This window comes from Streptomyces sp. NPDC086777 (genome assembly GCF_040702065.1).
In the GTDB taxonomy this organism is placed as follows: Bacteria; Actinomycetota; Actinomycetes; order Streptomycetales; family Streptomycetaceae; genus Streptomyces.
The window spans coordinates 264788-322458 of the sequence record NZ_JBFBJI010000003.1 but is presented as its reverse complement, the minus strand read 5'-3'; the positions used below and the strand labels follow the sequence as shown (position 1 = coordinate 322458).

Annotated in this window: 48 protein-coding genes and 3 tRNA genes (2 of these 51 running past the window's edge); 20 read left to right on the top strand and 31 right to left on the bottom strand. The window is 71.4% G+C overall.

The features are described 5' to 3' along the window. Positions 1-124 carry the 5' end (the start) of a 3-hydroxyacyl-CoA dehydrogenase gene (locus tag AB0472_RS06420; RefSeq protein WP_366353878.1) on the bottom strand. Its footprint begins 1391 nt before the window's first position, so only the first 124 of its 1515 coding nucleotides appear in the window; the start codon lies at positions 122-124; its stop codon lies off the left edge, out of view. A 148-nt stretch (positions 125-272) separates the two neighbouring features. Here AB0472_RS06420 and paaN point away from each other — a divergent pair, with 148 nt between their 5' ends. Further along, a complete protein-coding gene (paaN, locus tag AB0472_RS06415) occupies positions 273-1964 on the top strand; it encodes a phenylacetic acid degradation protein PaaN (RefSeq protein ID WP_366353876.1) in 1692 nt (563 codons plus the stop codon). Between the two features lie 359 nt (positions 1965-2323). Here the strand turns inward: paaN and AB0472_RS06410 are convergent, their stop codons facing one another. From AB0472_RS06410 to pepN, 4 genes are all read right to left on the bottom strand, one after another. After that, positions 2324-3058, bottom strand: coding sequence for a TrmH family RNA methyltransferase (locus tag AB0472_RS06410; protein WP_366353874.1), 735 nt, complete (start codon positions 3056-3058; stop codon positions 2324-2326). Further along, positions 3055-4266, bottom strand: a complete 1212-nt coding sequence (locus tag AB0472_RS06405; protein ID WP_366353872.1) for an HTTM domain-containing protein — start codon at positions 4264-4266, stop codon at positions 3055-3057. The genes AB0472_RS06410 and AB0472_RS06405 overlap by 4 nt, the downstream gene beginning before the upstream one ends. Next, positions 4263-5060, bottom strand: coding sequence for a DUF5819 family protein (locus AB0472_RS06400; protein ID WP_366353870.1), 798 nt, complete (start codon positions 5058-5060; stop codon positions 4263-4265). The genes AB0472_RS06405 and AB0472_RS06400 overlap by 4 nt, the downstream gene beginning before the upstream one ends. A 393-nt stretch (positions 5061-5453) precedes the next feature. Then, the gene (pepN, locus tag AB0472_RS06395; RefSeq protein WP_366353868.1) at positions 5454-7889 is read right to left on the bottom strand and encodes an aminopeptidase N; all 2436 of its coding nucleotides are present in this window, start codon (positions 7887-7889) and stop codon (positions 5454-5456) included. A gap of 159 nt (positions 7890-8048) precedes the next feature. Here pepN and AB0472_RS06390 point away from each other — a divergent pair, with 159 nt between their 5' ends. Continuing rightward, positions 8049-9200 (top strand): acyl-CoA dehydrogenase family protein, encoded by a 1152-nt coding sequence (locus AB0472_RS06390; RefSeq protein ID WP_366353867.1) that lies wholly within the window; start codon positions 8049-8051, stop codon positions 9198-9200. 165 nt (positions 9201-9365) lie between these two features. On the opposite strand, the gene AB0472_RS06385 is transcribed toward AB0472_RS06390, so the two are convergent. The 5 genes from AB0472_RS06385 to AB0472_RS06365 form a co-directional block, all read right to left on the bottom strand. After that, the gene (locus AB0472_RS06385; RefSeq protein WP_351486505.1) at positions 9366-9695 is read right to left on the bottom strand and encodes a rhodanese-like domain-containing protein; all 330 of its coding nucleotides are present in this window, start codon (positions 9693-9695) and stop codon (positions 9366-9368) included. Positions 9696-9744: 49 nt separating this feature from the next. Then, complete coding sequence (locus tag AB0472_RS06380; RefSeq protein WP_366353866.1) at positions 9745-10557, bottom strand: hypothetical protein; 813 nt, start codon at positions 10555-10557, stop codon at positions 9745-9747. 431 nt (positions 10558-10988) lie between these two features. Further along, complete coding sequence (locus AB0472_RS06375; RefSeq protein ID WP_366353864.1) at positions 10989-12407, bottom strand: DUF2252 domain-containing protein; 1419 nt, start codon at positions 12405-12407, stop codon at positions 10989-10991. A 302-nt stretch (positions 12408-12709) separates the two neighbouring features. Next, positions 12710-13369 (bottom strand): response regulator transcription factor, encoded by a 660-nt coding sequence (locus tag AB0472_RS06370; RefSeq protein WP_366353863.1) that lies wholly within the window; start codon positions 13367-13369, stop codon positions 12710-12712. Continuing rightward, a complete protein-coding gene (locus tag AB0472_RS06365; RefSeq protein WP_366354069.1) occupies positions 13342-14601 on the bottom strand; it encodes a sensor domain-containing protein in 1260 nt (419 codons plus the stop codon). The genes AB0472_RS06370 and AB0472_RS06365 overlap by 28 nt, the downstream gene beginning before the upstream one ends. 199 nt (positions 14602-14800) lie before the next feature. Here AB0472_RS06365 and AB0472_RS06360 point away from each other — a divergent pair, with 199 nt between their 5' ends. Both AB0472_RS06360 and AB0472_RS06355 read left to right on the top strand, forming a co-directional pair. Further along, entirely contained in the window at positions 14801-15679 is an 879-nt protein-coding gene (locus AB0472_RS06360; protein WP_366353861.1) for an ATP-binding cassette domain-containing protein, read from the top strand. Then, on the top strand, positions 15673-18120 hold the full coding sequence (locus AB0472_RS06355) for an ABC transporter permease (RefSeq protein WP_366353859.1): 2448 nt from the start codon (positions 15673-15675) through the stop codon (positions 18118-18120). Before AB0472_RS06360 ends, AB0472_RS06355 begins: the two co-directional genes overlap by 7 nt. A gap of 131 nt (positions 18121-18251) precedes the next feature. Here AB0472_RS06355 and AB0472_RS06350 read toward each other — a convergent pair whose 3' ends face one another. Next, entirely contained in the window at positions 18252-19181 is a 930-nt protein-coding gene (locus AB0472_RS06350) for an NAD(P)H-binding protein (RefSeq protein WP_366353858.1), read from the bottom strand. Between the two features lie 282 nt (positions 19182-19463). Beyond that, positions 19464-19547, bottom strand: a tRNA-Leu gene (locus tag AB0472_RS06345). 419 nt (positions 19548-19966) lie between these two features. On the opposite strand from AB0472_RS06345, the gene AB0472_RS06340 reads away from it, so the two are divergent. From AB0472_RS06340 to pknB, 6 genes are all read left to right on the top strand, one after another. Next, complete coding sequence (locus AB0472_RS06340; RefSeq protein ID WP_366353856.1) at positions 19967-20836, top strand: DUF3662 and FHA domain-containing protein; 870 nt, start codon at positions 19967-19969, stop codon at positions 20834-20836. 10 nt (positions 20837-20846) lie between these two features. Beyond that, positions 20847-21371 carry an FHA domain-containing protein gene (locus AB0472_RS06335; RefSeq protein ID WP_093500760.1) on the top strand — a complete coding sequence of 175 codons (525 nt, stop codon included), beginning with the start codon at positions 20847-20849 and terminating at the stop codon, positions 21369-21371. Between the two features lie 98 nt (positions 21372-21469). Beyond that, a complete protein-coding gene (locus AB0472_RS06330; protein WP_366354067.1) occupies positions 21470-23029 on the top strand; it encodes a Stp1/IreP family PP2C-type Ser/Thr phosphatase in 1560 nt (519 codons plus the stop codon). Positions 23030-23056: 27 nt separating this feature from the next. Next, on the top strand, positions 23057-24496 hold the full coding sequence (locus AB0472_RS06325; RefSeq protein WP_366353854.1) for an FtsW/RodA/SpoVE family cell cycle protein: 1440 nt from the start codon (positions 23057-23059) through the stop codon (positions 24494-24496). After that, positions 24493-25977: a penicillin-binding protein 2 gene (locus tag AB0472_RS06320; RefSeq protein WP_366353852.1), complete on the top strand. Its 1485-nt coding sequence runs from the start codon at positions 24493-24495 to the stop codon at positions 25975-25977. Before AB0472_RS06325 ends, AB0472_RS06320 begins: the two co-directional genes overlap by 4 nt. Positions 25978-26146: 169 nt before the next feature. Continuing rightward, positions 26147-28135 carry a Stk1 family PASTA domain-containing Ser/Thr kinase gene (gene pknB / locus AB0472_RS06315; protein WP_366353851.1) on the top strand — a complete coding sequence of 663 codons (1989 nt, stop codon included), beginning with the start codon at positions 26147-26149 and terminating at the stop codon, positions 28133-28135. An 86-nt stretch (positions 28136-28221) separates the two neighbouring features. On the opposite strand, the gene AB0472_RS06310 is transcribed toward pknB, so the two are convergent. Genes AB0472_RS06310 through AB0472_RS06285 form a run of 6 tightly spaced genes read right to left on the bottom strand, consistent with a single transcriptional unit; the run spans position 28222 to position 32385 of the window. Continuing rightward, the gene (locus AB0472_RS06310) at positions 28222-28971 is read right to left on the bottom strand and encodes a class E sortase (RefSeq protein WP_366353849.1); all 750 of its coding nucleotides are present in this window, start codon (positions 28969-28971) and stop codon (positions 28222-28224) included. A 19-nt stretch (positions 28972-28990) separates the two neighbouring features. Continuing rightward, the gene (locus AB0472_RS06305; RefSeq protein ID WP_366353847.1) at positions 28991-30022 is read right to left on the bottom strand and encodes a class E sortase; all 1032 of its coding nucleotides are present in this window, start codon (positions 30020-30022) and stop codon (positions 28991-28993) included. Further along, positions 30019-30657 (bottom strand): aminodeoxychorismate/anthranilate synthase component II, encoded by a 639-nt coding sequence (locus tag AB0472_RS06300; RefSeq protein WP_366353845.1) that lies wholly within the window; start codon positions 30655-30657, stop codon positions 30019-30021. The genes AB0472_RS06305 and AB0472_RS06300 overlap by 4 nt, the downstream gene beginning before the upstream one ends. Next, the gene (locus AB0472_RS06295; RefSeq protein ID WP_177233025.1) at positions 30654-30815 is read right to left on the bottom strand and encodes a hypothetical protein; all 162 of its coding nucleotides are present in this window, start codon (positions 30813-30815) and stop codon (positions 30654-30656) included. Before AB0472_RS06295 ends, AB0472_RS06300 begins: the two co-directional genes overlap by 4 nt. A 52-nt stretch (positions 30816-30867) precedes the next feature. Continuing rightward, on the bottom strand, positions 30868-31551 hold the full coding sequence (locus AB0472_RS06290) for a class E sortase (protein ID WP_366353843.1): 684 nt from the start codon (positions 31549-31551) through the stop codon (positions 30868-30870). A gap of 27 nt (positions 31552-31578) precedes the next feature. Beyond that, entirely contained in the window at positions 31579-32385 is an 807-nt protein-coding gene (locus tag AB0472_RS06285; RefSeq protein ID WP_366353842.1) for a DUF881 domain-containing protein, read from the bottom strand. 152 nt (positions 32386-32537) lie between these two features. Here AB0472_RS06285 and crgA point away from each other — a divergent pair, with 152 nt between their 5' ends. Further along, a complete protein-coding gene (crgA, locus tag AB0472_RS06280) occupies positions 32538-32792 on the top strand; it encodes a cell division protein CrgA (protein ID WP_366353840.1) in 255 nt (84 codons plus the stop codon). A 319-nt stretch (positions 32793-33111) separates the two neighbouring features. Here crgA and AB0472_RS06275 read toward each other — a convergent pair whose 3' ends face one another. Next, on the bottom strand, positions 33112-34011 hold the full coding sequence (locus tag AB0472_RS06275) for a rhomboid family intramembrane serine protease (protein ID WP_366353838.1): 900 nt from the start codon (positions 34009-34011) through the stop codon (positions 33112-33114). Between the two features lie 99 nt (positions 34012-34110). Continuing rightward, a complete protein-coding gene (locus tag AB0472_RS06270; protein ID WP_366354065.1) occupies positions 34111-34644 on the bottom strand; it encodes a peptidylprolyl isomerase in 534 nt (177 codons plus the stop codon). A 291-nt stretch (positions 34645-34935) separates the two neighbouring features. On the opposite strand from AB0472_RS06270, the gene AB0472_RS06265 reads away from it, so the two are divergent. Further along, the gene (locus AB0472_RS06265; RefSeq protein WP_366353836.1) at positions 34936-35637 is read left to right on the top strand and encodes a DUF5324 family protein; all 702 of its coding nucleotides are present in this window, start codon (positions 34936-34938) and stop codon (positions 35635-35637) included. Positions 35638-35753: 116 nt separating this feature from the next. Here AB0472_RS06265 and AB0472_RS06260 read toward each other — a convergent pair. Further along, positions 35754-35826: transfer RNA gene (locus AB0472_RS06260), tRNA-Ala, on the bottom strand. Positions 35827-36011: 185 nt separating this feature from the next. Here AB0472_RS06260 and AB0472_RS06255 point away from each other — a divergent pair. After that, positions 36012-36560 carry a DNA-binding protein gene (locus AB0472_RS06255; RefSeq protein ID WP_351498566.1) on the top strand — a complete coding sequence of 183 codons (549 nt, stop codon included), beginning with the start codon at positions 36012-36014 and terminating at the stop codon, positions 36558-36560. 163 nt (positions 36561-36723) lie between these two features. Further along, positions 36724-38364: a protein kinase gene (locus AB0472_RS06250; RefSeq protein WP_366353834.1), complete on the top strand. Its 1641-nt coding sequence runs from the start codon at positions 36724-36726 to the stop codon at positions 38362-38364. Here the strand turns inward: AB0472_RS06250 and AB0472_RS06245 are convergent. Next, the gene (locus AB0472_RS06245; RefSeq protein ID WP_366353832.1) at positions 38328-39596 is read right to left on the bottom strand and encodes a hypothetical protein; all 1269 of its coding nucleotides are present in this window, start codon (positions 39594-39596) and stop codon (positions 38328-38330) included. The genes AB0472_RS06250 and AB0472_RS06245 overlap by 37 nt on opposite strands. 274 nt (positions 39597-39870) lie before the next feature. After that, entirely contained in the window at positions 39871-39999 is a 129-nt protein-coding gene (locus AB0472_RS06240) for a DLW-39 family protein (protein WP_003999697.1), read from the bottom strand. A 351-nt stretch (positions 40000-40350) separates the two neighbouring features. On the opposite strand from AB0472_RS06240, the gene AB0472_RS06235 reads away from it, so the two are divergent. The 3 genes from AB0472_RS06235 (at position 40351) to AB0472_RS06225 (ending at position 42506) form a co-directional block, all read left to right on the top strand. Further along, complete coding sequence (locus AB0472_RS06235) at positions 40351-40692, top strand: DUF6344 domain-containing protein (protein ID WP_366353830.1); 342 nt, start codon at positions 40351-40353, stop codon at positions 40690-40692. 267 nt (positions 40693-40959) lie between these two features. Next, complete coding sequence (locus AB0472_RS06230) at positions 40960-41748, top strand: GntR family transcriptional regulator (protein WP_366353828.1); 789 nt, start codon at positions 40960-40962, stop codon at positions 41746-41748. Next, positions 41745-42506 (top strand): glycosyltransferase, encoded by a 762-nt coding sequence (locus AB0472_RS06225; RefSeq protein WP_366353826.1) that lies wholly within the window; start codon positions 41745-41747, stop codon positions 42504-42506. The genes AB0472_RS06230 and AB0472_RS06225 overlap by 4 nt, the downstream gene beginning before the upstream one ends. 61 nt (positions 42507-42567) lie before the next feature. On the opposite strand, the gene AB0472_RS06220 is transcribed toward AB0472_RS06225, so the two are convergent. From AB0472_RS06220 to AB0472_RS06210, 3 genes are read right to left on the bottom strand one after another with little or no spacing between them, the layout of a single operon-like run. After that, positions 42568-43503 (bottom strand): FkbM family methyltransferase, encoded by a 936-nt coding sequence (locus tag AB0472_RS06220; protein ID WP_366353825.1) that lies wholly within the window; start codon positions 43501-43503, stop codon positions 42568-42570. A gap of 3 nt (positions 43504-43506) precedes the next feature. Then, entirely contained in the window at positions 43507-43722 is a 216-nt protein-coding gene (locus AB0472_RS06215; RefSeq protein ID WP_351956807.1) for a ferredoxin, read from the bottom strand. Positions 43723-43771: 49 nt separating this feature from the next. After that, on the bottom strand, positions 43772-44983 hold the full coding sequence (locus AB0472_RS06210; RefSeq protein WP_366353823.1) for an amidohydrolase family protein: 1212 nt from the start codon (positions 44981-44983) through the stop codon (positions 43772-43774). A 242-nt stretch (positions 44984-45225) separates the two neighbouring features. Here AB0472_RS06210 and AB0472_RS06205 point away from each other — a divergent pair, with 242 nt between their 5' ends. The 3 genes from AB0472_RS06205 (at position 45226) to AB0472_RS06195 (ending at position 50892) form a co-directional block, all read left to right on the top strand. Continuing rightward, complete coding sequence (locus AB0472_RS06205; protein ID WP_366353821.1) at positions 45226-45675, top strand: DoxX family protein; 450 nt, start codon at positions 45226-45228, stop codon at positions 45673-45675. Between the two features lie 181 nt (positions 45676-45856). Continuing rightward, positions 45857-46324: a hypothetical protein gene (locus AB0472_RS06200; protein ID WP_366353819.1), complete on the top strand. Its 468-nt coding sequence runs from the start codon at positions 45857-45859 to the stop codon at positions 46322-46324. Positions 46325-46704: 380 nt separating this feature from the next. Beyond that, complete coding sequence (locus AB0472_RS06195) at positions 46705-50892, top strand: WD40 repeat domain-containing protein (RefSeq protein WP_366353818.1); 4188 nt, start codon at positions 46705-46707, stop codon at positions 50890-50892. 224 nt (positions 50893-51116) lie between these two features. Here the strand turns inward: AB0472_RS06195 and AB0472_RS06190 are convergent. The 5 genes from AB0472_RS06190 to AB0472_RS06170 all read right to left on the bottom strand — a co-directional run. Beyond that, positions 51117-51193 (bottom strand) — tRNA-Ile (locus AB0472_RS06190). A gap of 111 nt (positions 51194-51304) precedes the next feature. Then, complete coding sequence (locus AB0472_RS06185; protein ID WP_366353816.1) at positions 51305-52090, bottom strand: DUF3566 domain-containing protein; 786 nt, start codon at positions 52088-52090, stop codon at positions 51305-51307. Positions 52091-52109: 19 nt separating this feature from the next. Continuing rightward, entirely contained in the window at positions 52110-54704 is a 2595-nt protein-coding gene (gene gyrA / locus AB0472_RS06180) for a DNA gyrase subunit A (RefSeq protein WP_366353815.1), read from the bottom strand. Positions 54705-54746: 42 nt separating this feature from the next. Further along, positions 54747-56828, bottom strand: a complete 2082-nt coding sequence (gene gyrB, locus AB0472_RS06175) for a DNA topoisomerase (ATP-hydrolyzing) subunit B (protein ID WP_366353813.1) — start codon at positions 56826-56828, stop codon at positions 54747-54749. Between the two features lie 374 nt (positions 56829-57202). Beyond that, positions 57203-57671, bottom strand: partial view of a DciA family protein gene (locus AB0472_RS06170; protein WP_366353812.1) — the 3' portion only. Its footprint extends 59 nt past the window's final position; only the last 469 of its 528 coding nucleotides appear in the window; its start codon lies off the right edge, out of view — the gene reads right to left on this strand; the stop codon is at positions 57203-57205.

The window sequence follows — 57671 nt, the reverse complement described above, 5'->3', positions numbered from 1 at the left end:
GACCGGGCACGGTGTCGTACAGCCGGACGGGATGGCCCGCGACGAGTGCGACCTGGGCGATGCCCTGGCCCATGGTGCCGGTGCCGACGACTCCCACGGTGCTGCTGAGGTCGAGTGCTGTCATGTCCGCGATCCTCCCGCACGGGGTTTTCCACAGATGCGGCAGGCCCCCTTGTCCCGACCGATCGTTCGGTTACTCTAACTCTGTCCGGCCGTTTCCGCCCAGGTCATGAGCTTCAAGGGGAGCTCATCAGACGAGGAGTTGGTCCCGCATGACCGCCGAACTCACCGTGCACGAGCTGATCGCCACCCACCGGCCCACGCTTGACCAGGCGCTGGAGGCGATCCGCACGCGCGCGTACTGGTCCCCCCACCCCGAGCACCCCAAGGCCTACGGCGAGCACGGCAGCCTGGACGCGGCGGCGGGCAAGGCCGCCTTCGACGCCCTCCTCGGCACCCGCGTCGACCTCGGGCAGCCCGGCACCGACGACTGGACCGGCGGCGAGGTCTCCCCGTACGGCATCGAGCTGGGCGTGACCTACCCGCATGCCGACGTCGACACACTGCTGCCGGCGATGCGGGCGGGGCAGCGCGCGTGGCGCGACGCGGGCGCGGAGGTGCGCGCGGTGGTGTGCCTGGAGATCCTCAAGCGGATCAGCGACCGGACGCACGAGTTCGCGCACGCGGTCATGCACACCAGCGGCCAGGCGTTCATGATGGCGTTCCAGGCGGGCGGCCCGCACGCCCAGGACCGCGGCCTGGAGGCGGTGGCCTACGCCTACGCGGAGCAGGTCCGCACCCCCGACACGGCAGAGTGGACCAAGCCGCAGGGCAAGCGCGACCCGCTCGCGCTGACGAAGGCGTTCACGCCGGTCCCGCGCGGCATCGCGCTGGTCATCGGCTGCAACACGTTCCCGACGTGGAACGGCTACCCGGGCCTGTTCGCCTCCCTCGCCACCGGCAACGCGGTCCTCGTGAAGCCGCACCCGCGCGCGGTGCTGCCGCTGGCCCTCACCGTCCAGGTCGCCCGCCAGGTGCTCACCGAGGCCGGCTTCGACCCGAACCTGGTGGCGCTGACGACGGAGCACCCCGGCGAGGGCATCGCCAAGACACTCGCGACGCGCCCCGAAATCAAGATCATCGACTACACCGGTTCGACCGCCTTCGGCGACTGGCTGGAGGCCAACGCCCGGCAGGCGCAGGTGTACACCGAGAAGGCCGGTGTCAACACGGTCCTGGTCGAGTCGACCGGCGACTACAAGGGCATGCTCGCCAACCTGGCCTTCTCGCTCTCCCTCTACAGCGGCCAGATGTGCACCACCCCGCAGAACCTGCTGATCCCCCGCGACGGCATCCGCACCGACGAAGGTCCGAAGACCTACGACGAGGTGGTCGCCGACCTCGCCCGCGCGGTCGACGGCCTGCTCGGCGACGACGCCCGCGCCAACGCGCTGCTCGGTGCCATCGTCAACCCCGACGTCAAGGCCCGCCTGGAGGCCGCCGCCGGGCTCGGCGAGGTCGCCCTCGCCTCCCGCGAGATCGCCAACCCGGAGTTCCCGGGCGCGGTCGTGCGCACGCCGGTGATCGTGAAGCTGGACGGCGCCAAGCCGGACGACGAGGCCGCCTACATGAGCGAGTGCTTCGGCCCGGTGTCCTTCGCCGTCGCCGTCGACTCGGCCGACGACGCGGTCGAACTGCTGCGTCGGACGATCCGGGACAAGGGCGCCATGACCGTCGGCGCGTACACGGTCGACGCCGACGTGGAGCGCGCGGTGGAGGAGGTCTGCCTGGAGGAGGCGGCCCAGCTGTCGCTGAACCTGGTCGGTGGGGTGTACGTCAACCAGACCGCCGCCTTCTCCGACTTCCACGGCTCCGGCGGCAACGCGGCGGCGAACGCCGCACTGTGCGACGGGGCCTTCGTCGCCAACCGCTTCCGGGTGATCGAGGTGCGCCGGGAGGCGTAGCGCGCGGGGCGCGGACACGAACGACGCGAGCGGCAGGCCCGCCCGGCCGGCACGGGACGCGCGACCGGCCGCTCGCGGGGCGAGCGCTACGCGCGCGACCGGCCGACGTCGAGGACAGGCTCGGGGCGCGACCGGCCGACGGCTCCGGCAGGCATCGGTTCCTGTCCCGGCCGTCGGTGTTCGTCGGTCGCCGCCACTCTTCGGCCGCCGCGACGGCGCTTCGCCACGACGGCGTTGACCGGCGGTGCCGAGCCGGGCCGCACCCGCCGTCGTGGCCGGGGCCCGTGTGGCCGGTGCGGCGCCGTCGTGGCCGGTCGCGCAGTTCCCCGCGCCCCTGCGGGGGGCCTGCGCCCGGCCCCCTACACGGCACTCCAGTGGTACAGCGTCATCGCCACGCTCGTCGCCAGGTTGTAGCTGCTCACCTGAGGGCGCATCGGCAGCCGGAGCAGGTGGTCGGCTCGGGCGCGTAGGCCGGGCGAGAGTCCCGTCCGCTCGGAGCCGAAGGCGAGGATCGCGTCGTCGGGGAGCTTCAGCCCCCTGATGTCCTCGCCCTCCGGATCGAGCGCGTACAGCGGGCCCTCCGGTAGCTCGGGCACCGTCAGGCGTTCCACCGCCGTGGCGAAGTGGAGGCCCGCGCCGCCGCGGACGACCGTCGGGTGCCAGGGGTCGAGGGTGCCGGTCGTGATGACACCGGTCGCCCCGAAGCCCGCCGCGAGGCGGATCACCGCACCCGCGTTGCCGAGGTTGCGCGGCTCGTCGAGGACCACCACGGGGGCCGTGCGCGGGACGCGCGCCAGCTCGCGCAGGTTGGCCTCGCGGGACGACCGTACCGCCAGGGCGGCCACGGCCGTGGGGTGCGGGCGCGGGACCAGGGACGCGTACGTCTGCGCGGGCACCTCCGTCAGCAGCGCGGCCAGCGCCTCCCGTACGTCCGGCGCCAGCTCGCCCGCCAGGGCCAGCGCCGCCCCCCGGTCCGCCGTGACCGCCACCGGCACCTCCGCGCCGAAGCGCAGCGCGTGCTTGAGGGCGTGGAAGCCGTCGAGGAGGACGGCCGAGCCGGCCAGCCGCGCCCAGTGGTCCAGGGGGTCGGTCATGCCCCGAAGCCTACGCGGGGCTGTTCGTCGGGCTCCGGCGAGCGTTGCACGGGCAGCTCCGGGGCGGTCCTGCGCAGGACGCGCTCACGCGCGCGTGCCGCCCAGCCGCCGACCCGGTGCAGGAAGGACGTCGGCAGGAAGACGGAGTCCGCCGCGATCATGGCCAGCGAGAAGAACGGCAGGCCGAGCACGACCGCGATCACCGCGTGCTCGGTCATCATCGCGGCCAGCAGCACGTTCTTGACCCGCCGGTTGAACAGCGTGAACGGGAAGGCGACCTGCACGATGACCGTCCCGTAGGTCACCAGCATCACCATCGTGCCGTTGGCGGACAGCAGGTCGGCGAGGGCCGGCCAGGGCGAGAAGTAGTCCAGGTGGAGCGGGTAGTAGACGGCGGTGCCGTCCTGCCAGCGGGAGCCCTGGATCTTGTACCAGCCGGCGGTGGCGTAGATCAGGCAGGCCTCGGCCATGATCACGAACACGGCGCCGTTGTGCAGGATGTTGGCGATGACGTCGAACAGGATGCGGGGCTCGGACGTGCGTCCCCGGCGGTCGGCCGCCCACCACAGGGCGGTGCCCACCCAGGTCGCCCACAGCACGGCCGGGACCAGCCAACCGCCTCCGGTACGGCCGGTGAGGGCCGCCGCGAGCAGGACGAGACCCGACACCGCCCACAGGACGGGGCCCACCGGGTCGGAGGCCACCCGCTCGCCACGCGCGCGAGCCGCGTCCGCACGGGCCGCCCGGCGCGCGTCCAGGGACCACACCTGGCCGCAGCGCGTGAACACCAGGTAGAAGGACATCAGGTGCAGCACGTTGTCGCCGCCGTCACCCACGAAGACGCTGCGGTTCTGCAGGGACAGCACGCCGATCATGAAGAACAGGGACGTGGCCCGGGTTCGCCAGCCCACCAGCAGCAGCGCGCCGGCGACGACGGCGAGGAAGTAGCAGACCTCGAAGAAGGCGTTGCTGTCGGAGGCCAGCAGCGCCGTGAAGGCGTGGTTGTCGGCGGTCAGCTGCTGGGCGAGGTCGAAGCTCCAGGTGGCGTGGGGGCCGTACAGCTCCTGGCGGTGCGGGTACTCGCGCAGCAGGAACAGCAGCCAGGTGGCGGCGAAGCCGATGCGGACGACGGCCGTCTGGTACGGGCCGAGCGCAGCCTCGGTGACCCGGGCGATGGCGCGGGACAGGCACAGGGCGACACGGTTCACCGCACACCGCCGTTGGCTTCGTCGGCCGTGACCGTCCACCAGGGCAGCACCCGGTAGACGGGCGTGTCGGAGACCTTCTCGCCGCTCCAGTCGGGCGGGGTCACGTTGGTGGTGCTGGACCGTACCTGCACGCGCTCGATGGTGCCCTTCTCGCTCGTGGCGTCCCCCTTGTACATGCGCATCACGACGATCCGGCGCAGGTACTGCTCGGACAGGGAGCCGCGCAGGCCTATCGGACGGTTGTCGGTGCCGTGCGTGGAGGTGAAGAAGTCCCAGGCCCGGCGCAGCTCGTTCTGCACGGTGTGGCTGGGCACCAGGCTGCCGTCGATGGCCCGGCCGTCCTGTGCGGACAGGTCGTTCCAGCCGGTGGTGGTCGTGGTGCCGTCCGGCATCTGCACGTCGGCGCGCACCTGTACGGAGATGTTCTGCTGCAGCGGGTTCGGCGCGAAGAGCTTCCAGTTCTGCTCGAACTCCGGGTACACCCAGTCCTCGATCGCCTTGCCGTGCTGCTTGGTCACCGTGTTCACCGGTGCCACGCTGAGGAACACCATCCCGAGGTGCACGCAGGCGGTGACCGCGACCAGGGCGAGGGCGAGGGCCGCGCCGATCTGGTAGCGGGGAGAGAGGGCGGCGACGCCGGTACGGGGGACGGCGGCGGACTCCGGCGGGAGCGATGGGCCGGAGGGCGGCTGCTCCGGAGGCGCCGGTGGGACGGGCTCGGGCTCGGCACGCGTCCCGCTCGGGGCGTCCGGCCCGTGCCGGGCGTCCACGCCCTCGTCGTACGCGTCGTCCATGCCGCCCCGTTCCCCGATTCCACCGCGCCGTCCGGGCGGCCCCGATCCGGCGCCGCGCCGTGTGCCGCTGCCCGGCACTCGCACGGAACGGTACTCAGCACCGGCCACCGGGCGCAGCCCCGGGGAGGAGGCCGACGGCGTGGCCATCACCACTCCGGGCACGGCCGACGGCCCTTCCGCTCCGAGGCACCGGAGCCGCCGACCCGGAATCATCCCAGGTCATACGGCGTCCGGAGTCTTCCGTCGACCGTGCTGCGCAAGTTTTCCACAGGCCGCGGCCGAGGTTTTCCACAGGGGTTGATCGTCGGCGAGGGCCCGGCGACCATGGGTTTGGCCGGAACCGAACGATCGGCCGGGGCCCGGCGGGGCCCCGGCCGGACCGCCCCGCCGGGGTCAGGCGTTCGCGACCCGGGCACGGAGCATGCGGCGGACGGTGTCCGCGCGCTCCAGAAGGGTGTTGCGGACGACCGGGGCGGCCTCCCTGGCGGCCTGGCGGACCCTGTCGATGTACACGGCGTCGACGGCATGCGGCGGGAAGAGGTGGGAGGTGTAGGTCATCGCCGGGATCATGCCGCCCTGCTCCAGGTCCGGGACCACCGCCAGGTAGCGCTCGGCGTAGGGGGCGAGCCAGGCGTCCTGGCCGGGGCGCCAGAAGGCCGCGGCCACCGCGGAGACCGCCGCGACGGGGACCTCGCGGTCCACGGCCAGCCGCTGCCAGACCTCGGCCTTCGCGGCCGGATCGGGGAGGGCGGCCCGGACGGTGAGGGCGCGGATCCAGGCGTCGGGGTCGGTGTCGCGTTCGAGCAGGGCTTCGGACTCGGCGGTGACGTCGCCGCCGAGTTCGGCCTCGCGGACGAGCGCGCGCCAGTGCAGGTCGACGTCGTCACCGGCCTGCTCACGGAGCCAGGCCAGGTCCTCGGCGCCGGTCGCGGTGCGGGCGAGGCCGCGCAGGGCGACCTGGCGGCGGCCCGGGTCGGCGGCGAGTCGCCGGCAGGCCGCGGCCACGCCCTCGGTCAGCGCGGGGCGTTCGGCGGGCGGCGCCCAGAGCTCGGCGATGTTGGTGACGAGGGTGAGGTAGGGCTCGATCACGGCGTCGGACGTCTCGGCCGCGAGGACCGCGGTGAGGCAGTGGCCGGCCTCGGCCGCCGTGGCGTCGCCGGCCGTGAGCATGTCCCAGACGGTGGCGGCGGCCACGCCCCGCGCGATGGCGGTGGGCAGCAGGCCCGCCGCGCGGAAGAGGGTGTCCCGGGCCGTGGGGTCCGGGCGGGTGGTGGCGAAGGTGAGGTCGTCGTCGTTGACCAGGAGGAGGTCGGACGTGGTGGGAAGGCCGGTGACCGGGGTGCGGGCCTCGGTGACCTCGACGCGGACCAGCGCGGTGCGTTCCAGGGCGTCGCCGCTGCGGGCGTACGCGCCGACCGCGAGGACCTGGGGGCGCGGGCTGCCGTCGGCGAGCAGGGTGACGGTGTCGCCGTCGCGCTCCAGGGTGAAGCGGTCGGTGCCCGCGGTCTCCAGCCAGGCCTTGCGCCAGCCGGTCAGGTCACGGCCGCCGGCCTCGGCGAGGGCGTCGATCAGGTCCTGGAGGGTGGTGGTGCCCCAGGCGTGCCGGGCGAAGTAGGCGGCCATGCCGGTGCGGAAGCGGTCCTCGCCGACGTAGGTCATCAGCTGGAGGAGGACGGAGGCGCCCTTGGGGTAGGTGATGTTGTCGAAGATCGACGCGGCCTGGGCGACGTCGTGGATGGGCTGGTGGATCGGGTGCGAGACCGGGCCCTGGTCGGAGAGGTACGCCCTGACCTTGCCGCTGAGCAGGTGGCCCGCCCAGGCGTCGGTGTAGCGGGTGGCGCCCTCGGCGGCCCAGTGACAGGCGAACTCGGCGAAGGCCTCGTTCAGCCAGAGGTCGTCCCACCAGCGCATGGTGACGATGTTGCCGAACCACATGTGGGCCATCTCGTGCAGCAGCACCACCGCGAGCAGCTCGCGCTCGGCCGGTGTCGGCTCGGCCCGCCGCAGGAAAGCGTCCGACCAGGTCACGCAGCCGTAGTTCTCCATCGCGCCGCCGAACTCGGGCATGAACACCTGGTCGTACCTGCGCTGCGGGAAGGGCATCGCGAACGCCTTCGCGTAGAAGGCGAGGCCCTGCCGGGTGAGGGTGAGGATTTCGTCGGCGTCGCGTTCCAGGACCTCGGCGAGCGAGCGGCGCGCGTAGATGCCGAGGTCGTGGCCGTCGGCCTCGCGGCGGATCCCGTGGAAGGGGCCGGCGTTGACGACGGTGTTGTACACGGACAGCGGCGGGGTGTCAGGGAAGCTCCAGCGGCGGGCCGCGCCCTGCTCCTCGATCCGCGGGTCACCGGAGTTGCTGAGGACGGTCCAGGCGGCCGGGGCCGTGACGGTGAAGGCGTGCGGGGCCTTGAGGTCGGGCTGGTCGAAGCAGGCCCAGACGAACCGGGCCTCGTCGGGTTCGAAGCTCGTCCACACGTACACCTCGCCGTCGGCGGGGTCGGTGGCCTTGTGCACGCCCGCGCCGGTGGCGGTGTCGGCCTGGACGCTCTCGACGCGCAGCACGTTGTGCGCGGCCAGGCCGGGCAGCGGGATCCGCCCGTCGCCGGAGGGGGTGAGGGGGCTGCCGTTCAGGGTGGCGGCGCGGACCTCGGCCGCGCAGTCGACGAAGGTCTCCGCGCCCGGCTCGGAGCAGCTGAAGGTGACCGTGGAGACGCAGCGGATCTCCGGTCCGTCGGGCAGGGCGGTGAGGTCGATGTCGATGTCGTACCGCTCGACCGTGACCAGTGCGGCCCGGTGCTCGGCCTCGGTGCGGGTCAGGCTTCGGATCCCCATGTGTCCTCCCTCGTGTCCGTCCCCCGTGGGCGGAGAGCGGCCGTCAGCCTACGACGGGAGGAGCTGGTGATCGCAGGGATTTTGGGTTCCCTTCTTCTAGAACCTGTTCTATGTTGACGGACCGTCAGATCAGCGGCGACCCGCCGGGAGGACAGGACCGTGGACTTCACCTTCACCGAGGAGCAGTTGGCGGCGGCCGAGGCGGCCCGCGGGGTGTTCGCCGGGGTGGCGCCGGACGCGGTGCCGAGCCCGGCGCTGACCACGGGCGCCGTGGCCGAGCACTTCGACCGGGAGCTGTGGGACCGGCTGGCGGCCGCGGACCTGCTGAGTCTGCTGCTGGGCGAGGAGTACGGCGGCGCCGGTCTGGACGCCATCGCGCTGTGCCTGGTGCTGCGGGAGTCGGCGAAGGTGCTGGCCAGGGTGCCGTTGCTGGAGCACAGCGCGGCCCTGGCGGCCGTGCAGAAGTTCGGGTCGGCGGAGTTGCGGGACCGGCTGGCGGCACGGGCCGGGCGGGGCGAGCCGGTGCTGACCGTCGCCGCGAGCGGACGCACCGGGCACGACCCGGCCGAGCTGGCGGTGACCGCCCGGCGGGACGGCGGGACGTGGGTGCTGGACGGCGTGCAGACGGCGGTGCCGTGGGCGTACGACGCGGGTCTGGTCGTCGTACCGGCGCGCACCGAGGCGGACCGGAGCGTGCTGGCGCTGGTGGCGCCGGGCGGCACGGGGGCCGCAGGCTCGGCCGGGGTGACGGTCGCCGAGCAGGTGTCGACCAGCGGCGAACGGCTCGGGGAGCTGCGGCTGGACTCGGCGCCGGTCGCGGCGCGGGACGTGGTGACCGCGGACGGGGCCTGGGAGTGGCTGCGGGAACTGCTGGTGACCGGGACGTGCGCGCTGGCGCTCGGGGTGGGTGAGCGGGTGCTGCGGATGACCGGCGAGTACGCCGGCAAGCGGGAGCAGTTCGGGCATCCCATCGCCACGTTCCAGGCGGTGGCCGTGCAGGCCGCCGACCGGTACATCGACCTGCGGGCCATGGAGGCGACGCTGTGGCAGGCGGCGTGGCGGATCGCCTCGGGGGCGGCCGGGGCGCTGCCGGCGGCCGCGGACGTGGCGGTGGCGAAGATCTGGGCGGCCGAGGGCGTGCGGCGGGTGGTGCAGACCGCGCAGCACCTGCACGGGGGGTTCGGGGCCGACACGGAGTACGTGCTGCACCGGTATCACGCGTGGGCGAAGCAGATCGAGCTGACGCTCGGGGGGGCCGGGGTTCACGAGGAGGCGCTGGGGGATCTGCTCGCCGCGCATCCACTGGGGTAGCGGCGGCGGGGAAGGGGGCGTTCCGTCGTCCGTGGTCCGCGGGGCGGTGGGGGCTGGTCGCGCAGTCCCCCGCGCCCCTTTCGGGGCGCTCCGGCGCGGGGCGTTCCAGGGCGGGGCGCTCCCCCGGCGCGGAATGCTCCGGCGCGGGGGTTCTCCTCCGGTGTCTCAGACGACGAAGCCCGGTTCGCCCCCGTCCGTGACGACCTCGCGGCCCGCTGCCTGCCACACCTGCATGCCGCCGTCGACGTTCACGGCGTCGATGCCCTGCTGGACCAGGTACATGGTGACCTGGGCCGAGCGGCCGCCGGAGCGGCAGATGACGTGGACGCGGGCGTCCTGGGGGGCCGCCTCGGTGAGCTCGCCGTAGCGGGCCACGAACTCGCTGATCGGGATGTGCAGGGCACCGGCGGCGTGACCCGCCTGCCACTCGTCGTCCTCGCGGACGTCCAGCAGGAAGTCGCCGTCCTTGAGGTCCGCGACCTCGACCGTGGGCACACGCGCTGCGAAGTTCATGTCCCCGACGCTACCCGACCGGAGCGGAGCCCTACTCCTGGGTCAGCAGGGCCGCCAGTTCCGTCTCGCGTTCGGTCACGTCCTTGCGGAGCCGCTCGGCGATCTCGTCGAGGAGGCCGTCGGGGTCGTCGGGCGCCAGCCGGAGCAGGCCGGCGATGGGGCCGTTCTCCAGCTCCTTGGCGACCAGGCCGAGCAGTTCCTTGCGCTGGGAGAGCCATTCCAGGCGGGCGTACAGCTCCTCGGCCCGGCTCGGCCTGCGCTCCGGCGGGACCGGGCCGGCCGCCCACTCCTCGGCCAGCTCGCGCAGCAGGGCCTCGTCACCGCGGGCGTAGGCCGCGTTGACCCGGCTGAGGAACTCCTCGCGACGCTCCTGCTCGGCCTCGTCCTGCACCAGGTCGGGGTGTGCCTTGCGGGCCAGCTCGCGATAGAGGCGGCGCGCCTCCTCGCTGGGGCGGACCCGCTGCGGCGGGCGGACCTCCTGCTCGGTGAGCATCGCGACGGCCTCCGGGAACAGGCCGTCGCCGTCCATCCAGCCGTGCAGCAGCTCCTCGACACCGGGGATGGGCAGGACCCGGGCGCGGGCCTCCTCGGCGGCGCGGATGTCCTCGGGGTCGCCGGTGCGGGCCGCCTTGGCCTCGGCGATCCGCGCGTCCAGTTCCTCGATGCGGAGATAGAGGGGTCCGAGCTTCTGCTCGTGCAGGCGGGAGAAGTTCTCCACCTCGACACGGAAGGTCTCGACCGCGATCTCGTACTCGATCAACGCCTGCTCGGCAGCCCGTACGGCCTGCTCCAGCCGTTCCTCGGGCCGCGGTGCCTGGGACTGCTCAGCTTCCGGGGTCGTCACCCGACCAGCCTAGGGCCTGTCGTCGCCTTCGGTGGCCGGGACCCACTCGGCGACCAGATCGGTGCAGGCCACGACGAGGGTGCCGGGGCGGCAGGCCAGTGAGGTCGGTGGCGAAGGCACGGGCGCCCTGCGGCAGGCCGCCGACGAGCTCCGGCAGCCGCGCCAGGTAGGGCCCGGGGTCGATGGAGACCGCCGCCGTATGGAGACCGCCGCCGTGCCGTCGCCTGTGGCGCCCTCGCCTATTTCGACATACTTCACATCGGCACCGCTCGGCACATCGGCACCGCTCGGCACGTCGGACACTCCCAGCACATCGGCACCGCTTGGCACATGAGCACTTCCCGGCGATCAGCACCTCCCGGCACGTCAGCACCTCCCGGCGGTCAGCACCTCTCGGGATGCCGGCGGCCGCGAGCCGTGGATCATGCGGATCACACTCCGAGCTCCGCCGCTATCCGGCCCGCCCGCACCGCGGTCACCAGCTCCTCGTGGTCGGCCTCCGTACGGTCGGCGTAGGTCACCGCGAACGCGGCGATCGCGTCGTCCAGCTCCTCGTTCTTGCCGCAGTAGCCGGCGATCAGGCGCGGGTCGGCGCCGTGCGAGTGGGCACGGGCCAGCAGGGCGCCGGTCATCCTGCCGTAGTCGTCGATCTGGTCGGGGGACAGGGCGGCGGGGTCGACGCTGCCCTTGCGGTTGCGGAACTGGCGGACCTGGAACGGACGGCCGTCCACCGTGGTCCAGCCGAGCAGGATGTCGCTGACCACCTGCATCCGCTTCTGTCCGAGGACCACCCGGCGGCCCTCGTGGTCGACGGCCGGCGTCTCGAAGCCCGCCGTCGCGAGCGGGGGGACGAGCGCGGACGGGCGGGCCTCCTTGACCTGGAGGACCAGGGGCTCGCCGCGGTGGTCGAGGAGGAGGACGACGTAGGAGCGGGTGCCGACACTGCCGGTGCCGACGATCCGGAAGGCGACGTCGTGCGGGGTGTGCCGGGCGAGCAGCGGGTGGCGGTCCTCGGAGAGTGTGGTCACGTAGTGCTCCAGGGCGGCGGTGACCGCCTCCGCCTCCGCGTCCGGGACCCGGCGCAGCACCGGCACGGTGTCCACGAAGCGGCGGCCGCCGTCCTCGGTGGGCTCGGTGGAGCGGGCCGCGAACCGGCCGCTGGTGTTGGCGCGGGCCTTCTCCGAGACCCGGCGCAGGGTGCCGATCATGTCGTGGGCGTCGGAGTGGGAGACCAGCTCCTCGTCCGCGATCGCGTTCCACGCGTCCAGGACCGGGAGCTTGGCCAGCAGGCGCATGGTGCGGCGGTAGGCACCGGCCGCGTCGGCCGCCGCCTTGCGGCACGTGTCCTCGTCGGCGCCCGCCTCCCGGCCGGCCAGCACCAGGGAGGCGGCGAGCCGCTTGAGGTCCCACTCCCAGGGGCCGAGCACCGTCTCGTCGAAGTCGTTCAGGTCGATGACGAGGTCGCCGCGCGGGTCGCCGTACAGGCCGAAGTTGGCCGCGTGGGCGTCGCCGCAGATCTGGGTGGCGATCCGGGTCATCGGGGTGCGGGCCAGGTCGTGGGCCATCAGGCCGGCCGAGCCGCGCAGGAACGCGAACGGGCTCGCCGCCATCCTGCCGACCCGTATCGGGACCAGCTCCGGGATGCGGTCCCGGTTGGACTCCTCGACCGCGCGGACCGCGCCGGGACGGGAGCCGTCCAGGTCCAGGGCCTCATGGCTGCGGCGCGGCACCGCCGAACGCAGCGCCTTGCCCTCCTCCTTGGGGGAGCCCTGCGAAGGCCACTGCGCAAAGCCCTTCGGCGCGGGCAGCTTGCGGCCGCCGGCCGCCGTCGGCTCTTCCACTCCGGTCACGTCGACCGCCTCCCCCGTACACGCCCGAACATCAACTCGTGGAGACGGTACAGGTGAGGGCCGAAAGCCGTCAGACCCTGTGGATAACTTCGGGGTGGTTCGCGGAGGATGGGTCGGCATCGTCGTATATCCGCCCGCCGGTGCGGGTTGTTCGCGCAGTTCCCCGCGCCCCCGAGAAAGGTGGGGCCACTGGTCCCACGTCAAAGGGGACGGGGAACTGCGCGGGCAACCACGACGCACCCGCGGCCGAAGACACCGCGGAACGCCCCCAGCGCAGACCCACAACACCCGGGACAGAGACGTCACGCCCTCAGATACGCCAGCACAGCCAGCACCCGCCGGTGGGAATCCTCCGCCGGCGGCAGGTCCAGCTTCGTCAGGATCCCCCCGATGTGCTTCCCCACCGCCGCCTCCGAGACCACCAGTTCGCTCGCGATCGCCCCGTTCGACTTCCCCTCGGCGACCAGCGCGAGCACCTCCCGCTCGCGCGGGGACAGCCGCTCCAGCGGATCCCGGCGCCGGCGCAGCAGTTGCCGTACCACCTCGGGGTCGACCACCGTCCCCCCGTCGGCCACCTCCCCCAACGCCGCGACGAACTCGGCCACCTGCCCCACCCGGTCCTTGAGGAGGTACCCGACGCCCGACCCGTCGCCGGAGTCGAGGAGTTCGGCGACGTAACTGCGCTGCACGTACTGGCTCAGGACCAGGATCGGCAGCGTCGGCCGGGCCGCGCGCAGCCGCACCGCCGCACGCAGCCCCTCGTCCTGGAAGCCCGGCGGCATCCGAACGTCCGTCACGACGACGTCGGGCGCGTGCTCCTCGACGGCCGCGACCAGCGCCTCCGCGTCCCCCACCGCGGCGGCCACCTCGTGACCGAACCGGGCCAGCAGTCCCGCGACCCCCTCCCGCAGCAGTACGCCGTCCTCGGCGAGGACTACGCGCAGAGGTCGGTCGGCTCGCACGGCAACTCCACACGCAGCAGGGTCGGCCCGCCCGGCGGGCTGGACAGGGAGAGTCTGCCATCAAGGACGGACACCCGGTCCGCCAGTCCGGTGAGGCCGCTGCCCGCCCCGGCGTCCGCGCCGCCGCGGCCGTCGTCACGCACCTCCAGGTGCAGCCGGCCGTGCCGGTGCCCGCCGGTCACCTCGGCGCGGCCGGCGCCACTGTGCCGGTCGACGTTGGCGAGCGCCTCGCGCACCACGAAGTACGCCGCCGCCTCGACCGCCTCCGGCAGCCGCACGGGCAGCCGGAAACCCACGTCCACCGGAACGGCCGTTCGATCCGCCGCATCCGCCACCGCCGCCTCCAGGCCGTGGTCGGCCAGCACCTTCGGATGGATCCCGTGCACGATCTCCCGCAGTTCCGCGAGCGCGTCGGCCGCCTCCCGCTGGGCCTTGGCGAGCTGGTCGGCGAGCGGTCCCGGCGGGGCGTCCAGGCGGGCCAGGCCCAGGGTCACCGACAGGGCGACCAGGCGCTGTTGGGCCCCGTCGTGCAGGTCGCGCTCGATACGCCGCCGTTCCGCCTCGAAGGCGTCCACCAGCCGCGCCCGGGACCGCGCCAGTTCGACGACCCTGTCCCCCAACTCGGCCTCGCGCGGCGCGATCAGCATCCGGGTGAGACCGGCCCGCGCACCGGCCGTCACACCCAGCGCATAGCCACCGAGGACCAGCAGCAGCACCCCGGCCAGCGCCATGCCGAAGGCGGCCGGCCAGCCGGTGACCGTCCACGCCTTCAGCACCTTCGCTTCCCGGCCGTCGCCGCCGGCCAGCAGCAACGGGGTGGCGGCCATCGACAGCGGGCAGAACAGCGCGAGCGTCACGGCAAGCGCGTCCACCGGCCACAACAGGCCCACGAACAACAGCGCATGGCCCAGCTCGCGCCAGGTCGCCCGCTCCCGCAACCGGGTCGTGAGCCACGCCCACAGCCCCGGGGCGGACGGCCGGACATGGGGGTCGTAGACCCGTTCCCGGTCGACCAGGCGCAGCCGGTGCCGTTCCAGCGAGGCCACCGGAAGGCCTGCGAGCGCCGTCAGGAGCAGCAGCGGCAGACCGACGAGCACGAGGGCGAGCACGCCGCCGACCGCGACCGCGGCCACCAGCCCCACCAGGAGTACCGCTCCGGTCAGCGCGCCGGTCAGCAGGTAACAGGCGGCCCGCCAGGGCCAGGAGGAGATCAGGAAGCCGGGCCCGGCCATGGCCTGCCAGACGCTGCGGGGACGGGGCTGCATGCGGTCACGGTAGGCGGCGGGCGGGAGGCGCGGCCATCCGTCCAGCCACCGGAGCAGGGGTATGCCTGGCCCTACCCCGGATCTCGGTCCTGCCGCACTGCGCCGCCCAGCCCGTTGACGGTTTCGTGGCCGCACCGCCCTCGACCGAACCGACATGTGAGGCCCCATGGACGCCATCAACCTCCGCTCCGTCAGCAGACGTCACGGCTCCGGCGACCGCGCCGTCACCGCGCTCGACGAGGTCTCCCTGGACTTTCCGCGGGGAACGTTCACCGCCGTCATGGGGCCGTCCGGCTCCGGCAAGTCGACCCTGCTGCAGTGCGCGGCGGGCCTCGACCGGCCGACCTCCGGGTCCGTCCTGCTGGGCGGGACCGAGCTGACCGGGCTGAGCGAGACGAAGCTGACCCTGCTGCGCCGGGAGCGCGTCGGCTTCGTCTTCCAGGCGTTCAACCTGCTGCCCGCGCTCACCGCCGAGCAGAACGTGGCGCTGCCGCTGCGGCTGGCGGGGCGCCGTCCCCCGAGGGGCCGGGTGCGCGAGGTCCTCGACCGGGTCGGACTCGCCGACCGCGCCCGGCACCGGCCGGGCGAGCTGTCCGGCGGGCAGCAGCAGCGCGTCGCACTGGCCCGCGCCCTGATCACCCGCCCCGACGTCCTGTTCGGCGACGAGCCGACCGGCGCTCTGGACTCGCGGGCCGGCCACACGGTGCTGACGCTGCTGCGCGCCATGGTGGACGACGAGGGCCGGACGACCGTCATGGTCACCCACGATCCGGTCGCCGCCTCCTACGCCGATCGCGTCGTCTTCCTCGTCGACGGCCGGGTCGGCGGCGAGCTGACCGGCGCTCCGGCCGCCGAGATCGCCACGCACCTGACCGTGCTGGAGGCCCGGACGTCCGGACCGGAGACCCGGCCCCCCAAACCGGAAACCAGGCCGTCCGGGCCGAATCCCCGACCCCCCGAAACGGAAACCGGGTCCTCCGAGCCGAAGCCCCGGCCCGGCAGGCCGGAAACCAGGTCGTCCGAGCCGGCGGTCCCGCCGTGCTGAGCGTCACCCTGCACGCGCTGCGCACCCGCCTAGTCACCTTCGCCGGCAGCTTCGTCGCCCTCGCACTGGGCGTGGCTCTGGTCACCGTGACGGGCCTGGCGCTCGCCTCCTCGCTGGACGCGCCGCGACGCGTCCCGGAGCGGTTCGCCGCCGCCCCGGTCGTCGTCAGGGGAGCCGACACCCTGCGCGTCCCGACCTCGATCGGCACCCGCACCCAGCCGCTCGCCCAGCCGCGTGCCGTACCCGCCGCCGCCGTCGCCGAGTTGAGGAGGCTCGGCAGGGTCACCTTCGACCGCACCTTCGCCGTGCGCGCGGAGAACGGGCCCGGCGATCTCGTCGGGCACCCCTGGTCGGTCGCCGCCTTCGCACCGTACGGGATCGCCTCGGGCCGGACGCCGCACACCGCCCGCGAGGTCGTCGTCACCGGGACCTGGGCGCGGCCCGGCCGCACCCTCCGCACGGATCACGGCAGCGTCACCGTCGTCGGCACGGTCGCCGACCGCGGCTTCGAGCACGCCGTCTTCTACACCGACGCGCGGGCGGCGCGACTGGCGCCCCACAGCGTCCAGTTGGTCGTCGCCGCGCGTCCGGCGGCCGTACGGAGCGCGGTGCGGGGCCTCCCGGGCGTGCAGGTCCTCACCGGCGACGGCCGCCGTCTCGCCGACCCGGACCCGGACCGCGACCGTGCCACGCTGACCGCGCTGAACGCGCTGTTCGGCACTGCGGGCGGGGTCTCCGCCTTCGTGTCGGTCTTCGTGGTGGCGTCCACCTTCGCCTTCGCGGTCGGCCGACGCCGCCGCGAGTTCGGCCTGCTGCGCACCGCCGGGGCGACACCCGGGCAGCTCCGCAGGTCGGTGCTGGCCGAGGCGCTGGTGGTCGGGTTGCCCGCCTCGGCGGTGGGCTGCGTGCTCGGCGGGTACGGGGCGCCGCGCCTCGCCCGCCGGACCGTCGACGGCGGGCTCGCCCCGAGCTGGTTCCGGATCGGCGACCACGCGTGGCCGTACTGCGCGGCCTTCTCGACCGGACTGTTCGTCGCCCTGCTGGGCGCGGCCGCGGCGGCCTGGCAGGCGGGCCGGACCGGGCCGACGGAGGCGTTGCGCGAGGTGGACATCGACAGCAGGCCCATGACGTGGGGACGGTGGCTGTGCGGTGCGGGCCTGTTGCCGGCGGCGGCCGTACCGCTGCTGTTCGGCGACCCCGGCGGCCTGCTGCACCGCAAGACCTATGTGAGCGGTCCGATGGTGCTCATCACGGCGGTCGCCGTGCTCTCGCCCGTCCTGGTCCGCCCGCTGGTCCGGCTGCTCACCTCGGCCCCGGTCCGGCTCTCCGGCGCCACCGGCCTGCTGGTGCGCGAGCACGCGGCCGCCGCGGTGCGCCGCACGTCCGCCGTCGCGGCGCCCGTGCTCGTGACCGTCGCCCTCACCGGCTCGCTGCTCGGCGCCGCCGCGACCCTGAACGCGGCCCGCACCGCCGAGACCGGCGACCGGACCACCGCGGCCTTCGTCCTCACGGCCCCCGACGACACCGGGTTCGACCGGGCGACGCTCCGCGCGGTGCGCGCGGTGCCGGGCACCGAGGTGTCGGCGACCTCGGCGAGCACGGTGTACACGCTGGAGGACGGGGTCGCCCTGGCCAGGTCCCAGGCCCGGGCCGCCGACCCGGCCGCGCTGGCGGCCACCTCCCGTCTCCCGCTCGCCTCCGGCCGCACCACGGGCCTCGACGACCGCTCGATCATCGTGAACGAGGAGTGGGAACGGCACGCCGTCGGGCAGCGGGTCCGGGTGTGGCTGGGCGACGGCACCTCGAAGACGTTGCGCATCGCGGCCGTACTGCGGACCGGGACCGGCGACAACGGCGTTTACGTGACCCCGGCCAACGCCCCGGGCGCGGCCGTCGACCGGGTCGACGTGGCCCTCCGGGACGGCGCGGACCCGGGTGCGGTCGCCACCAGGCTGCGGGAGGCGGTCCGGGCGGGCGGCGGACGGGTGCTCACCGCGGAGCAGTGGGTCGCGGCCACCTCCCCGCGGACCGACCGGACCACCCGGCTCGGCTTCCTCCTGGTCCTCGGTCTCGCGCTGCTGTACACCGCGATCTCCCTGGTCAACACCATGGTGATGGCCACCGCCGGCCGCGAGCGCGAACGGGCCGCGCTGCGGCTCGCGGGGGCCACCCGGGCGCAGGTGCTGCGGCTGGCCGGCGTCGAGGCGCTGGCGGTGGTCGCGGTCGGGGCGCTGCTGGGGCTGCTCGTCGCGGTGCTCGAACTGGCGGGAATGTGGCGGGCCCTGCGCCTGCTGTCGGCGCCGGCCACACTCCGGCTGCCGTGGGCGGCCATGGGAGCGGCGGCCGGAGCCTGCGCGCTCCTCGCCGCGGCCGCCGCCGTCGCCACCGCGTGGCCCGCCCTGCGGCGGGGGTCGGCGAAGCTCGCGGGGACACCGGAGTGAGCCGCCCCGACCGCGACGTCTGCCGGGCCGCGGCCGCCCTCGGCGGGACGCCCGCCGGTCCGTCGATGCGGTGGCCCACCGGGCCGCGGCCGTCGTCGGCGGGTCCCCAGCGGTCCGGACCGCAAGCGGCTTCAGCGGCGGAACGACCCGGCGTTGCCGCGGACGAAATCGCCGACTCCCGCGGCGGGCCGCCCGGTGACCTCGGTCATGCCGTCCGCCTGGCGGTCGTAGCGGCCGGCGGCGTGCAGCCGGGCCATGGTGGAGATGTGCTGGAAGACGTGGTCCGGCAGCCCCAGCGCTGTGAGGTCGTGGTCGAGCCATTCCTGCAGCGGGACCTCGGTGCAGCCGACCGTGCGGTGCAGGGCGTCGGAGATCTCCGCGGCCAGGGCGGCGGCGTCCTGGGACCGGGGACCGGTCAGCTCGTAGGTCCGGCCGATGTGCCGGGCCGGATCGGCCAGGATCTCCTCGACGACCGCGGCGACGTCACCGGCGGCGATCGGGGAGGTCTTCGCGCTGCCGAAGGGCCACCGGAGGGTGCCGTCCGCGGCGGCCGACGAAAGCAGCGTCAGGAAGAGCGGGTTCTCCATGAAGACGGTGGGCCTGACCTCGACCACGGGCAGGCCCGACCAGCCGAGCACCTGCTCGACCAGCCACTGCTGACGGTGCTGATGCGACTCGGAGCCGCTGGTGGCGTCCATCTCGGAGACGGTCAGCTGCGACATGTTCACGAACACCTCCAGCCCTCCGTAGGCACGCGCGACCGTGGCCGTGGTCACCGCGGCCGACAGGTACTCCGCCGAGACGGCCATGCCGAAGTACATCCGCCCGCAGCCGTCGAGGGCGTCGGCGACGTCACGGGCACGCGTCAGGTCCCCGACCACGACCTCGGCCCCCGTCGCGCGCAGCGCCTGGGCACGGTCGTCGTCCCGGTGCACCAGAGCACGGACCGGGAGGCCCCGGCGCCGCAACCCCTGGACGACCGTCCTGCCGACGGCCCCGACGCTGCCCGCCGCACCGGTGACCAGAATGGGCCGCAGGCCGGCTTCCGCCCTGTAGTCCATGGGGGCAGCCTGCGACCGGCCCGACCGGGTCGCAACCGGGGGTGGGATCCGCCCCGGGCCCCGAGCCGCACCCGGACTCCGAGCCCGTACCCGGGGCCGCTCCTCGGCCCGCCCCGGACCTGCCCGTGAGATAGCTCACGGGTGCGACCGTCACGTGCCTGCCGAGGCCGTGCGATGCCTCACAGCCGACGGACCGCCACCGGCGCGCACGGGACAACCAGAAACGGGCCTCCACCGTGACTTCCGTCACCGGCGGAGACCCGTCTCATCGGTATCTCTCTGTGCGCGAGGGGGGAGTTGAACCCCCACGCCCTTGCGGGCACTGGAACCTGAATCCAGCGCGTCTGCCTATTCCGCCACCCGCGCATTGGGTGTGTCTTCCGGTCTCAGCCCCGTTGTTTCCTTCGGGTTGGCGCCTTCCGACATCGAGAACACTAGCACGTGGGACAGGGTGGGTTCACATCCCTTATCCAGGGGCAGCGCTCACCTGGTGACCACGTACCGGGCAGTCTGCGGCCACGTATCAACCTCGTACCGGTCCAGCCCATCTGTCCAGGAGACGGATCGGGTCCACAGTCGGGTGCGGGACACTGGTCGTGGGCCACCTCTACGATCCATGGCAGAACGAGCGCCGATCCCGGGCAGGAGAAGCACGGGGAAGCGCGCCGAAGAGTTCGAAGGGGGGCCGCTGGGGGAACCGGCTGATTGCCGGGCGCGTAGATACGATCAGTGAGCGGTAACGGCAACGGCAGGCAGTAAGGGCAAGGCGACAGAGGAGGTGCCCTGTGGGAGTCCTGAAGAAGTTCGAGCAGCGTCTCGAAGGTCTGGTCAACGGCACCTTCGCGAAGGTGTTCAAGTCCGAGGTCCAGCCCGTGGAGATCGCCGGCGCGCTGCAGCGCGAGTGCGACAACAACGCGACCATCTGGAACCGGGACCGGACCGTCGTACCCAACGACTTCATCGTGGAGCTGAGCGCGCCGGACTTCGAGCGGCTCAGCCCCTACTCCGGGCAGCTCGGCGACGAGCTCGCCGGGATGGTCCGCGACTACGCCAAGCAGCAGCGCTACACGTTCATGGGGCCGATCAAGGTCAACCTGGAGAAGGCCGACGACCTCGACACCGGCCTGTACCGGGTGCGCAGCCGCACGCTGGCCTCCTCCAGCAACCAGCAGGCCTCCGAGCGCGCCCCCGCGGGCGGCGCCCCGCAGCGCCCCGGCGGCTACGGCTACCCGCAGCAGAGCGCCGCCGCCCCGCCGATGCCGAGCGCACCGCCGCCCGGCGCCCGCCCCGGCGGCTACGGATACCCGCAGCCGACCCAGCCGGCCGCCCAGCGGCCGCCCTCGGGTCCCGTCGGCGCCCCGGCGCCCGGCGCCCGCACTCGCTACTGGATCGAGATCAACGGCACCCGCCATCAGATCTCCCGCGCGACGCTCGTGCTGGGCCGCAGCACCGAGGCCGACGTGCGGATCGACGACCCCGGCGTCTCCCGCCGGCACTGCGAGATCCGGACCGGTTCGCCCTCGACGATCCAGGATCTCGGGTCCACCAACGGCATCGTGGTGGACGGGCAGCACACCACCCGCGCTACGCTCCGCGACGGCTCGCGGATCGTCGTGGGCAGCACCACCATCATTTACCGGCAAGCCGAAGGGTGAAGCGGGGGCAATGTCAGAGCTGACCCTCACGGTCATGCGGCTGGGTTTCCTGGCCGTACTGTGGCTGTTCGTGATCGTGGCCGTGCAGGTCATCCGCAGCGACCTGTTCGGTACGCGCGTCACCCAGCGCGGATCGCGTAGGGAAGAAGGCCGCCGGCAGCAGCCCGCCGCCCGGCAGCAGGCCGCGCCCCCGCAGCAGCGTGGCCAGCAGCCCGCGGCCGGCGGCCGGCAGCGCCGTAACGCCCCCACCAAGCTGGTCGTCTCCGAGGGCACCCTCACCGGTACGACGGTCGCGCTCCAGGGCCAGACCATCACCCTGGGCCGCGCCCACGACTCGACGATCGTGCTGGACGACGACTACGCCTCCAGCCGTCATGCCAGGATCTACCCGGACCGCGACGGTCAGTGGATCGTCGAGGACCTCGGCTCGACCAACGGCACCTACCTGGACCGGTCCCGGCTGACGACTCCCACGCCGATCCCGCTGGGCGCGCCGATCCGCATCGGCAAAACCGTCATCGAGCTGCGGAAGTAGTGCTACATCATGGATAGGCGCGAGCGGAGCGAGCACGCAGCGGCGGACCGGACGCCGGTCCCCGGCGCGCTCCCGACCGGAGGGTGGGCACCGTGCGGATGTACCCGGAGCCGACGGGCGAGGTGCGCATGAGTCTGTCACTGCGCTTCGCCGCCGGATCGCACAAAGGCATGATCCGGGAGGGCAACGAGGACTCCGGTTACGCCGGTCCCCGCCTGCTCGCCATCGCCGACGGCATGGGCGGCCAGGCCGCGGGCGAGGTCGCCTCCTCCGAGGTGATCTCCACGCTGGTCACGCTCGACGACGACGTGCCCGGCTCCGACATCCTCACCTCCCTCGGCCACGCCGTGCAGCGCGCCAACGACCAGCTGCGCGCCATGGTCGAGGAGGACCCGCAGCTGGAGGGCATGGGGACCACCCTGACCGCCCTGCTGTGGACCGGACAGCGGCTCGGTCTCGTGCACGTCGGCGACTCCCGCGCGTACCTGCTCCGGGACGGCGTGCTCACGCAGATCACCCAGGACCACACCTGGGTGCAGCGCCTCGTCGACGAGGGCCGGATCACCGAGGAGGAGGCCACCACCCACCCGCAGCGCTCGCTGCTGATGCGCGCGCTCGGCAGCGGCGACCACGTCGAGCCGGACCTCTCGATCCGCGAGGTGCGCGCGGGTGACCGGTATCTCATCTGCTCCGACGGGCTCTCCGGGGTCGTCTCCCACCAGACCCTGGAGGAGACCCTCGCCAGCTACCAGGGCCCGCAGGAGACCGTGCAGGAGCTGATCCAGCTCGCGCTGCGCGGCGGCGGCCCCGACAACATCACGGTCATCATCGCGGACGTCCTCGACCTGGACACCGGTGACACCCTCGCGGCCCAGCTCTCCGACACCCCGGTCGTGGTCGGCGCGGTCGCCGAGAACCAGCACCACCTGCACGACAACGGCTACATGCAGACCCCGGCGGGCCGCGCCGCCAACCTCGGCCGGCAGGGCCACGGCGGGGGCGGCGAGTTCGGCCCGCCCGGCTCCGGCGACACCACCGGCTACGTCCCCACCGACAGCTTCGGCGGCTACACCGACGACGACTTCGTCAAGCCCCGCAAGGGCCGCAGGTGGCTGAAGAGATCCTTCTTCAGCGTGCTCGCCCTCGCCGTGATCGGCGGGGGCCTGTACGGCGGCTACCGCTGGACGCAGACGCAGTACTACGTCGGCGCCAACGGCGAGCACGTCGCGCTCTACCAGGGCATCAGCCAGGACCTGGCCTGGGTCTCGCTGTCGAAGGTGGAGACGGACCACCCCGAGATCGAACTCAAGTACCTGCCGCCGTACCAGCAGAAGCAGGTCAAGGCGACCATCGCCGAGGGCGGCCTCAGGGACGCCCGGTCGAAGGTCCAGGAGCTGGCCGTGCAGGCCTCCGCCTGCAAGAAGGAGTCGGAGCGCACCGCCGCCGAGTCCAAGACCGGCTCCAAGACCGGCCAGGGCGAGGCCGGCGGCACCACGGGAACCACCAAGACCTCTCTCACGTCCAAGGCATCGCCAAGCCCATCGAACTCGGCGTCCTCCACGGCGTCACAGTCCCCGTCCCCCTCAGCGACCCCCAGCCCCGGCCCCACCCTCTCGGAGGATGAGCAGAAGGTCGTCTCGCTGTGCGGTAAGCAGTAGGCAAGCCGTGAGAGGCCCTGTCACACGATGAGTAGTTCCACCAACAGCTCGACGCATCACACGTCCACGATCGGTGCCATCGGCGCACCCAGCCGGCGCAACACCGAGCTGGCGCTGCTGGTGTTCGCCGTCGTCATCCCGGTGTTCGCCTACGCCAACGTGGGCCTGGCCATCAACGACAAGGTGCCGGCCGGCCTGCTCAGCTACGGTCTCGGCCTGGGGCTGCTCGCCGGCGTCGCCCACCTCGCCGTACGCCGGTTCGCGCCGTACGCGGACCCGCTGCTGCTGCCGCTGGCCACGCTCCTCAACGGCCTCGGGCTCGTCGTCATCTGGCGGCTCGACCAGTCCAAGCTGCTGCAGTCCATCAAGCAGGCGGGCACGGCGGCTCCCCGCCAGCTGATGTACACCGCGATGGGCATCGCGCTGTTCATCGTGGTGCTGATCTTCCTCAAGGACCACCGCGTCCTGCAGCGCTACACGTACATCTCCATGGTCGGCGCGCTGGCCCTGCTGCTGCTGCCGCTGGTGCCGGGCCTCGGCGCCAACATCTACGGCGCGAAGATCTGGATCTCGGTCGCCGGGTTCTCCATCCAGCCCGGTGAGTTCGCCAAGATCGTCCTGGCGATCTTCTTCGCCGGCTACCTGATGGTGAAGCGCGACGCGCTCGCCCTGGCCAGCCGCCGCTTCATCGGCCTCTACCTGCCCCGCGGCCGCGACCTCGGCCCGATCCTGGTCGTCTGGTTCATCTCGATCCTGATCCTGGTCTTCGAGACCGACCTCGGCACCTCGCTGCTGTTCTTCGGCATGTTCGTCATCATGCTGTACGTCGCCACCGAGCGGACCAGCTGGATCGTCTTCGGTCTGCTGATGTCCGCGGTCGGCGCCGTCGGTGTCGCGAGCTTCGAACCGCACGTCCAGCAGCGTGTCCAGGCCTGGCTCAGCCCGATGAACGAGTACAAGCTGAGCCAGCAGGGCGTGGTCGGCCACTCCGAGCAGTCGATGCAGGCGCTGTGGGCCTTCGGCTCCGGCGGCACCCTCGGCACCGGCCTCGGCCAGGGCCACTCGGACCTGATCCGGTTCGCCGCCAACTCCGACTTCGTCCTCGCCACCTTCGGCGAGGAGCTCGGCCTGGCCGGCATCATGGCGATCCTGCTGATCTACGGCCTGATCGTGGAGCGCGGCGTGCGCACCGCCCTCGCCGCCCGCGACCCCTTCGGCAAGCTGCTGGCCGTCGGCCTCTCCGGCGCGATGGCCCTCCAGGTCTTCGTCGTCGCGGGCGGTGTGATGGGCCTGATCCCGCTGACCGGTATGACGATGCCGTTCCTGGCGTACGGCGGTTCCTCCGTCATCGCCAACTGGGCGCTCATCGGCATCCTCATCAGAATCAGCGACACCGCACGGCGCCCGGCGCCCGCCCCCGTCAGCAACCCCGATGCCGAGATGACCCAGGTGGTCCGCCCGTCATGAACAAGCCCCTGCGCCGAATCGCGATCTTCTGCGGCCTGCTCGTCCTCACCCTGCTGCTGCGCGACAACTGGCTCCAGTACGTCAAGGCCGACACCCTGCGCGAGGACACCGCCAACCGCCGGGTCACCATCGCCCGCTACTCCACCCCGCGCGGCGACATCATCGTCGACGGCAACCCGATCACCGGCTCCACGGCGACCAACTCCTCAGGGCTCAACGACCTGAAGTACAAGCGCACGTACAAGAACGGCCCCATGTGGGCCCCGGTCACCGGCTTCGCCTCCCAGGCCTTCGGCGCCAACCTGATGGAGTCCGTCGAGGACGGCATCCTCACCGGCAACGACGACCGGCTCTTCTTCCGCAACACCCTCGACATGATCACGGGCAAGCAGAAGCAGGGCGGCAACGTCGTCACCACCCTCAGCGCGGCCGCGCAGAAAGCCGCGTACAGCGGTCTGAAGGCACAGGGCGGCAAGGGCGCGGTCGTCGCGCTCGAGCCCTCCACGGGCAAGATCCTGGCCCTCGCCTCCTACCCGTCGTACGACCCCTCCAGCTTCGCCGGCGCCTCGGACACCGACGCCCAGTCCTGGAAGAAGCTGCAGAAGAAATACAACCCGAACGACCCGATGCTGAACCGGGCGCTGCGCGAGACCTACCCGCCGGGCTCCACGTTCAAGGTCGTCACGGCCGCCGCCGCCCTGGAGAACGGGCTCTACAAGACGGCCGACGAGAACACCGACTCCCCGCTGCCCTACGTCATGCCCGGCACCACCACCGAGCTGAAGAACGAGGGCAACATCCCCTGCAAGAACGCGACCATGCGGAACGCGCTCAAGTTCTCCTGCAACACCGTCTTCGGCAAGATCGGCGCCGACCTCGGCAACGACAAGATGCTCGCCGAGGCCAAGAAGTTCGGTTTCGACGCCGAGCAGTTCACCCCGGTCCGCTCCAGCGCCTCGGTCTTCTCCGACGGCATGAACCAGTCGCAGACCGCGCTGTCCTCGATCGGCCAGTACAACACCGCCGCGACCCCGCTGCAGATGGCCATGGTCGCCTCCGCGGTCGCCAACGACGGCAAGCTGATGAAGCCGTACATGGTCGACAAGCTGCAGTCGTCGAACCTCGACACCGTCGCCCAGACCGAGCCCGAGGAGATGAGCCAGCCGCTGTCGTCGGCCAACGCCCAGATCCTCCAGTCGATGATGGAGACTGTCGTCAAGGAGGGCACCGGTACGAACGCCCAGATCAACGGCATCACCGTGGGTGGCAAGACCGGTACCGCCCAGCACGGCGTGGAGAACAGCGAGAACCCCTACGCCTGGTTCATCTCGTACGCCAAGCTTCCCGACGGCAGCAAGCCCGTCGCCGTCGCCGTGGTGATCGAGGACGACCAGGCCAACCGTGACGACATCTCCGGCGGCGGCCTGGCGGCCCCGATCGCGAAGAGCGTGATGGAGGCGGTCATCAACAGCAAGAAGTGACCCCGCTCACGTCCCCTTCACATCGGTGCACGTTGACATACCGGTCCTGTATCGGGTTACGGGCTTGGCCAGGTCACACAAACACAGCCGGGTACGGTAGGCCCGGACGGCAGCCTCCGACCGCACACCCGTGCCGGTCGGGACCGACGGAGAGGGCTGGTAGGGAACTATGGAAGAGCCGCGTCGCCTCGGCGGCCGGTACGAGCTGGGCCACGTGCTCGGCCGTGGTGGCATGGCGGAGGTCTACCTCGCCCATGACACGCGGCTCGGCCGCACGGTGGCGGTGAAGACGCTGCGCGCGGACCTCGCGCGCGACCCGTCCTTCCAGGCCCGGTTCCGCCGGGAGGCCCAGTCGGCCGCCTCGCTCAACCATCCCGCGATCGTCGCGGTCTACGACACGGGCGAGGACTACATCGACGGGGTCTCGATCCCGTACATCGTGATGGAGTACGTGGACGGCTCGACGCTGCGCGAGCTCCTGCACTCCGGCCGCAAGCTGCTGCCCGAGCGCGCCATGGAGATGACCATCGGCATCCTCCAGGGCCTGGAGTACGCGCACCGCAGCGGCATCGTCCACCGTGACATCAAGCCGGCGAACGTCATGCTGACGCGCAACGGCCAGGTCAAGGTCATGGACTTCGGCATCGCCCGCGCCATGGGCGACGCCGGCATGACCATGACCCAGACGGCGGCCGTCATCGGCACCGCCCAGTACCTCTCCCCGGAGCAGGCCAAGGGCGAGCAGGTCGACGCCCGCTCGGACCTCTACTCGACGGGTTGCCTCCTCTACGAGCTGCTGACGGTCCGGCCGCCCTTCGTCGGCGACAGCCCGGTGGCCGTCGCCTACCAGCACGTCCGCGAGGAACCGCAGCCCCCGTCGGTCTTCGACCCCGAGATCACGCCCGAGATGGACGCCATCGTCCTGAAGGCCCTGGTCAAGGACCCGAACTACCGGTACCAGTCGGCCGACGAGATGCGTGCCGACATCGAGGCGTGCCTGGACGGCCAGCCGGTCGCGGCCACCGCGGCCATGGGCTCCGTCGGCTACGGCGGCTACCCGGACGACATGCCGACCACGGCCATGCGCTCCGACGCCGGTGCCACCACCATGCTCCCCCCGATGAACCCGGACGACGGCGGCTACGGCTACGACGAGCGCCCGGACCGCCGCCGCCAGCAGAAGAAGAACAACACGTCCACGATCCTGCTCGTGGTCGCGGGCATCCTCGTGCTGGTGGGCTCGATCCTGATCGGGAAATGGGTGGTCAGCGGGGGCGGGTCGGACAAGCCCTTCGCCGCCCCGAACTTCGTCGGCCAGACCTACGCGGACGCGCAGAAGATGGCCGACAACTCGGGCCTGAAGCTGGGCACCCCGACCCGGAAGACCTGCAACAACGCGCCCAAGGGCAGCGTCTGCTCCCAGGACCCGACAGCGGGCTCGGACGTCAACAAGGGCGACACGGTCAACCTGGTGGTGTCGACGGGCGCGCCGAAGGTGGTCGTACCGAGCGTCGTCGGCCAGAACATCGACGACGCCAAGACGACCCTCACGGGCGACAAGTACAAGTTCGTCGTCAAGACGAAGCAGCGGGTCTCCGGTGAGGACCCGGACACGGTCCTGGAGCAGAACCCGCCCCTCGGCGCGGAGGTGGAGAAGGGCACCACGATCACCCTCACCGTCGCCAAGGCCGAGGAGAAGTCCACGGTCCCGGACGTCACCGGGCAGACCTGCGACGCGGCCAAGGCGCAGATGACGGCCAACAACCTGACCGGCAACTGCACCGAGGTGCCCACCACCGACCCCAACCAGGTCGACAAGGTCATCTCGACCGACCCGCAGGCCAACACCCAGGTCAAGAAGAACTCCACGGTGAACATCCAGATCGGCAAGGCCCAGCAGCAGTCGGCCGTGCCGAGCGTCCTGGGCCAGACCGTGAAGCAGGCCAGGCAGACCCTGCAGGCGGCCGGCTTCACCAACATCCAGTTCAACGGGGACTCCAGCGACAACGCCCTCGTCACCAACCAGAACCCGCCGGCGAACACCCAGGTCAACGATCCCGGCAGCACGCAGATCACGCTGACCACGGTGAGCACCGGCAACGGCAACAACGGTGGGAACAACGGCGGTACCAACTTCTTCGGCGGTACCTTCGGCTGACGCTCCCGCGTGTGACAGCAATGGGCCCCTGCCGGGGAATCACCGGCAGGGGCCCATTCGTACGACCGGGAACCCGATCAGGTCCGTCAGCGCAGTTCCCTCGGGGGCGTCCGCTCGCTGTCGACCTTCTGCACGCGGACCAGTTCGCCCCACACCACGTAGCGGTAGCGGCTCGTGTAGACCGGCGTGCAGGTCGTCAGGGTGATGTAGTGGCCCGGCTTGGTCCTGCCGGACTCCTTGGGGATCTGGGAGAGGACCTTGACGTTGTACTTCGAGGTCTCGGGGAGGATGTCGTAGACCTTGTAGACGTACCAGTCGTCGCGGGTCTCGAAGACGACCGGGTCGCCGACCTTCACCTTGTCGATGTTGTGGAACTTGGCACCGTGGCCGTCGCGGTGGGCGGCGAGGGTGAAGTTGCCGGTCTTGCCCGTGGTGGGGAGCACGGCCTTGGCCGGGTCCGTGTAGTAGCCGGCCACGCCGTTGTTCAGGACGTCCGTCGACGTACCCTTCTCGACGAGGACCTCGCCGTTCTTCATCGACGGCACGTGCAGGAAGCCGATGCCGTTCTTCGTGTCCAGCGCGCCGGGACCGGTGTCCTGATGGGCCCAGGTCTCCCGGACCTTGTCACCCGCCCGGTCGGCCTTGCGGTCCGCTATCACGTTCGTCCACCACAGCGAGTAGACGACGAACAGGCCGAGCACCAGGCCCGCCGTGATGAGGAGTTCACCGAAGACGCTGACCGCCATGGCGATCCGGCCGATCGGCCGGCGGCGTGCGGCGGGCGCCGCGTCCGGCGCGTCGGTCTGTTCTTCGGTGTCGTCGGTGGTCGCTGCCACGGTTCCTGTGCCTCTGCCCTTACTCGACGAGCGCGTCCGGCTTGCCCTTGCTGCGCGGGCGTTCCTCGACCATCTTGCCCCAGACGATCAACCGGTACTTGCTGGTGAACTCCGGTGTGCAGGTGGTGAGTGTGATGTACCGGCCCGGCTGGGTGAATCCCGAGCCCTTCGGCACCGGGTCCAGCACGCTCACGTTGCTCGGCGACGTCACCGGCAGCATCGACGTCACCTTGTACACGTAGTACTCGTCCTGCGTCTCGACGACGACCGCGTCTCCGGCCGCCAGCCTGTTGATGTAACGGAACGGCTCACCGTGCGTGTTGCGGTGCGCGGCCAGCCCGAAGTTGCCGGTCTTGTCCTGCGGCATCGCGGTCTTCAGCGCACCCTCGCCGTAGTGGCCGACCATCCCCTTGTCGAGGACCTTCTTGTTGCTGACGCCCTCGGCGATCGGCGCGACCACGTCCAGCTTGGGGATGTGCAGGATGGCGAAGCCCTGCCCGGGCGCGAACACACCGGGTGCGCGCTTGCCGCTCGCCCAGTCCTTCTGCAGGCTGCTGGCCTCGCTGCCGGCCTGCGCGTGGGCACGGACGTTCGTCCACCACAGCTGGTACGTGACGAACAGCAGCATCAGCACGCCGGTGGTGATGAACACCTCGCCTATCGCCCGGCTCGCCATGACGGCAGGGCTGGGCTTGCGCAGCCGCTGCTGCCGACGGGCCTCGACCCGGGAGAGCGGCCGCCCCGGCGCGGCGCCCGGCGCGGCGTTCTCCGGCAGCGCGGTCTCCGGTGCGCCGCCGTGCCGCCCGCCGCGCCGCTTGGCGGCCTTTCTGCGGGCCGCTCGGCCGCCTCCTGGGGTTCCGGTGCCCGCAGAGGCTGCTGTGCCCGCAGACGCCGATATGGGCGGCGGATCGGGGATCCGCAGCGCGACGGTCTCCTCGTCGATCGGCGGGAGGTGCGGCAGAATCGCCGTCTCCCCGAGCGCGCCCGGCCCCTCGTACGGCTGATCCCCGTACGAGGCACCGGTCTCGCGCTCGGGGCGCAGCGCGGTCACGCCGTGGCCCTGCCCACCACCGGGGCGAGCCCCGCCGACCTGGCCACGGCCTCCTGGTCACCGCACTCCACCAGCCAGTTGGCCAGCATCCGGTGCCCGTGCTCGGTCAGCACCGACTCGGGGTGGAACTGGACGCCCTCCACCGGGAGTTCACGGTGCCTCAGCCCCATGATGATCCCGTCGTGGGTGCGGGCCGTCACCTCCAGCTCGGCCGGCACCGTCGCCGGCTCGGCGGCCAGCGAGTGGTAGCGGGTCGCGGTGAAGGGCGAGGGCAGGCCCGCGAAGACGCCTTTGCCGCCGTGCTCGACCAGCGAGGTCTTGCCGTGCAGCAGCTCCGGCGCCCGGTCCACCACACCGCCGTACGCCACCTGCATCGACTGCATGCCGAGGCAGACGCCGAAGACCGGGACGCCGGTCGCGGCGCAGTGCCGGACCATGTCCACGCAGACGCCCGCTTCCTCCGGCGTCCCGGGACCGGGCGAGAGCAGTACCCCGTCGAACCCGTCCTGGGCGTGCGCCGTCGACACCTCGTCGTTGCGCAGCACCTCGCACTCGGCGCCCAGCTGGTACAGGTACTGGACCAGGTTGAAGACGAAGCTGTCGTAGTTGTCGACGACGAGAATCCGCGCGCTCACTGGTTGTCCACCGTCACATCGTTGAAGGGCAGCAGCGGTTCGGCCCAGGGGAAGACGTACTGGAAGAGGACATAGACCACGGCCAGGGCCAGCAGGAGTGAGATCAGCGCCTTCACCCACGCGTTGCCCGGCAGATGCCGCCAGATCCAGCCGTACATGCCGTCCCTTCCGTTCCACCACGGCACCAGAATCCCGCCGTACTGCACCAGACTAACGGCGCAGCGCCTTGGGTCTGCCTGACTCCACAGGCTGTGTGGAGTCCAAGTGCGCCCAGACGATCAGCCGATGGCTGTGCCCCCATTCCGGATCGCACGTGGTCAGCGTGAGATAGCGCCCCGGACGCGTATACCCGGACTTACGTGGCACAGGGTCGATCACTTCAACGTCCGTCGGAACTGTTTTGTAGGGCCCTTTGTCGATCCGATACGTGAACCAGGTGGTCCCGTCCGTCAGAACGATCGCGTCACCCTTGCGCAGCTTCGGGAAGTCGAGGAACGGGTCGCCGTAGGTGCGCCGGTGGCCGGCGACCGCGAAGTTGCCGACCTGGCCCAGCCGGGCGGTCCGCGCGTAGTGGGCGAGGCCCTTCTTCAGCACGTCGGTGCCGGTGCCCTCCAGGACCGGCTTGTTCCACGTGAAACCGAACCGGGGGATGTACATGATCGCGAAAGGGCTGCCGTAGTGGTACGCGGCGGGCCGCACGGGTGCGGCGGTCGCCTTCGCCGTGGGGTGCACCACGGCCTTCGCCGACCACTGGCGCTGTAACTGGTCGATCTGGTCGTGCATCACGCTGTCGGCCTTCACACCGGTCCAGAACAGCACGTACGCGACGAAGAGCACGATGAGCGTGCCGACGGTGATGCAGAGCTCGCTGACGGTCCTGACGATCACGCGCACCGGCGGCTCCAGAAAGTGACGAGCTGCTTACTCCACGGGCTTCGCGTAGTGCAGATCCACTGTGCCCGAGTAGCCCGGAAGAGTCACCGTCCCGTCCTCGGTCACTTTCCAGCCGAGGCCGTACACGTTCACGTACACCATGTAGTTCTGGATCGCCTCGGAGTCCGCGAGCGACTTCTGCATCTTCGCCGGGTCGCCGATCGCCTGGATCTTGTACGGCGGTGAGTAGACCCGGCCCTGGAGGATCAGCGTGTTGCCCACGCAGCGCACGGCGCTGGTGGAGATCAGCCGCTGGTCCATGACCTTGATGCCCTGGGCGCCGCCCTGCCACAGGGCGTTCACCACGGCCTGCAGGTCCTGCTGGTGGATGACCAGGTAGTCGGGCTGCGGCTCGGGGTAGCCCGGAAGCTTGGCGGTGGCGTTCGGCGGGGCGTCGTTGAGCGTGACGGTGATCGCCTTGCCGGTCAGCTTCTGGGTGCCCGTGTCCTTCTCCAGGCCGGCGAGCTGGTCGTCCTGCGCCGTGGTGGAGCCGTCGTCGCGCTTGGCGAGCTTCTCGTTCTGGTCACGGGTGCTCGCGTTGGACTCGTCCAGCTCCTTGTTCTTGCGGCTGTGCTGCTGGATCAGGTCGGAGAGCTTGAGCAGGTTGTCGTCCGAGCGGATGTCGGTGCCCTTGGCCGTGTTGAAGCTGGTGAAGAAGAGCAGACCGGCCAGGGCGAAGACACCCACGGTCAGAATCCGCACCGGACGGAAGCGGGGGCCGGGCCGGAAACCGTCCTTGCCGGCGGGGTCGGAACCCGTTGATCCGGTCGCGTTGGAGTCGGCAGAATTGCTCAACGTACCCTTATCTCCTTCAGCGCCACGGAAGCACTACGCTAACGGACGCCCGGGGGAGCGCTCAGTCTGCCCTTACTGTCCCCTTGTACGCTGCCCCGAGCCCGACCCAGTTACCTGCGCGGCCACGCAGCGCATCGACAGGAGAGACCCTCGTGCCGAAGTCACGTATCCGCAAGAAGGCCGACTACACGCCGCCCCCGGCGAAGCAGGCGACCGCCATCAAGCTCAGCAATCGCGCCTGGGTCGCGCCGGTGATGCTGGCCATGTTCCTCATCGGGCTGGCCTGGATCGTCGTCTTCTACGTGACCGACGGTTCACTGCCGATCGACAGCCTCGACAACTGGAACATCGTCGTCGGCTTCGGCTTCATCGCGGCCGGCTTCGGCGTCTCCACGCAGTGGAAGTAGCCCGGCCGACAGCTCTGCCCAGGGCTGTTCGCTGAGTTATCCACAGGCCTGACCTGCTGTCCACACCCTCCTGGGGAAAAGACGACGATCTGTGGATAACCCGTCGGGTGTTGACGCCGGTACGACTAGCACAAGACTCACCGTAAAACCGCTCGCCCCCTCCCTGACCTGCTGGAACGCAGGTGAGTGGGAGGGGGCGCAGTTGTGCGCGCACGTTGTGCACAAGATCGGCCACCGACTGTGGACAACGGTTCGGTATCGGTGCGGTGCGCCGCCGTGATCGGGGAACGGGGGCCGGGAGACAGGCTCCGGCGCGGGCTCAGGTGAGCTGCGCGGTCCGGACGACCGTGATCACCACGGCCACGACCAGCACGAGCGCACAGGTGCCGTACTGGATCAGGTTCCGCCGCTCGCGCGGGGCGTGCACCATGGCGTAGCCGGTGACGACACCGGCGACCAGGCCGCCGATGTGGGCCTGCCAGGCGATGCCGCCGCTGAACGTGAAGATGAGGTTGATCACCAGCAGCGCGATGATCGGCCGCATGTCGTAGTTGAGCCGGCGGATGAGTACCGCGGTGGCGCCGAAGAGACCGAAGATCGCGCCGGAGGCGCCGAGCGAGGGCTGGTTCTGGGCGGCGAGCAGATAGGTGAGGGCGCTGCCGGCCAGGCCGGAGACGAAGTAGAGCGTGAGGTAGCGGGCGCGGCCCAGGGCGGCTTCCAGAGGGCCGCCGATCCACCAGAGGCTGAGCATGTTGAACACGATGTGCATGGGGTTCGTCGGATCATGCAGGAACATCGCGGTCAGCATGCGGTAGTACTGGCCCTGTGCCACCCCCTCCAGCGGGCTGAACTGGGAGTACTGGGCCTGGCCGATCATCTCGAAGTGGTTGGTGAAACTGTCCCCGACGGACTTCTGGACCAGGAAGACGGCGATGTTGATGCCGATCAGGATCTTGGTGAGCAGCCGCGGGTCGGCGGTCATCGTGCCGCCGGCGAGGGTGCGGGGCCGGGAGGCGGCCGGGGGCGGGCCGCTCCGGCCGGCGGTGGTGCCGCGCACGCAGTCGGGGCACTGGAAACCCACGGAGGCGCTGATCATGCACTCGGGGCAGATGGGGCGCTCGCAGCGGGTGCAGCGCACGCCGGTCTCCCGGTCCGGGTGCCGGTAGCACTTGGGCAGGCTGTGGGCGTCGCGCGCGCTGCCGGTCGCCTGGTCCTCCATGGGGTCCCCTCGCTCGTCGTGGGCAGTGTTCCGCCCCGCCCATCCTTACGGACGAGCGGGGCGTTTGGTTCCCTTCGGGTGCTTCCGTTTCGGACCGGGTCAGCCGGCGCGCTTCGCGACGACGACCGACTCGATGACGACGTCGTGCACCGGCCGCTTGTTGGGTCCGCTGACGGGGACGGCGGCGATGCTGTCCACGACCTTCTGGCCGGCCGGGTCGACGACCTCGCCGAAGATGGTGTGCTTGCGGTTGAGGTGGGGCGCGGGGTTGACCGTGATGAAGAACTGGGAGCCGTTGGTGCGGGGGCCTGCGTTGGCCATGGCGAGCAGGTAGGGGCGGTCGAAGCGCAGGTCGGGGTGGAACTCGTCCTCGAACTTGTAGCCGGGGCCGCCGATACCGGAGCCGACGGGGTCACCGCCCTGGATCATGAAGCCGCTGATGACCCGGTGGAAGACGGTTCCGTCGTAGAGCGGGTCGGTGGAGACGGCGCCGGTGGCCGGGTGGGTCCACTCACGCTCACCCTGCGCCAGTTCGACGAAGTTCCTGACCGTCTTGGGCGCGTGGTTCGGGAAGAGCCGGACCTCGATGTCGCCAAGGCTGGTCTTCAGGGTGGCGTAGAGGTGCTCGGCCACGGTCTGCCTTCCGTTGTGCTCGGATTCAGTGCCCACGATCCTCGCACGGTACGACTGGTCCGACGTCCGCCGGGAGCTTCCGGACGCGGATCCTCACGAATCGCTTGCGGAACCCCTTCTGCCGTGCGGGGGCGCTCGGCGTCGATCCGTGGCATTGTCGTCGACAAGCCCCTCTTAGCTCTGGTTGCACCCGTATGCCCGTCCTCGCGCGCCGCCCGGCCCGCGGGCAGGCATGATCCGTAAAAGGGTGGAAAGTCGAATTACCGTACGCCACCGAGGAGGAGGAAACCCGTGACCCGCAAAGACAGCGTGCGCGCCGCGACCAGTTCGGCGAAGGACAGCGTGCGGCACGCCGCGGTAGCGGTGGCGCCCTACGCCGACACGGCCAAGGAGCGTGCCGCGTACTACGCACAAGAGGCACGCGTACGGCTCGCGCCCGTGGTGTCGCAGGCCGCCGAGCAGGCCCGCGTCCAGTACGACGCCCGTCTCGTGCCGCGCCTGGAGCAGGCCCGCACCCATGTGCCGCCGAAGATGGACCAGGCGGCGCACGACGCCGCCGATCTGACGCGCAAGGCGGCTCGGCAGGCCGCCGAGTACTCGCGTCCGAGGATCGAGCAGGCGGTGGCGGCGGCCGGCCCGGTCCGCGAGGAGGCGACCGCGCGGGGCGCCGCCGCGCTGGCCGCGCTGCGCGGCAACGTGTCCGCCGAGGACATCGAGAAGCTGGCCCGCCGGAACCAGCGGCGCTCGTCGTGCGGCCGGGCGTTCAAGGCGTTCGCGGTGTTCGGCGTACTGGCCGGTGCGGCCTTCGCCGCCTGGAAGTGGTGGGACAAGCAGGCCAACCCCGACTGGCTGGTCGAGCCCCCGGCCGCCACGGAGGTCCCCGACGTGGGCCGTCTCAGCTCGGTGGACGGCAGCTCCCCGCTCGACCCCGAGGTCCAGGCGAAGGAGGCCGAGGAGCACGGATCCCGGTCCCGGGACGACAAGAACCACTGAGCCCCGCCGCCCGCGCTTGGCCCGCACACCGTTTCACGTGAAACCGGACGGCTGACCACACAGCCGGGACACGCAACCCCCCTGACTGCGTTTACGCAGGTCAGGGGGGTTTGTTGTGGAGCCTAGGGGAGTCGAACCCCTGACATCCGCCATGCAAAGACGGCGCTCTACCAACTGAGCTAAGGCCCCGTACGGGAAGCGACCGGCCGGCGGAAGGTCCGCTGGGTCGGTGCCGCAGACCAGACTACCGGGTCACCCCCCGTACCTCGCAAAAAGATTGGGGGTCCCCGCAGATGACCACTCTCCGTAAGATGCTCGACGGGGGTTCGCTGTAGCGAACCGTGGTTTTTTTGGGGAAGCGATGGGGAGACGCAATGGACGCCGCACAGCAGGAAGCCACCGCCAGAGCGCGGGAGCTGCAGCGGAACTGGTACGGAGAGCCGCTGGGGGCGCTCTTCCGTAAGCTCATCGACGACCTGGGGCTCAACCAGGCACGTCTCGCGGCGGTCCTCGGACTGTCCGCGCCCATGCTGTCGCAGCTGATGAGCGGGCAGCGGGCGAAGATCGGCAACCCGGCCGTGGTCCAGCGGGTGCAGCTGCTCCAGGACCTCTCGGCCCAGGTCGCGGACGGCAGCGTGAGCGCGGCTGAGGCGACCGAGCGCATGGACGAGATCAAGAAGTCCCAGGGGGGCTCGGTGCTCAGCAACACCACGCAGACGACCAGCGGTTCGGGGGCGCCAACGGTCAAGCGGGTGGTCCGCGAGATCCAGTCGCTGCTGCGCTCGGTCGCGGCCGCCGGCGACATCATCGACGCGGCCGACAGCCTCGCTCCGTCCCACCCGGAGCTCGCGGAGTTCCTCCGGGTGTACGGGGCCGGCCGCACGTCGGACGCGGTCACGCACTACCAGTCGCACCAGAGCTGAGCCACGGCCCGGCACACCGGAGGGGGTCCGGTGAACCGGGCGGGGCCAGGCCCTGGCAGCAGGGGCACGCGAGAGGGGTCGTATCGCTCATCCGGGGGAAGCAAGGGGGGTAACAGGCAAGGGGGGTGGCAGGGGAACCCGAGGGGGAGGGGTACGGGTAGTCATGGGTGAGGTCTTCGCGGGCCGGTACGAACTGGCCGACCCGATCGGTCATGGCGGAGTGGGCGCCGTCTGGCGCGCCTGGGACCACCGGCGCAAGCGCTATGTGGCGGCCAAGGTGCTCCAGCAGAGCGACGCCCACGCGCTCCTGCGCTTCGTGCGGGAGCAGGCGCTGCGCATCGACCATCCCCATGTCCTGGCTCCGGCCAGCTGGGCCGCCGACGACGACAAGGTCCTGTTCACGATGGACCTGGTCGCCGGCGGCTCGCTGGTCCACCTCGTCGGGGACTACGGTCCCCTGCCCCCGCTGTTCGTCTGCACCCTCCTCGACCAACTCCTCGCCGGACTCGCCGCGGTGCACGCGGAGGGTGTGGTCCACCGGGACGTCAAGCCCGCGAACATCCTGCTGGAAGCGACCGGCACCGCCCGTCCCCGGCTGCGCCTGTCCGACTTCGGCATCGCCATGCGGTTCGGCGAGGCCCGGCTGACCGAGACCAACCTCGTGGTCGGTACGCCGGGTTACATCGCTCCCGAGCAACTCCTGGGCGCCGAACCCGACTTCACGGCCGACCTGTTCGCCGTGGGCCTGGTCGCCCTTTACCTCCTGGAGGGCGCCAAACCCGATGCCAAGGCGCTCGTCCAGTACTTCGCCGAACACGGCACCCCGGGAGCGCCCAAGGGCATCCCGGACCCGCTCTGGCAGGTCGTCGCCAGTCTTCTCCAGCCGGACCCACGCGCCCGCTTCCGCACGGCCACCGGAGCCCGCAGGGCCCTCGCCGAGGCCCGCGAGCTCCTCCCGGAGACGGACGCCGACGACGAGTTGATCGAAATCTTCGACCAACTGGGGCCGCTGCCACCGGGGTTCGGTCCCGCGGGGCCGACGCGACCGGCTTCGGGGATCGACACGACGTCGGGGACGTCGGGGACGTCGACGGTGCCCGGTACGGCGGCGCCCGATCCGGACGCGGCGACCGCGACGGGGGCGCGGGCCACCGGGACCCCCGCGGGGCTGGACAAGGCCGGGGAACCGGCCGGTGCGGCAGGGACCGCGGGGTCGGCGGGCCCGAGTACGAGGCCGGATCCCGCAGCGCCCGGTACCGAGGCCCGGACTGGCTCCGGCTACGGTCCCGGGACGGGCCCCGAAGCCGATCCCCGCACCGGGACGGAGACCGGGACAGGGACCGGAACCGGGACCGGGACCGACGGAAGGTCCCCGGCGGGCGGCGCCCACGGCGCCTCCGGCGGCGGGCCCCCTTCGCCCCCCGCCTCCCTGTCCGACACCGGCAGCTTCCGGCTCCCCCCGCCCCGGACACCGGTCACCCCGGCCCCCGCTGCCGTGCGGCCCGAGCCGACACCGCCGTACCCGTCGTACGCCCGGCCACCGGCCGCCCCGGCCGCGCAGCCGCACACGCCCTGGCCGCCCGCCCAGCCGCTCCCCCTGGCCCAGCCGCACGCCGACACCCCCACCCCCACGGCCACGTACACCGCGCGGGATCCGCAGACCGCGCCGCCGTCGGTCCGCACCCATGGCCGGCGTCGGCGGCGGGCCCCCCGGCCCGGTCCGCCCGCCCGGGCGGCCGTGCCCATCCTGCTCCTCGCGCTGGCCTGCTACGCCGTCGGTTTCTGGGCGCTGGTCCGGCTCTGAGCGCGCCGGGCGATCAGCGTCCACAGGCCGAGGACGAGCAGCAGGGCCGTGCCCGTGCCGATGCCGCCGGCCGCCAGCGCCCGCAGCGCCGTGTCGTCGTCGGCAGGCGTCAGGAGGCCTCCCCGGTCCCGGGACACGCCGAAGACGCCCTTCGGGACCGGCGAACCGGCGTACCCGGGGCCGGAGTTCGGGGTGCCGTCGACACGGACCCGGAGGGTGACGCCGTAGGGCCCCTTCCCGAAGGTGCCCGCGGTCTGCCCGGTGAGGTGGACGACGAGGTAGTAGGCACCGGCGAAGCGGACGGCGTTCGCCGTGCCGGAGACGGCGTACCGATTGGCGTAGGCGACAGGTGGCAGGGGGTCGAGGGAGGACGACTTCTGGGTGCCGTCGTAGCCGAGGGAGACGTCGTCGACGTAGCCGCGGACCGGGTTGTAGAGGGAGAGGTTGAGCGCGGCGCTGACGTAGCCGTGGGTGTCGCCGCCGGTGCTGCCGAGGTCGACGGTTGCGTGCAGCTGCTGGCCCCAGTCGACCGGAACGGCGTAGTAGAGGGTCTGGCCGGGCGTGATGCCGGTCTGCCAGACGCCCTGGTCCAGGGTGCGGGCCGTACTGAAGCCGGCGCCCCCGGTGCGCCGGCGGGGGTCCGAGGTGAGCGGCTCGGGTGAGGCGGAGTTCCAGGTCTCGGGGGCGGTGGTGGCAGCGGTCCGGGCCAGGGCCGGTTCGGTGACGGGGGCGATCTCCAGGTCCCAGCTGCCCGGGGTGGTGGTCCGCGAGCCGGACACGGCCCGTTCGACGACCACGTAGTAGGTGCCGGCGTCCCGGCACAGCGCCTTGCCCGCATCCCGCCGGCCGACCGCGGTGACCGGCCGCGGGCTGAGCCCGGCACCGAAGCGGGCGCTGTCGTAGTCGCAGGCGGAGCCGTTGGCGTCCTCGATCGAAACCTCGATGCCGTCGCTCGCGGAGACGGTGGCGGAGGAGGGCGGCACTGCGGTGACGGGGACGTAGGCCGTGGTGCCCGCGGTGAGTTCGAGGCGGAAGTACAGCTCGCCCTTGTCGGGGAGGGTGCTGCGGTAGGTCGTGCCGGGCTCCAGCGGCACGGCGTCCGTGGTGCTCGCCGCTCCGGTGACGGTGCGGGCGCCGGGGGCGAAGGCGTATCCGCTGCCGCTGCCACTGCCGCCGTCGGCTTCCGCGGAGAGTGGCGGGAGCAGTGCCGTCAGTGCGAGGGCGGCCGTCACGCAGATGCCCCGCCGTGCCGCCGTACGCCACCGCCGTATCACGCGCGCCCCCAGTCGTCGTCCGCCGACCGCGGAAGTCACGGCCCGCCCGGGCCCCATACTGCCCCGCGCGCCCCCGCGCCACCCGGCGATCCGCGCGACCGTCCGAAACACCCCGCCACGCCGGGCGCCCGTCCTGGAGACCGTCCTGGAGGGTGTCCCGGAGGGTGTCCCGGAAACGCAAAACCCCGACCGCACCGGCGGCCGGGGTCTCAGTGTCGTCTGTTGTCGGTACTCACGAACCCGTGGGCACGGAGTCAGTCGCCTCCGTCCACAGATCCTGCTCGGCGCGATCCGCCTGGATCTGGCGGTACACGAGGAGCCCGCCGATGGCGGCCAGTGCGACCAGGAGAAGCTTCTTCACCGCGCGACCTCGTCTCTTCCTTGACGTAGGGGACCTCTGGCGCCCGACTATACACACCGACCGATATCGATCGGTGACCTGGCATCCGACCCTCAACTCCGGTCCGCCGCAAGGCGTTGCGTGAGGTCGGACCGCTCCGATCGGAGGGTGATCACACCCCCACGGACGGTTACTTTGCTCCCTCTCGACTGCCTTCAGGGGCCTTTCTTCGGGTTTTTCCCACGTCATGCACCCATCCGTGTGGTGTTCATCAGAACATCGACGCGCCACAGGCCGACGTCCCCCATTTCGCGAGCCCCATACACATCATGAGGAAAGTACGCAAATCGCCCAACCCGAAAGTGAGGGGCCATGGCCCGGAACTCCAAGGTCATGACGCTGTGGACCGCCATCGTCACCGCCTTCCTCGCGCTGTGCACGGCGCTCGGATTCGTCTCCGCCACCACCGCCGCCGCCGTACCGCAGACCGAGACCCCGCGCAACAGCACCGGCGAGGAGCACGGTACGGACCGGGTGACGATCCCGGCACAGACCCACTGGCTCTGGTCCCAGGCAAGGTCCCTTCCGCCCACGATGAAGCAGCGGATCCGGGCCGAGGCCCACGGCAAGACCCCCAGCTGCCGACAGCGCCCCCTGGACACCACCGAGTCGGAGACCACGGCCGAACCCCCCGCGGCACCGCTCGACTGCTGATCGCAGCCACAGAAGCCACGGAAGTAACAGACGTAACAGAAATACCAGAAGTACATAGAAGTAAGCAGAAGAAGTAAGCAGAAGTAATAGAAGTAGCGACGTACCAGAAGCAACAGACGGCTCGGACGCAACGGCGCAGGGCGACTTGCGTACGTACCAGCGCCTACTGCGACACAGACCCGCGACGGGATCGCCCCGGCCGCGGGTCTCCGCACGCCGTCCGGACTCGACTCATCAACTCCTCTTGAGGAGTCGTACGCTGATCATGTGCCCAAGGCGTACGAGGAGCTCGCCGACGACCTCCGCCGCTCCATCAGGCAGGGCGAGCGCGAGCCCGGCGCCCGGCTGCCCTCCGAGGCGGAGCTGGCCCGGCACTACGGGCGCAGCGTCCCGACCGTCCAGAACGCGCTGCGGCTGCTCAGCGCCGAGGGACTGATCGACAAGCGGCACGGCAGCGGCACCTTCGTGCGCCGTCCGCGCACCCGCGCGGTCCGCACCAACGAACGGCACCAGTGGGAGAAGGACCGCGCCCTGATGCCGGAGGCCACCCGGGCCGAGACCGGCGCGACCGAGCGTGAGACCGGCCTGGTCATCGACGACCTGGTCTTCTACGCCCGCTACCGCGAGCTGACCGCGCCCGGCGACCTCGCCGACGCGTTCGGGGTGCCGGAGGGCACCGTGCTCCTGGAGCGCACCTACCGGACCAGGCACTCCGCCGAGACCGCCCCCTTCAGCCTGGTGACCTCCTACCTCGTCCGCGACCTGATCGCGGCCAACCCGGAGCTCCTGGACGAGGCCAACGAACCCTGGCCCGGCGGCACCTGGAACCAGCTGCACACCGTCGGCATCGAGGTCGACCGCGTCGAGGAACGCTTCACCGCCCGGCCGCCGACGCCCGAGGAGGCCTGGGAGCTGGACCTGCCGGCCGGCACCTCGGTGATCCTGCTGCGCAAGACGTCGTACGACGTCCGCGGCCGCATCGTCGACATCACCGCCGTCACGCTCCCCGGCGACCGCACCGAGCTGCTCTTCACCACACGTCTGGAAAGGTGGTGAGCGCTGCCGTGACCCGGCGCATCACCGTCGTCACCGCGGTCCACGCGCCGTCGGCCCGCTTTCTGCCCGAGGCCCACAAGTCGCTGTGCGCGCAGCGACTGCCGGACGGCTGGGAGTGGGAGTGGCTGATCCAGGAGGACGGACACGGCGAGGAGGTCCACCCCTACGTCCCCGACGACGCGCGGGTGTCGTTCCGGCAGGGCCGTGCCGGCGGTCCCGGGGTCGCCCGCACCATGGCGCTGGCCCGGGCACAGGGGCCCTACGTCAAGGTCCTCGACGCCGACGACCAGCTGCCGCCGGGTGCGCTGGGTCGTGACCTGGCCGCGCTGGAGGCCCGCCCGGACCTCGGCTGGGCCACCTCACGGGCGCTGGACCTGCTGCCGGACGGCTCCACGGCCGGGTTCCCCGGTGACCCGGAGGAGGGCCCGATCGAGCGCGGGACGGTGCGCGGCCACTGGACAGCGAACGGTTTCCGGGCCCAGGTCCACCCGGCCACCCTCTTCGTCCGCCGCGAGCTGCTGCTGGCCCTCGGCGGCTGGATGGCGCTGCCCGCCTCCGAGGACACCGGGCTGCTGCTCGCCCTCGACGCCGTCAGCCGGGGCTGGTTCTCGGCGGAGGTCGGGCTGTTCTACCGCAAGTGGGAGGGCCAGGTCACCGGCCGCCCCGCCCACACCGACCCGGTGGAGCGGGAGGCCCGCATGGCGGTCGTGGCGGCACGGGCCCGGACGCTGGCGGAGCTCGGGTGGCGGTACGACTGACGGCACCGCGGGCGAACGCGGTCCGGCAGGCGTACGCGCTACGACCGCCCCGTCACGTCGCTCACAGGGTTGCCGCGTCCACCCGTGAGAACACCAGGTCGCTCTCCTCGGTCACCGGGCGGTCCCAGCGGACCGGGACCTCCGGTTCGCCGTACAGGGCGCGGGGGTAGCTGTCGGCCGCGTAGCTGTTGGCGAGCCGGTAGACGTGGTATCCGGCGTCGGTCATGGTGCGCAGCAGATCGTCCGCGGAGTCGCCCAGCCGGGCCATCCGGTCGGGGGTGACCTCGACGGTGATCTCGGCGTCCGGGCGGAGCTTCTCCAGCAGCGGGGCGAGCCCGCGCACCACCGCGCCCTCGGCACCCTCCACGTCGATCTTCACGACCCGCGCGGTCTCGATCTCCTCGGGCCGCAGGAGTTCCGGCAGCGGCACGGCCTCGATGTCGAAGCGGGACTCGGCCGGTCCGTCCCACGGGACGATGCTGTTGGCGCCCATGTTGCGGGAGCTGGCGAGCACGAAGGTCAGGGTGCGGTGGGCGTCGGAGACGGCGGCGTTGACCGCGCGGATGTTCCGGCAGCCGTTGAGCGCGCTCTGCTGTGCGAGGCGGCGGTGGAAGGCGGGGGACGCCTCGACGGCCACCACCCGCCCCCGCTCCCCGACCAGCCGCGAGGCGAGGACGCTGAAGACGCCGATGTTGGCGCCGACGTCGACGAAGCAGTCCCCCGGCGCCAGCCGGCCGCGCAGCCAGCGGGTCATGTGCGGCTCCCACGCCCCGAAGAGGTACAGGTAGCGCTGGATGAGGTCCTGGGTGTCGACCGCGAACCGGTCGCCGTCGAGCGTCGCCACGACCCGCCGCCGGGGATGGTCGCGCAGGTAGGGATTGAGCGCGCGGGCCGCGAGGGTCTTGCCCCACGGGCCCGGGACGTCGCGGACGTAGCGGCGGCCGAGGGTGGCCAGGAGTTCGGTGAGTCGGCTGGGTTCGGTGGGGGCGGTGCTCATCCGCTAGTCGGTGACCCTTCGGCCGTTGATCCGGATCGCCTGTGAGGGGCAGCGTTCGGCGATGTCCCGGATCAGCTCGTCGTCGTCCCCGGGCTCCCCGTACTCCTCGCGTCCGGGCAGGACGAAACCGTACCCGTCCTCGAAACCGAACACAGCGGGTGCCCGGAAGGCACACTCACCCGACCCATAACAGACGTCGGCGTCGACGGAGACCTTCATGGCAGGTCCCCTGCCCAGCCGGGGGCCCGCTGAACCGGCTCCGCACCCGTTAGGTGAACGGCAGCTCCAGCATCCGGATCGCGTTGCCGCGCAGCAGCTTGTAGGCGATCTCGGGGTCCAGGCCCCCCACGTGCTCCTGGGCCACCCGCTTGGTCTCCGGCCAGGTCGAGTCGACGTGCGGGTAGTCCGTCTCGAAGGTCGCGTTGTCCACGCCGATCGTCTCGATCGCCTCGATGCCGTGCCGGTCCCGGAAGAAGCAGCAGAAGATCTGCCGGTAGTAGTACGTCGAGGGCGGTTCGGGGATCAGGTCCTTCACCCCGCCCCAGGCCCGGTGCTCCTCCCAGACGTCGTCGGCGCGCTCCAGGGCGTACGGGATCCAGCCCATCTGGCCCTCGCTGTACGCGAGTTTCAGCCGGGGGAACTTGACCAGGACCCCGGAGAAGAGGAAGTCCATCATCGAGGCCATGGCGTTGTTGAAGCTGAGCGAGGCCTGGACGGCGGGCGGCGCGTCGGGTGAGGCGGCCGGCATCTGCGAGCTGCTGCCGATGTGCATGTTGACGACCGTCCCGGTCTCCTCGCAGGCCGCGAAGAACGGGTCCCAGTAGCCGGAGTGGATGGACGGCAGGCCCAGGTAGGTGGGGATCTCGCTGAAGGTGACCGCCCGGACGCCCCGCTCGGCGTTGCGCCGGATCTCGGCGACGGCCAGGTCGACGTCCCAGAGCGGGATCAGGCAGAGCGGGATCAGCCGGCCGCCGCTGTCCCCGCACCACTCCTCGACCATCCAGTCGTTGTAGGCGCGGACGCAGGCCAGGGCGACCTCCTTGTCGTCGGCCTCGGCGAAGGTCTGCCCGCAGAAGCGGGGGAAGGTGGGGAAGCAGAGGGAGGCCTCGACATGGTTGATGTCCATGTCCTTGAGCCGTTCCTTCGGGTCCCAGCAGCCGGGCCGCATCTGCTCCCGGGTGATGCCGTCGAGCGTCATCTCGTCCCGCGAGAAGCCGACGGCCGCGATGATGCGCTTGTACGGGAAGAGCAGGCCCTCGTACTCCCACCAGTCGGTGGTCTGGCCCGCGGGGTCGGTGGTGAAGCGGTACTTGCCGCCGACGTAGGCGAGTTCACCGATGCCGGCGGTGAAGGGCTTGGGCCCCTTGTCGCGGTACTTGCCCGGCAGCCACCGCTCGAAGAGGTGGGCGGGCTCGATCACGTGGTCGTCCACGCTGATCACCCTGGGCAGATCCTGGGTGCCGGTCGCGTTCTCTGCCATGCCTACCCCCTGCTGCCTGCGGAGTTCCGAAATTATCTGACGGTCCATCAGATAAACCGTCGACATTCAGGCTAGGCCCAGGAGCCCGCACCAGCAAGGCCCACCACACCTCGCCCGCCGCCGTCCCGCCGGAGTTCGTGCCGCTCTCCCTCTTGCGAGGCGCGCCGCCTTCCGCTGAACTGACGAACCGTCAGATGATTGTCCGTGGAGTTCCGGGTTCCGGCTTCCGGGGAGGGTGCGGGATGCGATCAGCCTTGCTGAACGGTGCCGAATGGTTCGCGGTGCTCCGCATCGGGCTCGGTCTGTGGTGGCTGGAGAGCTGGCGGCACAAGGACAAGAAGCAGTGGTTCGGCGGCGGCGGCATCCGCTGGGCGGCCGGTGTCGCGGAGAAGCACCGCTGGCCGGTGGTCCGGCGGGGCTTCGACACCGTCGTCGCACCGCGCCCGCGGCTGATGGCCTACGTGGTGGCCTACGCGGAGCTCGCCCTGGGCCTCGGGCTGGTCGCCGGCTTCCTCACCCCGATCGCGCTGGTGGCCGGGTTCCTGCTCAACCTGATCTACCTGGTCCTCATGATCCATGACTGGGCGGAACAGGGGCAGAACCTGATGATGGCCCTGATCTCCCTGGTCGGCCTGTTCGCCGTCAGCTGGCAGAGCTGGTCGGTGGACACGGCACTGGGACTGTTCGGCTAGCCGGAAGTCCCTGCACCACGCGCTCCTTCGCGAGCCGCCCCCGCCTGCCTGAGGCGCCCCCGAAGAGGCGCTCGGGGTACCCGCCGGCGGAGGGCCGGGGGAGGATTGCGCGACCGGCCCCCACGCGCCCGCAGCGACGATCCGGCCGGCTCCAGCACGGCACCCCGACGAGGAGGCACAGATGACGACCGACCACTCGACGTCCCCCTCGGCGGAAGCCCTGAGAGCGCTGCACGCGGCCCGCGCCCACAGCGCGTACGAACGGGCGGTGGCCGCCTGCCGCCACGCGGGAGTCGCCCCCGACGCCGCCCAGACCGTACCGACGAGTCCCGTCGGCCGGGCCGCGAACGCGCTGCGGCTGTCGGCCCAGTCGCTCAGCGCCCTGGCCGGCACCGCACCCAACCCGGCCGCGGACGCCCGCTGCGCCCGCAACGCCGCCGCCACCGCGGCGCTGGCCGCGCAGGTGGCCACCGCCCTGGACGACCGCACGGAGCCGGCTTCGGCCCTGCGCGCGGCCCTCACCGCGTCCCAGGCGGCCGCGGCGGCGGCCGCCGGCAGCGCCGCCGGACGGGACCCGGCGCTGAACGCGAAGGCTGAGGACGCGGAGAAGCAGGCGGTCGCGGCGGCACGCACCGCGGGCTGGATGTGATCCCGTGCCGTTCGGCACCGGTCCCTCCCCACGTGGGGACCGGTGCCGAACGGCGCGGGAGGTACAGGACGCCGCCTGAGGCCGGAGGCCGGCTCAGTGGCGGGGAACAGCTCGCGTCGTTCCGCCGCTCCGGCGGAAGGCCGCCGGCCGAAGGTGACCGAGAACGTGCGGTGCCGTGAGCTGTCCCTGCGAATGCTGAGCTGGTCGGGCGGTCGGGGCGACCCCCGATCACCGCGTCGCTGAGGCGAAATCCTGCCAGCCGAGGGGCCCGTCTGAGGAGGGCATGACGTCCGGTCCAGGGCTTCGCCGCAGGTCAGCCATATAAAGTGGGTTTTCCGGTCCGGATGGCGAGCAGCGGGGGAAGTAGGGAGTGGAGAGCCTTGGGTCCCGACGCAGGGGCACGCACAGCCTTCGCGGAACGCCTCGCGTTGCTGTACAGGGAGGCCGGTAATCCTCCGCTCAAGCGCGTCGCCGAGGCGGTCGACCGGTTGCATCGCGTCGACGAGCGGGGTCGGCCCGTGCGGGTCTCCGCCCAGCGGATCAGCGACTGGCGGCGGGCGAAGAACGTCCCCGCACAGTTCGTCGCCCTCTCCGCCGTCCTGCAGGTCCTGATCCCGCAGGCCCGCCGTGCCCAGCCGACACCGGTGTCCGGCGGGCTCTACGACATGCTCCAGTGGCAGAAGCTGTGGGAGCGGGCCGTGGCCGATCCAGTCGGCGAACTGCCCGCAGCGGAGGCGGCCGAGGAGACGGAACCGCCCCCGCCGGTCGACGGCGTCTGCCCGTACCGGGGGCTGGCCTCCTACCGCCGTGAGGACGCCCGCTGGTTCTTCGGGCGGGAGCGCAGTACCGACGCGCTGGTCGCCCAGCTCCGTTCCGCGGAGTCGGGCGGTGGCGGCCTGGTGATGCTGGTCGGCGCCTCGGGCGCGGGAAAGTCCTCGCTGCTGAGCGCCGGTCTGGTCACCGCGGTCCAGCGCGGCGCCCTGACCGGTGACGGGGACCTCGACCGTCCCCGCCGCATACTGCAGCTCGTCCCGGGTGCGGACCCCGTGAAGGAGCTGACCCGCTGGATACCCGAGCTGGCCGAGCCGGTCGACCTGCACGACCCGGACGCCGTACGACAGGCGGTCACGGCCTGGGCCCGCCGGGAGACAGCGGACGGGCCTCCGGTCACCGGGACGACGACGGCCGGCCCTCCGGCCGCCGAGGGCACGACGACCGTACGAACCACGACCGAGCAAGCGGCGACCGGACGCGCCGGTACCGGATCACCCATCGATGTTTCACGTGAAACACGACCGCCCGCGCAGACTCCTCCAGCCCGCCCAGCTCCACCGGCCCTTCCGGCTCCCCCAGCCCTCGTAGCACCTCCAGCCCGTCCGGTTCTGATCATCGATCAGTTCGAGGAGACCTTCACCCTCTGCACCGACGAGGCGGACCGGCGCTCCTTCGTCCAGCTCCTGCAGGTGGCCGGCACCCCCGCCGCCCCCGGCGAACCGGCGCCCGCCCTCGTCGTCCTGGGTATCCGGGCCGACTTCTACGAGCAGTGCCTCGGCTACCCGGAACTGGCCGACGCGCTCCAGCATCGGCACATGGTGCTCGGCCCGCTGACCACCGCCGAACTGCGCGAGGCCGTGACCGCTCCGGCCAAGGCGGTCGGGTTGGAGCTGGAGCCCGGTCTAGCCGAGCTGATCGTCCGGGAGGTGAGCGCGGACGGCCCGCGGGGCGCCCATGACGCCGGTGTCCTCCCGCTCCTCTCCCACGCCCTGCTGGCCACCTGGCAGCGCCGCAAGGGGGGCCGGCTGACACTGGCCGGCTACCGGGCGGCCGGCGGCATCCAGGGCGCCGTCGCGGCGACCGCCGAACGTGCCTGGTCGAGCCTGGACCCGGCCGCCCGCAGCGCCGCCCGGCTGCTCCTGCTGCGCCTGGTGCGGCTCGGCGAGGACACCCAGGCGACCCGCCGACGCGGCACCCGGCGTCAGCTGGCCGCGGAGTCCACCGACCCGGACAAGACGGAGGAGTCGCTCGAAGCCCTGGTCCGGGCCCGGCTGGTGACTCTCGACGCCGAGACCGTGGAAATCACCCACGAGGCGCTGCTGCACGCCTGGCCCCGGCTGCGCGACTGGCTCGACGAGGACCGCAACGGCAATCTGCTGCGCCAGCGCCTGGAGGAGGACGGCCGGGCCTGGGACGAGTCGGCACAGGACTCCGCCCTGCTCTACCGGGGCTCCCGGCTGGAACAGGCCCACACCTGGGCGAAGTCGGCCGGTGACACCTTCCTGACACGCAGCGCGGTGGAGTTCCTGGCCGCCTCGGTACGGCTGCGCCGGCGCACGGTGTGGATCAGCCGGGCCGCCGTGTCGGCGCTGGTGGTGCTCGCGGTGCTGGCGGCAGGCTCCGCCGTGATCGCCCGGCAGCAGCGGGACGAGGCGGTGTTCGAGCGGGTGGTCGCGGAGGCCGACCGTTTCCAGTACTCCGACCCGTCGCTCTCCGCCCAGCTCGACCTGGTGGCCCACGGCCTGCGCCAGGACGACGAGGGCGCCAACAACCGCCTGATCTCCATCGTCAACGCCCCGCTGGCCACCCCGCTGCTCGGCCACACCGGCGCCGTCTACCTCACCACCTTCAGCCCCGACGGCAAGGTCCTGGCCACCGCCGCCTACGACCGTACGGTCCGGCTGTGGGACGTGAGCGACCCGACCCGGCCGAAGGCCCTGGGCAAGCCCCTGCTCGGCCACACGAGCTGGGTCTCCAGCGCGGTCTTCAGCCCGGACGGCAGGACCCTGGCCAGCGCCGGCGACGACGGCACCGTACGGCTGTGGGACGTCTCCGACCCGCGGCACCCCGCCTCCCTGGGCGCACCGCTGGCCGGGCACGACGGCACCGTCTACCTCGTCGCGTTCAGCCCGGACGGCAAGACCCTGGCCGCCGCCGACGAGGACCACACCGTCCGCCTGTGGGACGTGCACGACCCGCGCCACCCTGCCCCGCTGGGCACCCTGACCGGCCACACCGAGGCCGTGCGCTCCATCGCGTTCAGCCCCGACGGCCGCACCCTCGCGGCCGGCAGCGACGACAACTCGATCCTCCTGTACGACGTCTCGGACCCCCACCACCCCGAGCGCGTCGGCGCTCCGCTCACGGGACACACCGCGACCGTGCACTCGGTGGCCTTCAGCCCGGACGGCCGGACCCTCGCCAGCGGCAGCAAGGACGACACCGTGCGGTTGTGGGACGTCGGCGACCGGACCCACGCCAGAGCCCTCGGCCCACCGCTCACCGGCCACACCGGGCCCGTCTGGTCGGTGGCCTTCAGCCCCGACGGCTCCATGCTCGCCGCGGGCAGCGCGGACTCCACGGCCAGTCTGTGGAACGTCGGCAACCCGGCCTTCCCCTCCCAGGTGGGTGAGCCGCTCGCGGGCAGCAGCGGCGAGATGTACGCCGTCGGCTGGAGCCCGGACGGTCACACCCTCGCGACCGGCAGCGGTGACGGCAAGGTGCGGCTGTGGTCGATCCCGGGTTCGGACATGACCGGTGCGGCGGGTGCGTTCAGCCCGGACGGCCGGGTGCTGGCCACCGGCGGCGGCGACAGCAGGATGCGGCTGTGGAACATCACGGATCCGGCCCGGCCCACCGTGCTCGGCAAGCCGTTCACGACCGGGTCGCGGGACCTGCGGTCGATGGTGTTCACCCGGGACGGCCGCACGCTGATCATCCTGACCAGTGAGAACAACCTCAGCTGGGTGCAGCTGTGGAACGTCTCCGACCCCGCGCACCCCGCCCAGTACGGTGCGCCGGTCCGGCTGGACACGCGGTACGCGGGGGCCGAGGCGCTGGCGCTGAGCCCCGACGGGCGGACGGTGGCCGCCGACTACGACGACCGCACGGTCCAGCTCCTGGACATCAGCGACCCCGCCCACCCCAGGCGCATCGGGGAGCCCCTGAAGGGCCACACCGGCTACGTCAACGCGCTCGTCTTCAGCCCGGACGGCAGAACCCTGGCCAGCGGCAGCGCGGACGGCACCGTACGGCTCTGGAACGTCTCGGACCGGACCCGCGCCAGGCCCCTCGGCAGCCCCCTGGAGGGCCATCTGGGCCCCGTCAACACCCTCGCCTACAGCCCGGACGGCAGGACTCTGGCCAGCGGCAGCGACGACGACACGGTCCGCCTCTGGAACGTCTCCGACCCGGCCCACGCGACCCGGCTCGGCTCCGCCCTCACCGGCCACACCGAGGCGGTGGTCTCACTGACCTTCAGCCGCGACGGCAGGACCCTGGCCAGCGGCGGCAACGACAACACGGTCCGCCTGTGGAACGTGTCGTCCCCGGCCTCGGCGCACCCCATCGGCCAGTCCATGAGCCCCAACGCCAAGACGGGCAACTTCCTCTCCTTCAGCCCGCGGAGCAACATGCTCGGCGTCTCCAGCGGCGCCGACACGGTCCGGCTGTGGAGCCTCGACGTCGACAAAGCGGTCAACCGCATCTGCGCGGTCACCCGCAACGTCCTGACACCCGCCAAATGGCGCGAGTACCTTCCCCGTCTCGCCTACGACCCGCCATGCGGCGCCTGATCCGGCCCCACCCCTGACCGCACTTGAGTGATCCCGATCACAACTGCTCAGGACGGCCGAGAAGTTGACTCCCGCCGCACAGGCCACCTTGTTAGGCTGGCCACAACCCGGTCGCTGGTGCATCCCCCGTCGCCAGCGACCGGGCCTTTTCGTGCCCGGCCCCGCCCCGCCCTGAACACCAAAGCAAAAGACCCCCGATCCGTCCGGATCGGGGGTCTTCGTGCTGGTGGGGCTAACAGGATTTGAACCTGTGGCCTCATCCTTATCAGGGATGCGCTCTAACCAACTGAGCTATAGCCCCGCCGCGCTCTGCGGTGTATGTCCCGCGCGCTGACTCCTGAAGATTAGCGCACGACCGGGGCAGTCCCAAAATCGGTTGTCGGGGGACCGACAGGAGAGGTTTGGGGTCCGGTTACTCGTCCTCGGCCAAGGTCAGCTCGATGCCGCCGACGAAGCCCGCGGAGAGGTTGTAGATGAACGCGCCGAGGGTCGCCAGCGCCGTCGCGAGGACGACGTCGATGACCGCGATGATCGCCGTGAACGTCAGGACGTGCGGGAGCGAGAGGAACGCCTGGAGGTCGAAGCCGTTCGACTCGTTCGAACCGGTCGCCTCCGAGATCGTGCCGCCGACCGTCGAGAACACGCCCATCGCGTCCAGGACCATCCACAGCACCGCCGCCGCCACGATCGAGCAGATGCCCAGCGCGATGGAGAGCAGGAAGCTGACCTTCATCACCGACCAGGGGTCGGCCTTGGCGACCCGCAGCCGGGCCTTGCGGGTACGCGGCGCGGTGCGCGACCCGGCGGCGCCCGTGCGTGGCCGTCGTACGCCCGCTGCGGGCGCCTCGGCGGCCTGCCCCGCCGGATAGGCCTGCGGCGGGTGGTAGGGCCCGGCGGGCTGCTCTGCACGCCGTTCCCCGGGCAGCGGGGAGGCCCCCTGCTGCTGCGGCTGCGCGGGCGCCGGTCGGTCGCCCGGCGCGGCCGGCCCTCGGGTGTCGGTCACGGTTCCCCCCTGCGCTCCCGGTGCGTCCGGCGTGGACGCCTTCGCGGGCGCCTTGATCGCCTTCAGCTGGGTCGTGTGCGTGTCCGCCGGCTGCGGCGCACCGCCCCCGTCGGACGCGGCGGAGCCACGGCCGCCGCCGTCCGCATCCGTACCCGTCGAGGTACCGGCCGATCCGGCGCCCGTGGCTCCGCTCACGATGACTCACTCCTCGTGCCTACTCGGCCGAGGGCGCCTCACCCTCGTCCGTGCCGCTGGTCGCGACACCCTCGGCGGTCTCGTCCACGGCGTCCTCGCCGTCGACTTCCTCCGCCTCGCTGCCGGCCTCGGCGTTACGTGCGATACCCACGACGGCATCGCGCTTGCCCAGGTTGATCAGTTGGACGCCCATGGTGTCACGGCCCGTCTCCCTGACCCCGCTGACTCGCGTGCGAATCACACCGCCGGACAGGGTGATGGCGAGGATCTCGTCGTTCTCCTCGACGATCAGCGCGCCGACCAGCGAACCACGATCCTCCACGATCTTGGCGGCCTTGATACCGAGGCCGCCGCGGCCCTGGACGCGGTACTCGTCGACACGGGTCCGCTTCGCGTACCCCCCGTCGGTGGCAGTGAACACGAACGTACCGGGTCGAACAACATTCATCGACAGAAGTTCATCCCCCTCACGGAAACTCATGCCCTTGACACCGGAGGTGGCCCGGCCCATGGGTCGCAGAGTGTCGTCGGAGGCGGTGAACCTGATCGACTGTGCCTTCTTGCTGATCAGAAGCAGATCGTCGTCCGCCGAAACCAGCTCGGCACCGATCAGTTCGTCGTCGGAACCGTCCTCGCCCTCCCGCAGGTTGATCGCGATGACACCGCCGGAGCGAGGCGAATCGTAATCCTTCAGAGGCGTCTTCTTGACCAGACCGGCCTTGGTGGCCAGCACCAGATAGTCCGACGCGTCGTAGTCCCGGATCGCGAGGATCTCGGCGATCGCCTCGTCCGGCTGGAAGGCCAGCAGGTTCGCCACGTGCTGACCGCGCGCGTCCCGGCCGGCGTCCGGCAGCTCGTAGGCCTTCGCCCGGTACACCCGGCCCTTGTTCGTGAAGAACAGCAGCCAGTGGTGGGTGGTGGAGACGAAGAAGTGGTCGACGATGTCGTCTTCCTTCAGCTTCGTACCGCGCACGCCCTTGCCGCCGCGCTTCTGCGCCCGGTAGTCGTCCGTCTTGGTCCGCTTCACGTAGCCGCCGCGCGAGACGGTGACCACGATGTCCTCCTCGGCGATCAGGTCCTCGATGGACATGTCACCGTCGTAGGGCACCAGCATGGTCTTGCGGTCGTCGCCGTACTTCTCGACGATCGCGGCCAGCTCCTCGCTGACGATGCCGCGCTGGCGGACCGGCGAGGCGAGGATCTCGTTGTACTCGGTGATCTTCGCCTGGAGCTCGTCGTGCTCCTGGATGATCTTCTGGCGCTCCAGGGCGGCCAGCCGCCGCAGCTGCATCTCGAGGATGGCGTTGGCCTGGATCTCGTCGATCTCCAGGAGCCGCATCAGGCCCGTGCGCGCGATGTCGACCGTGTCACTGGCCCGGATCAGCGCGATGACCTCGTCGATCGCGTCCAGCGCCTTGAGCAGGCCGCGCAGGATGTGCGCGCGCTCCTCGGCCTTGCGCAGCCGGAAGCGGGTCCGGCGGACGATGACCTCGATCTGGTGCGTCACCCAGTGCCGGATGAACGCGTCCAGCGAGAGGGTGCGCGGCACGCCGTCCACGAGGGCCAGCATGTTGGCGCCGAAGTTGGTCTGCAGATCGGTGTGCTTGTACAGGTTGTTCAGGACGACCTTGGCGACCGCGTCCCGCTTCAGCACGATGACGAGGCGCTGACCGGTGCGCGAGGAGGTCTCGTCCCGGACGTCCGCGATGCCGCCGACCTTGCCGTCCTTCACCAGGTCGGCGATCTTCTGCGCGAGGTTGTCGGGGTTCACCTGGTAGGGCAGCTCCGTGACCACCAGGCACTGGCGGTTCTGGATCTCCTCGACCTCGACGACCGCGCGCATGGTGATCGAGCCGCGGCCCGTGCGGTAGGCCTCTTCGATGCCCTTGCGGCCGACGACCAGGGCGCCGGTCGGGAAGTCGGGGCCCTTGATCCGCTCGATCAGCGCGTCCAGGAGCTCCTCGTGCGAGGCCTCCGGGTTCTCCAGGCACCACTGGGCACCGGCGGCGACCTCGCGCAGGTTGTGCGGCGGGATGTTGGTCGCCATGCCGACCGCGATACCGGCGGAGCCGTTGATCAGCAGGTTCGGGAAGCGGGCGGGCAGGACTGTCGGCTCCTGGGAGCGGCCGTCGTAGTTGTCCGTGAAGTCGACGGTCTCCTCGTCGATGTCGCGGACCATCTCCATCGACAGCGGCGCCATCTTGCACTCGGTGTACCGCATGGCGGCCGCCGGGTCGTTGCCCGGGGAACCGAAGTTGCCGTTGGAGTCGACGAGCGGCATCCGCATCGACCAGGGCTGGGCCAGGCGGACCAGGGCGTCGTAGATGGAGGAGTCGCCGTGCGGGTGGTAGTTGCCCATGACGTCACCGACGACACGGGCGCACTTGTAGAAGCCGCGCTCGGGGCGGTATCCGCCGTCGTACATCGCGTACAGCACGCGCCGGTGGACGGGCTTGAGACCGTCCCGGACGTCGGGCAGCGCGCGGGAGACGATGACGGACATCGCGTAGTCGAGGTACGAGCGCTGCATCTCCGTCTCGAGCCCGACGGGCTCGATGCGCATCACGACGTCGCCGCCCTCTTCAGGGGTGACAGGAGTGTTCTCGTCGGCCATTGCTGGTGAAGATCCTTCCTGGTGCGGTCAGCTGAGACCGACTCAGATGTCGAGGAAGCGGACGTCCTTGGCGTTGCGCTGGATGAACTGGCGGCGGGCCTCGACGTCCTCGCCCATCAGGACCGAGAACAGGTCGTCGGCCTGGGCGGCGTCGTCGAGGGTGACCTGGCCGAGGACGCGGTGGTCGACGTCCATGGTGGTCACGCGCAGCTCCTCGGCGTTCATCTCACCGAGACCCTTGAAGCGCTGGATCGAGTCCTCCCTGACCCGCTTGCCGCGCTGCCGGCCGAGCTCCAGGAGGGCGTCGCGCTCGCGGTCGGAGTAGGCGTACTCGACCTCGTCCCGGCCCCACTTGATCTTGTAGAGCGGGGGACGGGACAGGTACACGTGCCCCTGCTCCACCAGGTCCCGCATGAAGCGGAACAGGAAGGTCAGCAGCAGGGTGTTGATGTGCTGGCCGTCGACGTCGGCGTCCGCCATCAGGATGATCTTGTGATAGCGGAGCTTCTCGATGTCGAAGTCCTCGTGCACACCCGTGCCGAAGGCCGAGATCAGCGCCTGGATCTCCTGGTTCTGCAGGATCTTGTCGATCCGCGCCTTCTCGACGTTGAGGATCTTGCCGCGGATCGGGAGGATCGCCTGGTACTGCGGGTTGCGGCCGGACTTGGCCGAGCCGCCGGCGGAGTCACCCTCGACGATGAAGATCTCGCACTTGGTGGGGTCGTTCGACTGGCAGTCGGAGAGCTTGCCCGGCAGGGACGCCGACTCCAGCAGCCCCTTGCGCCGGGTGAGGTCACGGGCCTTGCGGGCCGCCACGCGCGCGGTGGCCGCCTGGATGCCCTTGCGGATGATGTCCGCGGCCTCGACCGGGTTGCGGTCCAGCCAGTCGTTCAGGTGCTCGTAGACCGCCTTCTGCACGAAGGTCTTGGCCTCCGTGTTGCCCAGCTTGGTCTTCGTCTGGCCCTCGAACTGCGGCTCGCTCAGCTTGACCGAGATGATCGCGGTCAGACCCTCGCGGATGTCGTCACCAGTGAGGTTGTCGTCCTTCTCGCGGAGCAGCTTCTTGTCGCGCGCGTACTTGTTGATCAGCGAGGTCAGCGCCGCGCGGAAGCCCTCCTCGTGGGTGCCGCCCTCGTGCGTGTGGATGATGTTGGCGAACGAGTAGACGCCCTCGCTGTAGCCGCTGTTCCACTGCATGGCGACCTCGAGGGACAGGCTCTTGTCCTTGTCCTCGGCCTCCAGGTCGATGACCGTGGGGTGCACCACCTCTCCCTTGCGGGAGTTCAGGTACTTCACGAAGTCGACGATGCCGCCCTCGTAGTGGTACGTGACGGTCTTGACCTCGGCCTTCTCGTCCGCACCCGCCTCGTCGGCACCGGCGACGGCCTTCGCCGACTCGCGCTCGTCGGTGAGCCTGATCGTCAGGCCCTTGTTGAGGAACGCCATCTCCTGGAAACGCCGCGACAGCGTCTCGAAGGAGTACTCGGTGGTCTCGAAGATGTCCGGGTCGGCCCAGAACGTGACCGAGGTGCCGGTCTCGCCGGTCTCCTCGTGCTGGACCAGCGGAGCGGTGGGAACGCCCAGCTTGTAGTCCTGCGTCCAGCGGTGGCCGTCGGTCCTGATCTCGACGGACACCCTGCTCGACAGTGCGTTCACGACGGACACACCCACGCCGTGCAGACCACCGGAGACGGCGTAGCCGCCGCCGCCGAACTTGCCGCCCGCGTGCAGCACGGTCAGCACGACCTCGACGGCCGGCTTGCCCTCGGACGCCACGATGCCGACCGGGATGCCACGGCCGTTGTCGACGACGCGCACGCCGCCGTCGGCCAGGACCGTCACGTCGATGGTGTCCGCGTAACCGGCCAGGGCCTCGTCGACGGAGTTGTCCACAACCTCGTACACCAGGTGGTGCAGGCCGCGCTCGCCGGTCGAGCCGATGTACATACCGGGTCGCTTGCGGACCGCGTCCAGCCCTTCGAGCACGGTGATGGCACTGGCGTCGTACGAAGCGGGGACGGCGCCAGAACCGGCGGCCTCAGCGTGCGCGCCGGCGTCGGTGGACGGGATGTTCTCGTTGGGGTTGCCGGAATCGGCCACGAAGCGCCCTTTCTGGCACAGCACGAGCCGGGCTCGTCGGCGGGTTGCCGGAGCGGCTGCGGCATGTTGCGTTGGTAAGCCTTGATCAGCGTTGCTCAGCTTTTCCCGGACGGTCCCCACGTTCGGGGCGGGATTGTCTTCCAGTCTACCGGTAGCGCCGACAGTGATGGGGGTTTGCCGGTACCTGAGTCCGCATGTGCCGCCCTGAACCGGCCTGTGCCGACTCCCGATATGCGGATGGGGGCTCCAAGAGGCTCACGGAGGCACTCAGCGCTTCCGGCTGTCAACCCTTGGCTACTCCGGCGTCAGGTCGCGATTCGCAACCGCGTGCGGTCGTACGCCGAGCAGCCGGGCCGGCCGTGGAACGGCTCTGCACCCGGCTGCGATCGTGACGTAAGTCACCCGTAGGTGTCCCCGGGACCCGTGCTCCCGGGGGCGCGCAGCGGCCCGTAGCGCCGGGCGGGACCGCCGGGATTGAGCACCTTGATCAGGCGCACGGTGCCGTGCCCCAGGTCCTCGTTCAGACGGGCGACCAGTGCGGGCGCGAGGTGCCGCAGCTGGGTCGCCCAGGCGGTGGAGTCGCACTGGACGACCAGCACCCGCTCGTCCTCGTCGTAGCGCTGCGGCACGCAGTGCTTGGCCAGGTCCTCGCCGACGATCTCGGGCCAGCGGCCCATCACCCCGCCCACCGCGGCCGGTGTCTCCCAGCCGCGCTCGGTGATCAGCCGGTTGATCGCGGAACCCAGTGCCATGGGGTCGCGGCCGTCGGCGCGCGCGCCGGAGCGCAGGCCACCGCGCCGCGCCTGCTTCTTCTGCTGTGCCGCGTCGCCACGCGCGCGTGCCGCCTCCTTGGCCGCCCTGAGCGCC

Coding starts and splice junctions, on each gene's coding strand:
- paaN (WP_366353876.1), top strand. CDS start 273: ATGACCGCCGAACTCACCGTGCACGAGCTGATCGCCACCCACCGGCCC.
- AB0472_RS06410 (WP_366353874.1), bottom strand. CDS start 3,058: ATGACCGACCCCCTGGACCACTGGGCGCGGCTGGCCGGCTCGGCCGTC.
- AB0472_RS06400 (WP_366353870.1), bottom strand. CDS start 5,060: ATGGACGACGCGTACGACGAGGGCGTGGACGCCCGGCACGGGCCGGAC.
- pepN (WP_366353868.1), bottom strand. CDS start 7,889: ATGGGGATCCGAAGCCTGACCCGCACCGAGGCCGAGCACCGGGCCGCA.
- AB0472_RS06365 (WP_366354069.1), bottom strand. CDS start 14,601: ATGGCCGGGCCCGGCTTCCTGATCTCCTCCTGGCCCTGGCGGGCCGCC.
- AB0472_RS06360 (WP_366353861.1), top strand. CDS start 14,801: ATGGACGCCATCAACCTCCGCTCCGTCAGCAGACGTCACGGCTCCGGC.
- AB0472_RS06350 (WP_366353858.1), bottom strand. CDS start 19,181: ATGGACTACAGGGCGGAAGCCGGCCTGCGGCCCATTCTGGTCACCGGT.
- AB0472_RS06335 (WP_093500760.1), top strand. CDS start 20,847: ATGTCAGAGCTGACCCTCACGGTCATGCGGCTGGGTTTCCTGGCCGTA.
- AB0472_RS06330 (WP_366354067.1), top strand. CDS start 21,470: ATGTACCCGGAGCCGACGGGCGAGGTGCGCATGAGTCTGTCACTGCGC.
- AB0472_RS06325 (WP_366353854.1), top strand. CDS start 23,057: ATGAGTAGTTCCACCAACAGCTCGACGCATCACACGTCCACGATCGGT.
- AB0472_RS06320 (WP_366353852.1), top strand. CDS start 24,493: ATGAACAAGCCCCTGCGCCGAATCGCGATCTTCTGCGGCCTGCTCGTC.
- pknB (WP_366353851.1), top strand. CDS start 26,147: ATGGAAGAGCCGCGTCGCCTCGGCGGCCGGTACGAGCTGGGCCACGTG.
- AB0472_RS06295 (WP_177233025.1), bottom strand. CDS start 30,815: ATGTACGGCTGGATCTGGCGGCATCTGCCGGGCAACGCGTGGGTGAAG.
- AB0472_RS06275 (WP_366353838.1), bottom strand. CDS start 34,011: ATGGAGGACCAGGCGACCGGCAGCGCGCGCGACGCCCACAGCCTGCCC.
- AB0472_RS06255 (WP_351498566.1), top strand. CDS start 36,012: ATGGACGCCGCACAGCAGGAAGCCACCGCCAGAGCGCGGGAGCTGCAG.
- AB0472_RS06250 (WP_366353834.1), top strand. CDS start 36,724: ATGGGTGAGGTCTTCGCGGGCCGGTACGAACTGGCCGACCCGATCGGT.
- AB0472_RS06235 (WP_366353830.1), top strand. CDS start 40,351: ATGGCCCGGAACTCCAAGGTCATGACGCTGTGGACCGCCATCGTCACC.
- AB0472_RS06220 (WP_366353825.1), bottom strand. CDS start 43,503: ATGAGCACCGCCCCCACCGAACCCAGCCGACTCACCGAACTCCTGGCC.
- AB0472_RS06215 (WP_351956807.1), bottom strand. CDS start 43,722: ATGAAGGTCTCCGTCGACGCCGACGTCTGTTATGGGTCGGGTGAGTGT.
- AB0472_RS06210 (WP_366353823.1), bottom strand. CDS start 44,983: ATGGCAGAGAACGCGACCGGCACCCAGGATCTGCCCAGGGTGATCAGC.
- AB0472_RS06205 (WP_366353821.1), top strand. CDS start 45,226: ATGCGATCAGCCTTGCTGAACGGTGCCGAATGGTTCGCGGTGCTCCGC.
- AB0472_RS06200 (WP_366353819.1), top strand. CDS start 45,857: ATGACGACCGACCACTCGACGTCCCCCTCGGCGGAAGCCCTGAGAGCG.
- gyrA (WP_366353815.1), bottom strand. CDS start 54,704: ATGGCCGACGAGAACACTCCTGTCACCCCTGAAGAGGGCGGCGACGTC.